The following is a 46,935-nucleotide window of genomic DNA, read 5'->3' on the forward strand; positions in this document are numbered from 1 at the left end:
GGCATTGGTATTTTGGTTCTGCTGTTGGTGGTGCTGGGAATTGGTTCAGCATTAACCGGGCCAGACGAGAAGAAACCCGCAACCAATACCGCAAATAATGGCGCGGCACCTTCTGCCGGTGGCAGCGAAAAGAACATCGACCTTTCGGGATCGACGTCCATGAGCGGCCAGCAAAACGCCACGCCTTCTGCTGAAGGCAGCGCAGCGCAAAACACCGCGGGCACAACTGCTCCAGCGGGCAGCGATGGCCAATCCATCTCGATGCCATCGGTCTCCTCGACGCCGACGCAAGCTGCGCCTGTGGATACGCCAGCCAACCAACAACGTGTCACGCTGCCGGGCGATCTCAATACTGCGCTGAACAATCAGCAAGGTTCTGTCGATGCAGCAGCACAAGGCGCGCAGGGAAGTAGCTCGCTGCCAACCGCGCCGGCCACGGTCAGCGGCAACGGTAAAGCGATTACGCCGCCAGCCATGCGTTCAGAAACCCCCGCGCGCACCAGCAACAACGGTACTCGCGAGACGCACGCGTCGACTCCGCACAAAACACCGGCCGCCACTAAACCGGCACCTGTAAAAGAGAACAACACCCGCACCACCGCGACGCGTAATCCAGCGCCTGCCAGTGCGAGCGGTGCCAGCAAATCGCTGCCATCGGGCGGAAACTACACGCTGCAGTTGAGCGGTGCGTCGAAAGAAGAGAGCCTGAACGCCTGGGCGAGAAAACAGAACCTGAGCGGTTATCACGTGTATAAAACCACGCGTAACGGCGAGCCTTGGTATGTGTTGGTGAGCGGCGCTTACGCCACGCCAGCCGATGCAAAACGCGCCGTGGCATCGCTGCCAGCGGAAGTGCGTGCAGCCAATCCGTGGGTAAAACCGCTTAGCCAGGTGAAGAAAGAAAGTCAGTAATTGATGTGGGGCCGCGCAGGTGCGGCCCCGTTTAAAGCGCAGAGCTGCTGTCGGTTCCACCACAGCCAATAATTAAGATGTAATAACCACGACAGCATGAAAAAAAATCGCGCTTTCCTGAAATGGGCCGGAGGGAAATACCCGCTCCTTGATGACATCCGTCGTCATTTGCCACAAGGTGATTGTTTAATCGAACCCTTTGTCGGCGCCGGTTCCGTGTTCCTCAACACCGATTATGACCGCTATCACCTGGCGGACATCAACGGTGATCTCATCAATCTGTATAACATCGTCAAAACGCGTACCGCGGCTTTTATTGAAGACGCGCGCCAGCTTTTCAACGCTGAAGGCAACACGGCAGAAACCTACTACGCGCAGCGCATCGCCTTTAATGCGAGCAAAGATGAATATCAGCGCGCGGTGCTGTTCCTGTATCTCAATCGCCACGGTTATAACGGTCTGTGCCGCTACAATTTGCGCGGTGAATTTAACGTGCCTTTTGGCCGTTATCGCAAGCCGTACTTCCCGGAAGCGGAGCTGCTATGGTTTGCCGAACGGGCGCAAAAAGCGACCTTTGTCTGTGAATCGTACGATGTTACTCTGAACAACGCCGTTGAAGGCTCAGTGGTTTATTGCGATCCGCCGTATGCACCGCTTTCGGCGACAGCGAATTTTACCGCTTACCACACCAACAGTTTTAGTCTGCGCGAGCAGCAGCATCTGGCTGAGTTAGCCAATAAGCTTTCGCAGCAAAATCGCATCCCGGTACTGATTTCTAACCACGATACGGTGCTCACACGTGAGTGGTATCAGAATGCGGATTTACACGTAGTCAAAGCCCGGCGTTCCATCAGCCGAAGCATAAGTGGTCGCACGCAAGTCGACGAACTGCTGGCGCTTTTCCGCTAGCCTGTTTCGTCCGCGACCAAGGCATTACGCCAGCTCAGGCTGGCGCACAAAATTGGGAGAATCGGATGAAACAATTTTTACTGGCCCCATCAATTCTGGCTGCTGACTTCGCGCGTTTAGGTGAAGACACGGCCAAAGCGCTGGCGGCAGGTGGTGATGTGGTCCATTTCGATGTGATGGATAACCACTACGTTCCCAATCTGACGATGGGGCCGATGGTGCTGAAAGCGCTGCGCGATTACGGCATCACTGCACCTATTGATGTGCATCTGATGGTTAAACCTGTGGATGCATTGATCCCGGAATTCGCTAAAGCGGGCGCCACCTTCATCACTTTCCACCCGGAAGCCAGCGAGCATGTTGATCGCACGCTGCAGCTGATCAAAGAGCACGGTTGCAAAGCCGGTCTGGTGTTCAACCCTGCGACGCCGCTCGACTACCTCGATTATGTGATGGATAAGCTGGACATCATTCTGCTGATGTCGGTAAACCCAGGCTTCGGCGGTCAATCCTTCATTCCCGGTACGCTCGACAAACTGCGTCAGGCGCGTCGCCTGATTGATGAGAGTGGCTACAACATTCGTCTGGAAGTGGATGGCGGCGTGAAGATCGATAACATCGGCCAGATTGCTGCCGCAGGTGCCGATATGTTTGTTGCCGGTTCCGCGATCTTCGGTCATCCGGATTACAAAAAGGTAATCGATGAGATGCGTGGCGAACTGGAGAAAGTTAATGGCTCATTTCACTGATATCCGCGCGCTGGCGTTTGATCTCGACGGTACGCTGGTCGATAGCGCGCCGGGCCTGTCACAAGCCATCGATCATGCGCTGAGCGATCTGCAACTGCCGCCGCCGGGTTTGGCATTGGCTTCTACCTGGATTGGTAATGGCGCCGACGTGATGATGACCCGCGCGCTGACCTGGGCGCTGGGACGCGAGCCGCATGCCGAAGAGCAACGCGATGCGCGTGCGCTGTTTGATAAATATTACGCGCAAACGGTAGAGGCGGGCAGCACGCTGTTCCCGCAGGTAGTCGAAACGCTGGCGGCCTTGCAGGCGAAAGGCCTGCCGCTGGCGATCGTCACTAACAAGCCCACGCCGTTTGTGGCTCCGCTGCTGAAGTCGCTCGGGATTGCTGATTACTTCACGCAGATTATCGGCGGTGACGACGTGATTGTGAAAAAGCCCCATCCGGCGGCTATTTTCCTCGTCCTCGGCCATTTTGGCGTGCTTCCGGGACAATTGCTGTTTGTCGGCGATTCCCGCAATGATATTCTCGCGGCCCAGGCGGCAGGCGTACCGAACATCGGTATGACATTTGGCTACAACTACGGCGAGCCAATTGCGACAAGCCTTCCCGATTTAACTCTCGACTCTTTTGACGAACTTTTGCCCGCTATCGGGCTGTGATTATCAGGACATAACATGAGCAAACCCATCGTTTTCAGCGGCGCCCAGCCTTCCGGTGAACTGACCATTGGCAACTATATGGGTGCGCTGCGTCAGTGGGTGCAGATGCAGGATGATTTCCACTGCATTTACTGCATCGTCGATCTGCACGCCATTACCGTACGTCAGGATCCTGTTGCGCTGCGTAAAGCCACGCTGGATACCTTAGCGCTCTATCTTGCCTGCGGCATCGACCCGGCGAAGAGCACCATCTTTGTTCAGTCGCACGTGCCAGAACATGCGCAGCTGAGTTGGGTGCTGAACTGTTACACCCAATTTGGTGAGCTGAGCCGCATGACGCAGTTCAAAGATAAATCAGCGCGTTATTCAGAAAACATCACTGCTGGCCTGTTCGATTATCCGGTGCTGATGGCGGCGGATATTTTGCTGTATCAAACCAATCAGGTGCCAGTGGGCGAAGATCAGAAGCAGCATCTGGAGCTGAGCCGCGATATCGCGCATCGTTTCAATGCGCTGTATGGTGATGTGTTCAAGGTGCCTGAGCCGTTCATTCCGAAATCGGGCGCACGCGTGATGTCGCTGCTTGAGCCGACCAAGAAAATGTCCAAGTCAGATGACAACCGCAACAACGTGATTGGTCTGCTGGAAGACACCAAAGCGGTGGTGAAGAAGATCAAGCGCGCGGTGACCGATTCCGCCGAGCCGCCAGTGGTGCGCTATGACATCAAAGAGAAAGCCGGGGTTTCAAACCTGCTGGATATTCTCTCGGGTGTGACGGGGAAAAGCATTCCTGAGCTGGAGCAACATTTTGAAGGCAAAATGTACGGCCATCTGAAAGGCGAAGTGGCAGACGCGGTTTCTGGCATGCTGACCGAGTTGCAGGCGCGTTATCATCAGTTCCGTAATGACGAAGCGTTCCTGAACCAGGTGATGCGTGATGGCGCAACCAAAGCCCGCGCTTATGCGCAGGTTACGCTGAAGAAAGTCTACGAAGCGGTTGGTTTCGTCGTGCAGCCATAAGCAGCCAGCACACTAAACGTAGCGGCGGGTCCTTGTGACCCGCCGTTTTTATTTGATGCGATGTAACGCCAGTTCAGCGCCATCCCAGAACAAGCGGGCATTGCCATCGGCCAGCACGCTCAGCACTGCGCCTGGCGCCGGTCCCCAAGCCTGATCACCGCAGCTGACGTTAAAACCGTAACGGAAGGTGAAATCCCGATCCTGCCCTGAACCATTAGCGGCGCTGAGGCGCGGTTTCCCTTTGCAGTTATCGACGGAAGGATTGATGCTGCGCTCGGCGGTGCCGCGCGTCCAGGTGATTGCATTCGGCTTAAACGCCACGCGCGCACCCATAAACTGCGGGTCATTCTTGATATACAGCTGACCAACTTCCTTCTTAGGCGTTACCGCCACCACTTGCCATTCACCCACCACGTTCGACCAGGTAACGTGTGAGGCGGTAGCAACCGCGCTCAACGGCAATAACAACGCACAAACCAATGAAGCAACGCGCATGGAAATTCCTTAATTTTCGAAAGTCAGCCCACATACGGAAACAGAGAAATATTTTAATACAGTATAGAAGGCTGTTCACTCATTATCGAAAAATAAGTTATTTTAATACATTTATTTTAATAAAGTCATTCATGGCACAGTATTTGAGAGTGCTCTCATTTATCATTTCCATCTGATTATTCAATTATATTGATTAGGAGAGTATTGGTAACTTATTACTTTTCTACTTTATTTTTATAAATATGTTTTTTAAAGAGAATGGATTTTAAATTAATGTTTATAAAAAAATTCTGATTGATTTTAATGGAGATTTAAAATGACTAAACAAGCAATGACCATGGAACAGTGCCAGCAGATTCGCGGTGGTATCAGCAAACCTGTTCTTGGAGCATTAATTGGTGCAGGTGTTGGTGCAGCGTTTGGCGGCTTTGGCGGCGGACCTGTCGGGGCTGTTACGGGTGCCGTTTCCGGCGCAGTCGTCGGCGCAGTAGGTGGTAGCGCCGCTAGTAAGTCTTGATTTAACAGATTGAGAATTTAATGAGAGTTGCTAGCTTGGCTGGCAACTCTTTAAATTCATTTTATATTGCTGCAATGAATTATATTTGCCATGACCTGTGAATTTTTTTATGAAAATTATGGAATTAGTGAATGAACATTAAGCTCACTGAGTGTGTTCAGAAATCTCCATTGAGCTTTAGAGTTTATGCCTGGGTTCTAACACTTGTCACATTGGTAACGATTGTTTTGCTCATGCAAGGTCGATACGGCAAGCAGGAGATAGTTCAAGGAGTAATTAGAGAGGGGGCTTATTATCGCGTTTCACCAAATAAACCTGGAAATGTAGTGGAGGTCTATGTAAAGGAAGGTGACACAGTAAAAAAAGGAGATAAATTGCTCCGGGTTTCTTTGCTTTGGCAAGATTCGAATAACAAAAATACAAATGAAAGTATTTATGATGAGACCGCTACTCGCCTTGGGAAAATTAAAGAGACTCTCCTTGAGGAAAAGAATAACCTACATAAAGAACTAATTGAAATAAATGTCAGGAAAGTTAACTATGCTAAGAATTATAGAGAGGCGATAGAGAAAATAGATTTAATAAAAAGCGATTATTCAAAAAAGAGAGAAATTTACAAGTCACAACTTGCTGACTATAACAGGTTAATTAAAAGCAAGGCAATAACTAAAGCTGAGCTAGAGAACACAAAGCAGAATGATGTCGACAACGAATTAGCAATAAAGAAAGTCGATATTGAAAAAAATGCTTTGGAAAAAGAACGAGAAGAAAAAGAGTTGAGTTTTCATAGAATTGAAAGGGAAATTATTCAGAGTAGAAGTGTTCTTGAAAAACGTATTAGCGATAACGAAAATGAAATGAACAATATTGCATTGCAACAAGATTATATTGTTACGGCTCCAGCCGATTCTATTGTGCACGATATTGGCATCAGGCAAGGCGATTATATAGATGGTGCCATGCCATCTGTAATATTAAAAGGTGAGAGTAACACTCAGTCTTTTGCTATTTTGTATCTTACAACTCAGCAAATAGGTTTGCTTGATAAAGATGAAGAGCTTTTTATCCGTATTGATACTTTCCCATATGAAAATTATGGCACACTAAGTGCTCGTGTTACAAATGTTTCAGATACCCCAATAAAACTTAGTCTTGATCAAAAAGAATCACTTTTCCGCGTTAAGGTAAATCTTAGCGAAGGACGTGGACGTATTCCATTGTTTGCATTAAAAGATGGCATGACACTGACAACTTCCTTAAGGCAGCCGCCTTTAACCCTTTTAGAATGGCTATTCTTACCTGTGGTTAAAACGTTTAAAAGAAACCCGGATATTCTTGAGAAATGATTAAAATAAGAGAAAAAGATATTATTCAGGATGAAGCTTCTGAATGTGGTTTGGCGTGTTTAAGCTATATAACTAACCTATTTGGTAATGGCGTTAGGTTAGAGCAACTTCGCGATGAATATGATGTTAATCAGGATGGACTTTCATTTCATCATTTAATGCGAATTTGTTCTGATTACAAAATGATCGCTAAAGGTGTGAAAGTTTCATCTGAAGCATTACATGAGTTATCCAGGCCAGCGATACTGCTATGGAATAATTGTCATTTTGTAGTATTGAAGAAAGTGAATAAAAATGGCATTGAAGTCATGGATCCTGCGGTAGGTTCCAGAACATTTTCACATCAAGAAATGATGATGTTTTTTTCCGGTTTTGCCCTGGAGATTACACCGTCATCTGAATTTTCCACCCAAAATAAAAAAGACAAAAAAAAGAGAGAAAACACTGATTTTTACAGTTTAAGCTCATTCCGCAAGGGACTAAGTCGCTATGCGAGCTACCTTCTTCCGTTATTAGTCTTTGCGATTATTATACAATTGACTAATATAGCAGTGCCAAAATTTCTTTCTTTAGTATTGGACGAAGTTCTACCTAAGAATGATGAGGATTTTCTCTTTTTACTGATTTACATATTTTCGTTTGTATATATTATTCAAACCATAAGTAGCTATTTGAAAATTGTCATTTCACAACGTCTGAGACGAGTGATTTCTCAGATGGAGGGTGTGAATTCTATTCAAAAGCTATTCAAGATGGATTTGAAATACTTTAATAAGCGCATGCCATCTGATATTCTAAGAAAAATAAAGTCTATTGATGTTTTCCATGTTATCTATACACATGGTTGGATAGATATTGCTGTCGAAATTTTCTTTGCTGCTGTTTTCATGATGCTACTTTTCCTTATAAGTTTTGAGTTAGCGCTCATCACTGTAGCAATCACCGGAGTGATGGTCTTTGCTAGAGTATTACTGGTGCCGAAAATTATGTCGCATCAATACTCGGCATTAGATTCTGAGATTCGCCGTGATAATAAGCTGTTAGAATCTCTTGATAACATAGTTCCTATTAAAATTAATCGTTCTGAACACAAAAAAATAAATGACTGGTTCAGCGAGCATGCAGACCTTGAATCTAGCCGTTCATCAATTGAAAAAATCAATGCTCTAATTCAGTTATCACTAAGTACTGTATCGCATTTTCAGACCATGGTGATTATCGGCTACGGATCCTGGAGCGTCTTAAAGGGAGACACTACGGTTGGACAATTGATGACATTCGTATTCTATAAAGATTATATGATTGGTAATATACAATCTGCAGTAGAGAACCATGTAAATATTAGAATATGTTCAGTTGAAGTTAAAAGATTGATGGATATTAATCCTAACGAAGAGGATTCTAAAGAGAGTTTTAAACTTTTAGCCTCTAAATCTCATGAGAGAGTTAATAATATCGCTCTTTCCAATGTTAGTTTTGGCTATTCTAATCTTGATAAGTATATTGTTTCCGATGTCAATTTTTCCGTCTCGCAAGGACAGAAACTCGTCATTACTGGCCCTTCCGGATGTGGAAAAACGACGATCTTAAACTTACTTTCAGGACTGCTCAGGTCATCTGAAGGATCTGTTCTTATTAACGGTATTGAATTGCAGCGTTTTGGACTCAAACAATACCAGGACCAGATTGCTATTGTATCTCCAGATGACAAGATTATATCAGGAAGTGTTACTGAGAATATTATATATGAAAGTAATAACATAGATATGCAACTTCTTGATAGTTGCATTGAGTCAGCGGATCTTAAAGGGGTAATAAAAAGTCTTTCAGCTGGCCTCAATACAAGGCTTGGTATTAATGGTGCAAGGCTATCATCGGGGCAGCATCAGCGCGTTATGTTGGCAAGAGCTTTGTACAGAAAGCCGCATGTAATATTGATGGATGAGCCCACTTCTCATTTGGATAGAAAATCAGCTGCAGAAATAATAAAACTGATCAGTGAGTTACCAATGATTTGTATTATTGTTACTCATGATGAATATCTTATTTCTTCATTTCAAAATAAGTTGTTTTTAGGCAAGGTGGAATAATGAAGAAAATAGTTTGGTTATGGTTGTTTATAACCAGTAACATTAAGGTACGAAGTGCTACCTATTTTGCTGTATTCATCGCGTGGTTAATGCGTCATGATAAAACCTATGCGATAGCAATTAAGTTAATTAATTTATTCATTATTGTTTTCAAAAGAAAACTTAATTCATTTTATTTTGTGAGTACCGCAGAAGAACTGTCATCAAAAATTATAAAACCTGAGGTTAAGCTATTAAGCTCTGATTTTTTGAGAAATAAATTGCTTACAGAGGTTATTAGACAATATATGGATAGATTCCCATGGGAGAATATGTCATCTTTGGTTGAAAGAAAAAGTCATGAGGTTTTTGAGAAAGAGGAAGAATTAAGTAATTTGTTGTTTTTTACCCATACCGGGGATTACTGGATCTCAATCCTGACAGCGATAAGACAATATCGATGGAAAAATTATAAGTTCATTGTTCCTATCTATCAGGAAATTGATGCTGCATCTCAGGCAATGTATGACAAAATTGCTTATGAAGGTGTTAATGTCACATTTATGCACATTCATGCCCCAGGTGCACTACTCAAACTAAGTAAGCACTTTAAAGATCCCCATTGTGTTATCGCTATCTTTTATGATCTCTCTTGTTATATAGGCGGTATTTATAATGGTAATGTGGAGCCCGTTTCTTTCCTGGGAAGAAAAGGCTGGATGACGACGGGGATTTTACGTTTAGCTTCTAAATATCGCTCTCATGCCAATTTTGTTTGTTGCCACTATTCATATGAAGATCAATTTTTCATTACTCAATTTTCCCAAAAACACAGCTTAGAAAATACAACTGAGATGAGCCGCTTAATGGTTGCGCATCTCGAGTTCTTCCTGAGAACATGGCCAGCACAATGGCACTTTATTAGTAACCTGGATAGTTATTTCCATTTCCCCTGGAGCCAGATATCCACAAAACATACTAATCAAATAGCCCACTACGCACAGCTCGAAAAAAAATATTGCCCGTCAGGAGAATGATTTTATGCTCAAAATTATCATGATGACTACCATTGCATTATCATTGAGCGGATGTATTTTCACCCCAAAATATGAAAAACCAAAAAGTGTGATAGATGAAAATATGCTATTGAAATCAGGAAATACCGGTAGCACATCTTCATTAGTCGATATACTCGCCCATGATCCGATTTTAACGAATATTATTCATAATGCACTGATTAACAACTACGATTTGCAGCAAGGGATGATCAAAGTTCAATCTTCAATTCTGCAAACTAACAGCGCTACTTTGGATTATATTCCCGCAGTTGCATTTGGTGCGAGCAAGAATATAAGCATGACGAGACAGATCTCACCCTTCGATGGCAGCGCTGTACAGCAAAAAAGTAAATCGTACCAAAGCAGTCTGTCACTTAATTCATATGAAGTTGATATTTGGGGAAGGAAATTTAATGAGATAATGTCCCTGAATGATCAGAGAAAAGCATCCGAAAGTGCTGTTGCAGCCATACGTTTGACCTTGATTTCAGAGTTGAGCCGAAATTGGTATGAATTAAAATCGCTGATTAAAAGCTGGCATTTAATGAGTGCTAAACTCTCTCGCTTAAATGAAATTGAAACAACCCTCAAAGAGATTGACAGTTTAGGCCGAATTGATCCTGTCTCAATCGCTAAATTCTCACGTGGTAAAGCTAATGACGAATCCTATTCTTTGACACTTGAAAAAGAGATTAGTACGCGCATAAATAAAATTGAATATCTTTCTGGGATGTACCCTATACAGATAAATGCGATTAATTGGAAAACAGAATCTGGAGATTATCGAATACCGCTTGTCAATCAGAGTATATCATCAAAAGTGATCTTTAACCGGCCAGATGTTATCCAGGCCGAGATGAATATCACTGCGGCTAATGGCACCATCGGCGCGGCGCGGGCATCTCTTCTTCCTGTTTTTAACCTGTTTGCCAATGCCACACACACTTCCTCATCTTTTGACAATATTCTGGGTAACCTGACCAATAACTGGACGTTGACACCGTCGATGGTTATACCAATATTTAGTTTACCCAAAAACTATAGCAACCTAAAACTGGCGGATAAGCAAAAATCTTTAGCGGTGATAGAATATAAAAATACTGTGGCTCAAGCTTTGATGGATATTAAAGATTCAATTAGTGAAGTAGATGTTGCTGATAAGATTTCACAATCGTTTTCCGCTGAAGTTGTGCGTAGCAAGCAACAGATGGAGAAAATTGATTTTCGCTATCGAGCCGGATATGGAGATATCTATTCTCTTTACGAATCGGTTGATATTTTTCACAGCGCGCAATTAGAGCTTGAGAATGCGCGCCGTCAGAAAATGAGTAACACCTTAATTTTACTTAAATCTATGGGTGGCTGACACTCTAGTTTGAATGTCAGAACCAGCGTAACTGTGAACGCAGTTCCACTACGCGACCAACAATAATCAGCGCCGGACTGGCAAACTGCTGCGCCAGCGTGGCCAGCTCCGCCAGCGTTGCGGTCTCGACACGCTGCTGCGGCGTGGTGCCGTTCTGCACGATCGCCACCGGCATCGCGGCATCCATGCCGTGTTGCAACAGCTGCTGCTGGATTTCCGGCGCCTGCGCCAGCCCCATATAGAACACCAGCGTTTGCTGTTCGGCCGCCAGCTTGCGCCACTCGATTTCGCCATGCTGCTGCAAATGGCCGGTGACGAAACGCACGCTCTGCGCGTGATCGCGATGCGTCAGCGGAATGCCGCTGTAGGCGGAGCAGCCCGATGCGGCGGTGATGCCCGGTACCACGCTAAACGGGATGTTGTGCTGTGCCAGCAGTTCCAGCTCTTCACCACCGCGGCCGAAGATAAAGGGATCGCCGCCTTTTAGTCGCACCACGCGCTTGCCGCTCTGCGCCTGCTCAAGTAAAACCTGGTTGATCTGCGATTGCGGTACGCAGTGATTACCGGCTTGTTTGCCGACAAAGATGCGCTCCGCATCGCGGCGGACCAAATTGAGAATCGGCTCGGAGACCAGGCGGTCATACACCACCACATCGGCCTGCTGGATGTGCTGCAAACCTTTCAGCGTCAGTAGCCCCGCATCGCCAGGCCCGGCGCCCACCAGCACCACTTCGCCTTGCTGCGACAGCGGCGCATCGAACAAGGTCTCGACGATGTGCTCGGCGCGTGGCCGATCGCCATTCGCCAGGGTTTGCGCCAGACGATCGCTCACGAAGAAGCGCTCCCAGAAGGCGCGCCGCTGCGCCATGCTGTTAAAGCTACGCTTCACGCGATTGCGCAACGATCCGGCCAGTGACGCTAACTCACCAAGATGTTGTGGCAGCATCGCTTCGAGTTTTTCACGCAGCAAACGCGCCAGCACCGGCGCGCGGCCACCAGACGACACGGCGATCATCAGCGGCGAACGATCGACAATCGACGGCATAATCGCGCTGGCTTCCTGCGGCGCATCCACCAGATTGCAGAAGATGCGACGCAGCTCAGCCGCATCGCCAACCTGCTGATTAACCGCATCATCATCGGTGGCGGCAATCACCAGCCAACAATCCTCAAGCCAGCGCTCGTCAAACGCGCCGGGTAGTAAGGTCAACTTTCCCTGTTGTGCCCACTGCTGAAAAGCGGGGGAGAAATCCAGCGCGCCAACCTGTAAATCGGCACCGGCGTCCAGCAGCAAACGCGCTTTGCGTTCTGCCACATCGCCACCGCCCACCAGCAAACAGCGCTTGCCTTGCAGGCGGCAAAACAGCGGAAAGTAGTCCATAGCTCATCCTGAAAAAAGCCCGCGCAAGGCGGGCTGAAAAAGTGTTATGCCGTTTTGAGCGGCGCGGCTTGCGCTTCGGCCTGCGGGCGCTGCGCCTGAGGTGTGGCGTACCAGTAACCGAGGCCCATCAGCACCATGCCGGAGAACATATTGCCCAGCGTCACCCACAGCAAGTTGTGGCCGATGCCGCTTAGAGTGAAGTCCGCATTATGCTGACCAAACCACGACAGCGCAAAGACCGTCATGTTGGCAATCGAGTGTTCGTAGCCGGAAGCGATGAACGCCAGCAAACACCACCATATGGCGATGAACTTCGCCGTTCCTTCGGTACGCACCGCCATCCAAATCGCCAGACAGACCAGCCAGTTACAGAGCGCGCCTTTAAAGAACAGCGCCATGGCTGTCTGCGTGGTTTTCGCCAGCGCCGCGCTGTGCAGCAGCGATCCGGCATTCGGCAGCAGCGGACCTGCCGCATAGTAATAAATCAGCGCGACCAATACCGAACCGACAAGATTGCCCAGCCAGGTTTGCGGCAGCACGCACCACATCTGGCCTTGCTTGATGCTGCCGGCTTTGACGCCGATGGTCAGGAACATGGTGTGGCCGGTGAACAGCTCGGAACCGGCGATGATCACCAGCGTTAAGGCGATACCAAAAGTCGCGCCCATCAGCAGCGGACGATAAGCCGGATCGACCAGATTGCCGAGCGTGAAAATCAGGATAATCGCCAGGCCAACGTAAGCGCCCGCCATCGCCGAGCTGATCCAGAAGGCCAGCGGGCTGTGCTGCGCGGTACGCACAATGCGCGCCGCGTTGGCGGCGCATTTATTCAGGGTGTCAGTAAACATAGTGACGTCTCATAAAGTGAAGGAATGCTGTCAGGCGCAGATCTCAACCTTGCCATCGCGAACGCGCACCGGATAGCTGGCCACCGAGCGCGCTTCGTCTTCCAGACACAAGCCATCGCTCAGGCGGAAGCGCTGTTTTTTCAGTGGACTTGCCACCCACAGCGCCTGCTGGTGCTCCGCAATCAGACCGCGTGACAACACGCTGGCCTGGGCGAAAGGATCGATATTGCTTAAGGCGTAGAGTTGCTCATCGTCGTGCGGACGGAAGAGGGCAATCTGCTGGCCTTTGATCAGCGCGCATACGCCGGTCGCAGGCAGAATTTGGCTGAGTTCACACACCGAATGCCACTGGCTCATGCGTCGATCTCCTCAATCAGAGTGACCGCAATGCGCTCGGCGGGTTGCGCCGGACGATGCTGATCGCGTTGGTTGATGTGCTGTACCAGCGGATCGCGGCGATCGCTGTTGATGAAAGTGCTGAAGTGGCGCTGCTGTTGCGGATCCTGCACCGTCGCGGTCCATTCACATTCCACTGCCGCGCGCAGACGCGCCAGCTCCGTTTCCAGCTGCGTATTCAGACCGAGTTTGTCATCGATAATCACGCTGCGCAGGTAATCGATGCCGCCGTCCATGCTTTCCAGCCACAGCGAGGTGCGCTGCAGGCGATCGCCGGTGCGGATGTAGAACATCATGAAGCGGTCGAGATAGTGCAGCAGCGTATCGCGATCGAGATCGGCAGCCAGCAAATCGGCGTGACGTGGCTTCATGCCGCCGTTGCCGCACACATACAGGTTCCAGCCTTTCTCGGTGGCGATGACGCCGACGTCTTTGCCCTGCGCTTCGGCGCATTCGCGCGTGCAGCCGGAGACGCCAAACTTCATCTTGTGTGGGGTGCGAATGCCTTTGTAGCGATTCTCCAGCTCAATGCCGAAGCCGAGGCTGTCGCCTACGCCAAAGCGGCACCAGACGCTGCCGACGCAGGTTTTCGCCATACGCAGCGCTTTGGCATACGCTTGTCCGGTTTCGAAACCGGCATCAATCAGCTGTGTCCAGATAGCCGGCAGATCGTCACGCTGCGCGCCAAACAGGCCAATACGCTGCGAGCCGGTGATTTTGGTGTAGAGATTGTATTGCCGCGCCACGGCACCAATCGCCATCAATCCTTCCGGCGTGATTTCGCCACCGGCCGAGCGCGGGATTACCGAGTAAGTGCCATCTTTCTGAATATTGCCGAGGAACAGATCGTTGCTGTCCTGCAGCGGTGCGAGCTGTGGCTTCAGCACATATTCGTTCCAGCAGGAAGCCAGCAGTGAACCGACCGTCGGTTTACACACTTCGCAGCCGTAGCCCTGACCATATTTCGCCAGCAGCGCGTCGAACGATTTGATCTCTTCCACGCGAATCAGGTGATATAGCTCCTGACGCGAATAGGGGAAGTGCGCACACAAATGATTGTCCACTTCGATGCCCTGACGGCTCAGTTCAGCGTTCAGCACCTGAGTAATCAACGGAATACAGCCGCCGCAGCCGGTTCCGGCGCGGGTTTCGGTTTTCAGCGCCGCGACGGTGTGGCAACCGCCTTGCACCGCTTTGACGATATCGCCTTTGCTGACGTCGAAGCAGGAGCAGATTTGCGCGCTGTCCGGCAGCGCATCAGCGCCCATCACCGGTTTCTCGCCGCTGCCCGCAGGCAGGATCAGCAAGGCTGGATTTTCCGGTAGCGCGATGTTATTCAGCGCCAGCTGCAGCAGATTGCCGTAATCGCTGGTGTCACCGACCAGCACCGCGCCCAGCAGCGTGCGGTTATCTTCGCTGACGATCAGGCGCTTATAGATATTTTTCTGCTCGTCGAGCCACACGAAGCTGCGCGCGCCCGGCGTGCGGCCATGCGCATCACCAATGCCACCGACATCAACGCCCAGCAGTTTCAGCTTGGCGCTCATGTCCGCTCCGGCAAACGCGTTATCGCGGCCAACCAGCCGGTCGCTGGCGACCTGCGCCATTTTGTAGCCCGGCGCGACTAAGCCATAAATACGGTTCTGCCAGGCGGCACACTCACCAATGGCGAAGATGTCCGCATCGCTGGTCTGGCAATGATCGTCAATGGCGATACCGCCGCGCGCGCCCAGCTGCAGGCCGCACTGTTTGGCTAGCTTGTCCTGCGGGCGAATGCCGGTGGAGAAGACGATGAAATCGACATCCAGCGCGCTGCCGTCAGCAAACTCCAGCGTTTTACCGCCTTGCGCGTGATGGACGATCTGCTGGGTGTTTTTGCCGGTGTGAACGCGCACGCACATCTGCTCGATCTTACGGCGCAGCTGCTCGCCGCCCTGAGGATCGAGCTGTTCCGCCATCAGCACCGGCGCGAACTCAATGACGTGGGTTTCGACGCCGAGGTTTTTCAGCGCGCCTGCCGCTTCCAGCCCTAACAGGCCGCCGCCAATCACCGCGCCGCGTTTGCTGCGGCGTGAACAGGCTTCAATGGCGTTGAGATCTTCAATGGTGCGATAGACATAGCAATCGCTGCCTTCCGCGCCTTTGATCGGCGGAATCCACGGATAAGAGCCGGTGGCGAAAATCAGCGTGTCGTAATGCACCGCGCGACCGGTATTCGAGTGAATCAGTTTTTCGTCGCGGTTGATGGTGATGGCGCGCTCGCCGAGCAGCAGCTTTACCTGATGCTTTTCGTAATACCCTTCGCGAACCAGCGAGAGTTCTTCGGCGGTGTGATGGGAAAAATAGGCGGAAAGGTGGACGCGGTCATAGGCGACGCGGGGTTCTTCACAGAAAACGGTTATCGCAAACTGACTGGATGGATCTTTGTCGATAAGTTCTTCTATAAAGCGGTGGCCGACCATGCCGTTGCCAATAATAACGACACTGTGCTTGCTCATGCTTGCCTCAAAAATTGCGGTATCTGCGCCTACCTTAACGCGGCGCTTTTGGCGCTTATTGATGTACATCAAGCGCGCCCTTATATACCTATTTTGAGGTATGTAACTGATTTTGAACGAATTAGTTAAGTGGCTTATTTGGTTGATAATTACCCAATCTTTTTCTTCGCCGCACATTCCGTAGCGGCGCGATTCATCGCGCAATAAATTGCGCCGCTACGGAATGTGCCCACGGTGACATTGGTTTTCATGCTAGCTTTAGGTTTTGTGTTTTACAGGAGTACGGCATGGCAAACCCGTCACTGAAGTGGATCAACAACCTGCGCTTAGCGGGCCAGCAAGGCTTGTGGCAGATCGAAATCGACAACGGCAAGATTGCGCAGATTCGCCCGCAGCCGCCGCAAACTGCAGCCCAGCCTGACGCGCTGGATGCGCAGGGAGGACTGGCCAGCGCGCCGTTTATCGAGCCGCATATTCACCTTGATACCACGCAAACCGCTGGCGAACCCGCCTGGAACCAATCCGGCACGCTGTTTGAAGGCATCGAACGCTGGGCGGAGCGCAAAGCGCTGCTGAGCCATGACGATGTGAAACAGCGTGCGCAGCAAACCCTGAAGTGGCAAATCGCCAACGGTATTCAGCATGTGCGAACTCACGTCGATGTCTCCGATCCCACGCTGACCGCGTTAAAAGCGATGCTGGAAGTGAAAGCGGAAATGGCGCCGTGGATCGACATCCAGATTGTGGCGTTTCCGCAGGAAGGCATTCTCTCTTATCCCAACGGCGAAGCGTTGCTGGAAGAGGCGCTGCGCATGGGCGCGGATGTGGTGGGCGCGATTCCGCACTACGAATTCACCCGCGAATACGGCGTGGAGTCGCTGCATAAAACCTTTGCGCTGGCTAATCGCTACGATCGGCTGGTGGATGTGCACTGCGACGAGATCGACGATGAGCAGTCGCGCTTTGTGGAAACCGTGGCGGCGCTGGCGCATCGCGATGGCAACGGCGAGCGCGTCACCGCCAGCCACACCACGGCGATGCACTCCTACAACAATGCCTACACGTCGCGGCTGTTCCGTCTGCTTAAGCTCTCAAAAATCAACTTTGTCGCTAATCCGCTGGTGAATATCCATCTGCAAGGGCGCTTTGATAGCTATCCGAAACGTCGCGGCATCACGCGGGTGAAAGAGCTGCTGGAAGCGAATATCAACGTCTGCTTTGGCCACGATGATGTGTTCGATCCCTGGTATCCGCTCGGCACCGCCAGCATGCTGCAGGTGCTGCACATGGGATTGCATGTCTGTCAGCTGATGGGCTACGAGCAGATTGATAATGGATTGCAGCTGATTACCACCAACAGCGCCAAAACGATGCAGCTGACGAATTACGGCATAAGCGCAGGTAATGATGCCAGCCTGATTATTCTGCCGGCGGAGAGTGGATTTGATGCGGTGCGGCGTCAGGTGCCGGTGCGTTATTCGCTGCGCAAAGGTGTGTTAGTGGCCGCGACGCAGCCCGCCAGTAGCGAGATCTATTTAGCAGAAAAAGAAGCGGTGACGTTCAAACGCTGAAGAGCAGGGCGGACCGAGGTCCGCCCGTTAAATTTAGTGGGTGACGTGGCCGTGCTGACGATGTTTGGTCACAAAGCCGAGCAGAACACACATCACAAACACCACCGCGTACAAACCGTTAGCAGTTGAGAGCGCTGCATGTGCGCCACCTTGCGCCACGATTGGGCCGGTTACCACGAACGTCAGCATGGTGCCGACGGTGCCGCAGGTCAGGATGAAGTTCACCAGCTTTGGTGAAGAGACCTTGGTTTGCAGCGATCCCAGCGTGATGATGGTGGTGTAAATCGCGCTTGAGCTGAAGCCCAGCGTCATGATGATCCAGTGCAGCATGCTGGCGTCTTTAGAGGTGACGAACCAGTACATCAAACCGGTTGCCAGCGCGGCCAGCACCATCAGGATGCGCTGCAGATCGAAGAAGCGCAGCACGAAGCTGAACACCCACATGCCGACCATGTACGCGGTCCAGAAGTTACCCACCAGCTGACCGGCAGCGGCGATATCCATGCCCATCGATTTGGTGGCGTATTCCGGCACCCACGAGATGAAGCCGAGCTGGCCGAGGATGTAGCAGAGTGCCGCAATCGACAGGAACAGCACGCCGATGCCCCATTTCTCTTTCTCAACGCCTGGCTTAGCCGCTTCGCTTTTCAGCACCGGGAACTCAATGAACAGCGTCAGCACAAAGATGGCGACATAAATGATGCCGATGCAGGCGTAAACCCAATACCACGGCAGCGCGCGCGCCAGCAGGATACCGGCGATGATCGGGAAGATGGTGCCCGCCATGCTGAAGAACGAATCGGTAAACAGCAGACGTGCGCCGCGCTGACGGCCATCGTACAGATGGGTGATCAGGAAGGTACCGATCGACATCGTGATGCCGCTGACGACGCCAAGGATGAACATGCACAGCGAGAAGACGGTGAGATCGTGGCTGGTCATCAGTCCCGCAACGGCGAGGATCATCAGCACAAAGCCAAAGATCAGCTGGCGCTTCAACGGCACAATCACCATCAGCCAGGCGTTCAGGAACACCGACACCAAAATGCCCGCATTAAGGAATGTGAAGGTGTTGCTCATTTCTGAAATAGGGCGCTGGAAATACTGCGCGATATTGTCCAGCACCATACCGGTAACGATCACCAGTGCGCCGGTGAGCGCATAGGAGAAATAGCTAATCCAGGTAAGGCCAATGCGATTACGGTTTGTCATGTTCTGAACCTGTTAAGCGCCGAAGTTGGCAAAAAGTGTCATGAATTGTAAATGCAACTGTGATCTTAATAAACAACGAGTGAAACAAGCGGGAACTATTTCACCAGTAGTGTGATTTTCATCACGCAAATGATTGCGTGGCGGCAAAAGTATGACAATAGCAACATCCGCGTAAATATCGGTAAAACGCTGGCTCTTGGATCACATGCTCTTTACAATCAATCTCGTTTTTGAGCTAGCTCTCCATGGTAAGGAATCTTTCATGCTTAAACGTACTTTGACAGCGGCGGTTGCCCTGTTAGCGCTCTCTTCCGTATCGTCTGCCGCGCTTGCCGCAAAAGGCGATCCACATGTGCTGCTCACCACCTCTGCGGGCAATATTGAACTCGAACTGAACAACCAGAAAGCCCCGGTTTCGGTGAAAAACTTCGTTGATTACGTCAACAATGGTTTCTACAACAACACCATTTTCCACCGCGTTATTCCTGGCTTTATGATTCAGGGCGGCGGTTTCACTACCGACATGCAGCAGAAGCAAACGGTAGCGCCGATCAAAAACGAAGCCGACAACGGCTTGCGTAATCTGCGCGGCACCATTTCGATGGCGCGTACCGCAGATAAAGACAGCGCCACCAGCCAGTTCTTCCTCAACGTGGCCGATAACGCGTTCCTCGATCACGGTCAGCGTGATTTCGGCTATGCGGTGTTTGGTAAAGTTGTGAAAGGCCAGGATGTGATCGACAAGATTGCGCAGGTCCCGACTAAAGACGTGGGACCGTACCAAAATGTGCCGTCAAAACCTATTGTTATCCTCTCCGCCAAAGTCCTGCCTTAATTCTTAAACGCGCCATTTTCGCATGGCGCGTCATTTGCACTCCGGCAAAGCAAAAAATTGCTGCTTATACTTAGGGCTCATTGCTTGCCGGAGGCGCTATGACCAGCAAACTCACCGAGAAACAGAAAGCCACCTTGTGGCAGCAGCGCCGTGCTGCGAGCTATCAAGCCAGCTGCCGCCTGGCCGGTTACACGTCCAGTGAGCCGCTAATCGATGCCGAACACGCCGAAGAACGACTGGCGTCACTGAGGAGGCAATATGGCGGATAACAGCTTAGCGGTACGCGATCCCTATCTGTGGCATAACGACAGCGTGCTGAAGAATCGCCTTGATATTCATGATGAAGCCCAGCTGCGCAAAGCGGAACTGGCTTTCAGCACCGCGCGCCTGGCGACGTTAGAACTTGGCCAGCGCAGCATCGGTTTGCCACGTCTGTGCCACATTCATCGCACGCTGTTTCAGGATCTCTACAGCTGGGCGGGAGAATTGCGCACCATCGATATCTGGCGCGATGAAACGCCCTATTGTCATTGCGAATATATCGAGAAAGAGGGCAACACGCTGATGCAGGCGCTGGAGGAAGAGCGCGGCCTGGCTGACCTTGAGCAGGAAGCGTTCGTGGCGCGTATCGCGCATTACTACTGTGAGATCTTCGTGCTGCATCCGTTCCGCGCCGGCAACGGCCGCGCGCAGCGCATCTTCTTCGAGCAGCTAGCACTGCATGCCGGTTATCAGCTTTCGTGGGAAACACTCGAACGCGATGCGTGGCGCGCTGCGATCTCGGCTGGCGTCGCGGGCGATCTGGCTCCGCTTATCGCGCAGTTTGCGAAAGTGGTGAGCCCGGCAAAGATTTTACAGTAATACTTCAAGCCCGTGTTTTTGCACCACGCACAACAGCTTTAGAGAGATTCCGCCGGGGCGTTTAGCGCCGGTTTCCCACTTCTGCACGGTTGACACACTGGTGTTGAGATAGCGGGCAAAAACCGGCTGGCTAACATTCAAATTCTCGCGCAGGTTCTTAATCGCCTGCGCATCGAGCGCGGTGACATCGCTCAGGCAACGTTCATCAAAGTCACGCATGCTCTGTTTGCTGATGGCATCGGCTTCAAACAAACCGGATGCGGCGCTGTGAATGGCTTCCAAGGCCGGACTTTTAAATTTACGCGTTATGGTCATGACACATCTCCACCAATTCCCGAACGGCGAGTAGCCGATTCAGAGCCTCATTTGAAATAAGCGAGTATTGTTTTGCCAGCTCATGAAAGCCCTCAAGTTCGCTTTCACTCAGGTCACTCTGATCCTGCTTGGCGAATAAGAAGGTATAAATCCAGTTTTTACCCCCTTTGGCCAGAATGATGGCGCGATCGCGATTTTGCTGCAGACGCTTTTTAAATACGCCACCCCCCAAATCATCGACATAACCCAGTTTTACTGCTGCAATTGCCCGACAAAGCTCCTTATCGCCAATGAGATGCCGACGGGCTTGCTTACTGAACCATTTGGTTTTGAATACTCGCGTTGTAACTGACATAGTCACTCTCCAAAATATAGCACTGAGTGCGAGAGTAATCAGAATCTTTTTCGTCAGCTAGCGGGTATTAAGATTGAAGATGTTAACATGGCTTTTTTGCGACCTTTCTTGCGCCGGTTGCCCGCAATGACACACTGCTACGACCTACTATGCTGCTGTTAATCGATAACTACGACTCCTTCACCTGGAATCTCTACCAATATTTCTGCGAGCTGGGCGCGGAGGTGCGCGTGGTGCGCAACGACGCCATTACGCTGGATGAGATAGCCGCGCTGCCGCTGACGCATCTGGTGATTTCGCCGGGCCCGTGTACGCCGGATCAATCCGGCATCTCGCTCGCGGCTATTCGCCATTTCGCCGGACGCGTGCCGATCCTCGGCGTTTGCCTTGGACATCAGGCGATTGCGCAAGCTTATGGTGCGCAGGTGGTACGCGCGCGCCAGGTGATGCATGGCAAAACCTCGCTGATCCAGCACACTAATCAAGGTGTGTTTCGTGACCTGAATAATCCGCTTACCGTGACCCGCTATCACTCATTGATTGTGGCGCGCGATACGCTGCCCGCTGAGTTTGAAGTCACCGCGTGGAGCCTGCGCGACGGCCAGCCGGATGAGATCATGGGTTTCCGCCATCGCAGCTTGCCGCTGGAAGGCGTGCAGTTCCATCCGGAAAGCATCCTCAGTGAGCAAGGGCATCAGCTGCTGGCTAATTTCCTCAACGCGTAACTTATGTTTGCCTTCGTGTGATTTTTTATGCATATTTTGTGATTATAATTTCACATCAGCTCAACAAATAACCCGATGAGGTCGTCAATGGCAGCGGAAAAACTAGCGGTAACCCGGGAAACGTTCGATAACGTAATTTTGCCTGTTTATGCACCTGCGCAGTTTGTGCCGGTAAAAGGCAAAGGCAGCCGAGTGTGGGATCAGCAGGGCAAAGAGTATATCGATTTCTCTGGCGGTATCGCGGTGACTGCATTGGGCCATTGTCATCCGGCGCTGGTGGAAACGCTGAAAACGCAGGGCGAAACGCTGTGGCACACCAGCAACGTGTTCACCAACGAACCGGCGCTGCGTCTGGCGAGTAAACTGATTGCCGCGACCTTTGCCGACCGCGTGTTTTTTGGTAACTCCGGCGCGGAAGCCAACGAAGCGGCATTCAAGCTGGCGCGTTATTACGCCTGCAAAAAACACAGCCCGTTCAAAAGCAAGATCATCGCCTTCCATAACGCCTTCCACGGTCGCACGCTGTTCACCGTGTCGGTTGGCGGTCAGCCGAAATATTCTGATGGCTTCGGTCCAAAACCAGCGGATATCGTGCATGTGCCGTTCAACGATCTCGACGCGGTCAAAGCGGTGATTGACGACCATACCTGCGCCATCGTGGTCGAGCCGATTCAGGGCGAAGGCGGCGTTGTGCCGGCTACGCCAGAATTTATGCAAGGCCTGCGCGCGCTCTGTGATGAACACCATGCGCTGCTGGTGCTGGACGAAGTGCAGAGCGGTATGGGACGTAGCGGCAAACTCTTTAGCTACGAACATTACGGTATCAAGCCCGATATTCTCACCACCGCTAAAGCGCTGGGCGGCGGTTTCCCGGTGAGTGCGATGTTGACCACCAACGAAATCGCCTCAGTAATGGCGCCGGGCGTACACGGCACCACTTACGGTGGTAATCCGCTGGCGTGTGCCATCGCTGAAACCGCGCTGGATATCATCAACACGACAGAAGTGCTGGAAGGCGTCGAAGCGCGTCGTCAGCAGTTTGTTGAAGCGCTGCAAGCCATCGACAGCAAATTCGCTATCTTCAGCGAGATTCGCGGCAAAGGTCTGCTGATTGGTGCCGCGCTGAAGCCGCAGTTCGCCAGCAAAGCGCGTGACATCCTCAACGCTTCCGCCGCGGAAGGGCTGATGATTCTCACCGCCGGAACCGACGTGATCCGTTTTGTGCCGTCTCTGGTGATTGAACCGACCGATATCGCCGAAGGCATGACACGTTTCGCCAGTGCGATTGAAAAGGTGCTGGCCGCTTAATCCGCTTTCGGACGTAACACCTTGAGCCAGCGGCCATGATGCGGTCGCTGGCTCCACGCCAGCGAAGAGATGGTGTGCATTACGCTAAGGTGCTGCAAAATCCGCTTCACATGCTGTTCGACAATCGTTACCGGCCCTTCATTGAGATTCTCCGGCGCTTCCAGAATATTGCTGTCGTTACCTGGCCCGTCATACGCCAGCCGCTGCTGACAACGCTGCAGCGCGATTTCACAGGATTGCAGATAACGTTCTGCCAGCTTCGATGTCAGCATGGTGTGCTCGCGCGCCAGAATCGTCATGGCGTTAATATGCTCGACGATGAACTGACTGTGCGTGACCCACATGCGCATATCTTTCAGATATTGCAGGTTAAAGCCCGGCTCGCTCGATGCCTGGTTCAATGAGTTGAACAGCGCGTTGTGCGCCTGATTAACCTTCATGCGCTGATAAGCCAGTTTCTCTGGCGACTGTTCCGGCCCCAGCAGCAGTCGCAGCGCTTCCTGATAGGCTTCCAGCGCATCGTGCGCGTTCTTACGCAGCAGCCCGCTTTGCCACTGCGGCCACAGCCAAATCATTCCGGCAAAGGCAATTAAACAGCCCATCAAAGTATCCATCATGCGCGGCAGCAGAAATTGTGCGCCGTTAAGCGACAGCAATTGCAGCGAATACACCGCAGTGACGGTGAAGCCAATCATCGACCAGCCGTAATATTTCCGCGTGATCAGATAACTCGCCAGCGTGATCCCCAGCATAAACAGCAGCGTGATCGATTCCGGCACCGCCAGCTGCAGCGACGCGGCGGCGATCAGCAATCCGGCGAAAGTGCCCAGCGCACGGTGCTGAATACGCACGCGCGTGGCGCTGTAACCGTTCTGGCTGACGAACATGATGGTCATCAGAATCCAGTAAGGTTTGGGAATGTTGAAGAACAGCGCCAGCGAGCTGCCAAACATCAGCATTACGGCGAAGCGTGCCGCGGTGCGTAACGCGGTGGATTTGAACGACAGATAACTGCGCAGCGCCGGTAATAGCGGTAAGCGGCGCTGGCGATCGGCCATCAGGTCACGCGTATAGAGCGGCTTCTGCGTACGCAATACGCGGGCGATGCGGCTGAAGTGATACAGGCAGAAGTTGCCGACCGGATTATCCGGATGCTGGCGCGCAATTTTCTCCAGCGCGCCGAGCTGTTTCTCCATGTGAAAACGATCCGGCAGCTGATGGTAGAGAATCGCGTCCGCCAGCACGCGCAGCCGCGCCGAGATGATTTTCGCGTTCCAGCGAATCACCGCTTCGGCGTGGCTCTCCTCAACCAGCTTCTGCACCTCTTCGGGCTGATGCAAACTCACCGAGATGTGTTCCTGTAAATCCAGCGCCACCTGGAAAGCGCGCGTCAGGCGTTTGTGGCTGTTATCGCGGCTCGCCGACAGCATGTGCATTTGCTGGTAACAGGTGGTGATGAGATCGACCGCCTTTTGCTGGCGCGCCAGCAGCGGCGGCAGCGCTTTCTCCGGATCGGTCAGCTGCGTCAGTAAGGTGTATTTGGCATCGCAATAATCGGCCAGCTCGCGGAACAGCAGGCTGAGCGATTCGCGCATCGGCTGCTCTTTCCACAGCCAGAACCAGAACCAGTTGAACAAGCCGTACCACAGCGTGCCGCCAATGTAGAGCAGCGGCGGCACCCACATCGGCATACGTCCCACTAAGCTGAGCGTAAAGATGGCGGCGATGAGTGTGGCGGGCAGCAGGCGCGCGTGCAGCGGGCCGATTTCGCCGGTTACGCCAATCAGCAGCGGCAGCGCCAGCAAAATCAGCGGCAGCGGAATCTGGTAAGCGGTGAGGATCTGCATCAGGAAACTGCCGGTGGCAAACAGCGAACCACCCACAATCAGGCGTTTGAAGAAGCGTTTGTGCGGCGTATCCAGTCCCGCCATGTTGCAGCAGGCAGGCACTAACGAGAACAGCAGACCTTTTTGCAGATCGCCAAACAGCCAGCCGAGAGCCACAGGCAGGCACAGCACCAGCGTTTGCCGCAGCGCATAGTTAACTTCGGGATGATAGATGATTCGGCGCCACATCAGCTCATCGCAAATAGAAACGGCGCGATGTTGCCATCACGCCGTGGGTGAGAAGAAATTAGCGGGTGCCGTAAACGACGATGGTTTTACCGTGTGCGGAGATCAGGTTCTGATCTTCCAGCATTTTCAGGATACGACCCACGGTTTCGCGTGAGCAGCCCACGATCTGACCAATCTCCTGACGGGTGATTTTGATTTGCATCCCGTCTGGGTGAGTCATCGCATCTGGCTGTTTGGCCAGATTTAGCAGCGTTTGCGCAATGCGTCCGGTGACATCGAGGAAGGCAAGGTTGCCCACTTTCTCAGATGTCACTTGCAGACGACGCGCCATTTGCGACGAAAGTCGCATTAAAATATCCGGGTTTACCTGAATCAGCTGACGGAATTTTTTGTATGAAATTTCAGCCACTTCGCAGGCAGACTTCGCACGCACCCAAGCACTACGTTCCTGGCCTTCTTCGAAAAGACCGAGTTCGCCGATGAAATCTCCCTGATTGAGGTAGGAGAGAATCATCTCTTTGCCTTCTTCATCTTTAATCAGTACCGCTACGGAACCTTTTACGATGTAGTACAGCGTTTCCGCTTTCTCACCCTGATGGATGAGCGTGCTTTTGGATGGATATTTGTGAATATGGCAATGGGACAGGAACCATTCGAGTGTAGGGTCTGTTTGCGGTTTGCCGAGAACCATTCGCTATTATCCTCTGTTGTAATCGTGCCCAAAATACAGGGGGCATTTTTCCCTGTCAGGCGGTTTAATCGTCGAGCGTTTCCAGTAAAGGAAAAATTATTCCGGGTGGACTCTTAAGCTACGCTTTTGATTCTTCCGGCCTTCGTCTGTGATGACGAAAATATTTTCAGCACTGTTTGTAGCACAGCTTTTGCGAGCTGTCTTGTGTTGTCTCGCTTCAGCAGAAGGGGGATTACTCTGGATTGCTGTTTGTCAGGTGAAAGCGTACTCTGGCGGCAAAACCGCCGCTTCAGGAGAAAGAATAATGCAGGCACGAGTGAAATGGGTGGAAGGTCTTACCTTTCTCGGAGAATCCTCATCCGGCCATCAGGTATTAATGGACGGTAATTCCGGTGATAAAGCGCCAAGTCCAATGGAGATGGTGCTGATGGCCGCGGGCGGCTGTAGCGCCATTGACGTGGTGTCAATCCTGCAAAAAGGGCGCAGCGATGTGGCCGATTGCGAAGTGAAACTTACTTCAGAACGCCGTGAAGAAGCGCCACGCATTTTCACCCACATCAACCTGCATTTTATCGTTAGCGGTAAAGCATTGAGCGATAAAGCGGTTGCGCGCGCGGTTGATCTGTCAGCGGAAAAATATTGCTCGGTGGCGATCATGCTGGGTAAAGGTGTGGAAATTACCCACAGTTATGAGGTTGTCGAGTTGTAATCGGTCGTAGGGGAGGCATTCATGCCTCCCTTTTCACAGCCCGCACCAAACCTATTCAATCCGCTTTCCTTCAATCAGTCGCTGCACCAGCGGCAGCATAATCAGCTCCATCGCCAATCCCATTTTGCCGCCCGGCACCACCAGCGTATTGATGTGCGAAATAAACGATCCCTGAATCATCGCCAGCAGATAGGGGAACGCGATGCCTTCCAGACCACGGAAATGAATCACCACGAAGCTTTCGTCGAGCGACGGAATTTCGCGTGCGGCAAACGGGTTTGAGGTATCAACGGTCGGCACGCGCTGGAAGTTAATGTGGGTGCGCGAGAACTGTGGCGTGATGAAGTTAATGTAATCCTCCATCGAACGTACCACCGAATCCATCACCGCTTCGCGTGAATGGCCGCGCTCGCCGGTGTCACGCACCAGCTTCTGAATCCACTCAAGGTTAACAATCGGTACCACGCCAACCAGCAGATCGACATGCTCCGCCACATTTTGCTGCTGGGTAACCACGCCGCCGTGCAAGCCTTCATAGAACAGCACATCGGTGTTTTCCGGCAGCGGCTGCCACGGCGTGAAAGTGCCCGGCACCTGATTCCACGGCACCGCTTCGTCGTAGGTATGCAGATATTTGCGCGATTCGCCGAGGCCGGTTTGGCCATAATGTTTGAACGTCTGCTCCAGCAGGCCGAAGTCGTTGGCTTCCGGGCCGAAGTAGCTGATGTGACGACCGAGATCGCGCGCCTTGCGGATCGCCATGTCCATTTCCGGACGCGTAAACCGATGGAAACTGTCGCCTTCGAGTTCCGCCGCATGCAGATTCAACTGTTGGAAAATCTTACGGAAGGCGAGGCTGGTGGTGGTGGTTCCGGCGCCGCTGGAACCGGTGACGGCAATAATTGGATGCCTGGCTGACATAACAGAGCTCCCTGTGAAGTCCGGCGATGAGCATTGTTACCACGAATTGCCGCGGGGCGCATCAGCCGCGGAATTCACCCTTTGGCATAATATTGATCGATTCATGCAGTTCCGACCACACCAGCACCACGTCGCCGCGCTCCAGCTGGCGGCGCACGTCGGCGACTTTTTGCAGCAAACTGCGTTCCTGCTCGCCGTAATCGGTGCCTTCGCGTAACACGAAGGTTTCAATCAGGTTTTCCAGCGTGTCCGCTTCGAGTTCTTGCCAGGGAATAATCACAATTACACATCCAGATAGGTTGAGAGCCAGTCGGGCACGCGCTGTTCCAGCCACATTTTCGGTTTAAGCAAGGTGCCGCCAACGAAACCGACGTGGCCGCCTTGCTGCGTCAGCTGATATTGGATTGAGGCTGACAGCTGGTCAGGTTGCGGGATCACGGCGTCGGTCATAAAGGGATCGTCTTGCGCATGGATGATCAGCAGCGGTTTACGCACGCCGGTCAGCAGCGGCATCGCGCTGGCACGTTGATAATAGTCGTTGGCGTCAATAAAACCGTGCGCACGTGCGGTTATCGCATCATCAAACTCGCGTAAGCGGCGGAAAGCACGTAACTGGCTGAGATCGACCGGCAGCGTGCCGGGCCAGGCGCGCAGTTTGCGCGTGGCGTTCTTTTTCAGCTGCGTCAGTAAATAGTGCTGATAGAAGCGCGAAAAGCCGACATCCAGCTTGCCGCTGCACGGCTCAAGCGCCAGCGGCGCTGAGATGGCGATGCCGGCATCAATCGGTACATCGTGACCTTGCTGACCCAGCAGGCAAGCGAGCATGTTGCCGCCCAGCGAAACGCCGACGGCGGCGGTGGGCACGCTGCCCCATTCGCGTTGCAGCCAGTTAAGGAAGTAGGTGGCGTCTTCGGTTTCACCGGAGTGATAGATGCGCTTTAAGCGATTAGGCTCGCCGCTGCAGCCGCGAAAGTGCATCACCACCGCCAGCCAGCCGCGTGCCTGACACGCCTGCATCAGGCCGTGCGCATACGGGCTACGAAAGCTGCCTTCCAGGCCGTGAAACATCACCATGCGCGGTTTATGACGCGCCTGCGCCGGATCTTCACTCCACGCTAAATCGACAAAATCGCCGTCCGGCAGGTCAAGACGCTGCCAGTGCGGACGTAACGTAACGCGGCGACGCAGAATACGCGGCAGCAGCGTTTGCAGATGCGCGTTACTGAATCCGCGCAGTGGTTTAAAGCGCTCGCCGCTGGGGCGATCAAAATAGCTTGGGTAAAGGCTTGTCTGATGCATAAGTCGCTGATAGCTTCGATGGGTTGTTCGCTTTACTGGGTGAGGAGCACCCGAATATACATGGAACTGAGTCTTTTTTTATCAATGTTAGGTTTTCTCTGGGTCGCGGCCATCACGCCCGGGCCCAATAATATGTTACTTACCGCCTCGGGTGCTAATTTTGGCTTCCTGCGCACCATTCCGCTGCTCATTGGTATCATGATTGGTATGCAAGTCATGTTGCTGATGGTGGCATTTGGTATCGGCGGTCTCATCCTGCTTTATCCCTCGCTGCATCTCATCCTGAAGATTGCCGGTAGCCTTTACCTGCTGTGGCTGGCATGGAAAATCGCCAGCGCCGAGTATGAAAAACTGGAAACCGACGATGTCACGGTGAAGCAGATGCCGTTCTGGCAAGGCGGCTTGCTGCAGCTGATCAACCCGAAAGCCTGGCTGATGGCGCTCGGCGCGGTGGCCAGCTTCAGCCTGGCGGGCAGCGAATATCTGCATTCGGTGGTGGCGATCAGCATCGGCATGTTCATGGTGAACGTGGTTTCCGGGGTGATCTGGATGGGCTTTGGCTCGCTGATTGGACGTCTGCTGCGCAGCCCACGCGCGTGGAAAATTTTCAATCTGGCGATGGGCTTGCTCACCGCGGCGTGCGTATTGCTGATTTGGCGCTGAGTTAACTGGAAGCACGTTCAACGCGCTTCCACGGCAACACTTCATGTACCACCGACGAGTTTGGCTGGCGGATGCGTTGCAGCAACAGTTGTACGCTGCGCGCCCCCATACGATTCATCGGCTGCTCAATCGTGGTCAGCGGTGGATTCAGGCTGCTGGTAAAGTTGATGCCATCAAATCCCACCACCGCTAAATCTTCCGGCACGCGCAAACCCGCTTCCAGCGCCGCGTGTATGACGCCGACCGCCAGCACATCCGATACCGCAAACACCGCATCCGGCCGTTCCGGCTGCGTCAGCAGTTCGCGCAAGGCCGCACTGCCCGACTCGCAGGTGACATTCTCGGCGTAGGCCACGCCGCCCCAGTTGAGTTCCAGCTGCTCCAGCGCCGCGCGATATCCCTCTTCGCGCTTATGCGAATAGAGGTAGCGCATATCACAGTTCACCAGCGCAATACGGCGTCGGCCTTTGCTCGCCAGATAACGCACGGTTTCGAAAGCTGCTTCTTTATTATCAATCGCCACGCTTGAGGCAGCGATCGATGGATCGTATTCCGCGCACTGCACCCAGGGCGCATCGCCAATCAGTTCTTTCAGCTCATGCAGGCTGCTGGCGGCATCCATAGTGATCACGCCGTCGACCACTTTGCCAGTAAGCAGCGCAATGTAGGCCGCTTCGCGCCGCAGCTGCGATCCCGAGTTACACAACAGAATGTGGTAACCCTGCGCTTCCGCTTCGGCTTCAATGCCCTGAACCACGCGTGAGCAGAACGGATTGGTGATGTCGGGAATCAGCACTAACAACATATGGCTTTGCGAGGTGCGCAACTGACGCGCCAGTAAGTTGGGCTGATAGTCGCAGATGTCGATGGCCGCCAGCACTTTGGCACGCGTATCCGGGCGCACGCCGGGATTCTGGTTCAAAACCCGTGAAACGGTGGCTTTTGACACGCCAGCCAGGTGCGCGACTTTCTCAATCGACATGGATTCAGGACCGTTAGTAAAGAGTGAAAAATGAGATCTCTATCAATATCACAGCTGCTATGTGAGCGTGTGACATATTTACCGCTTTCCCTTTTCTTTCCATTTGCACTTTTTGCATAGCCTTGCCCGATGTTGATCTAAGAACGGATCGTCATTAGGGATAATTTTTAATTCCTTTATGAAATTACTGTTGCTGGAGAAACTGCCCTGACAAAAACACATTGGGGTGAATGATGATGGCAATGAAAAAAACAATAACGGCGGTCACAGCGGCTCTGGCCCTGATGGCGTTCCAGGCGCAAGCGGTCAACGTTACCGTGGCGTATCAGACGTCGGCTGAACCGGCCAAAGTGGCGCAGGCGGATAACACCTTCGCCAAAGAGAGCGGTGCCACCGTCGACTGGCGCAAATTTGATAGCGGAGCCAGCGTGTTGCGTGCACTGGCGTCGGGCGACGTGCAGATTGGTAATATCGGTTCCAGCCCGCTGGCGGTCGCCGCCACGCAAAAGCTGCCGATTGAAGCTTTTCTGCTGGCCTCTCAGCTCGGTAACTCCGAAGCGCTGGTGGTGAAGAAAACCATCAAAGATCCTAAAGACCTGATTGGCAAGCGCATCGCCGTGCCGTTCATCTCGACTACGCACTACAGCTTCCTCGCCGCCCTCAAGCATTGGGGCATCAAGCCTTCGCAAGTGACCTTAGTCAACCTGCAGCCACCGGCGATTATTGCTGCCTGGAAACGCGGTGACATCGACGGTGCTTACGTCTGGTCTCCGGCCGTCAATGAGCTGGAGAAAGATGGCAACGTGCTGACGGACTCTTCGCAGGTTGGCAAGTGGGGCGCGCCAACGCTCGATGTGTGGGTGGTGCGTAAAGACTTCGCACAGCAGCATCCAGAAATCGTCACCGCCTTTGCCCGCAGCGCCGTTGAAGCGCAGCAAGCTTACATTGCTAACCCGGATCAATGGCTGAAGCAGTCAGACAACCTGAGCAAGCTGGCGCGCCTGAGCGGTGTACCCGAAGCTGATGTGCCGGTGCTGGTGAAAGGCAATACGTACCTCACCGCGCAGCAGCAGGTGGAACAGCTCGGCAAGCCGGTGAACAAGGCGATTGTCGATACTGCCGGCTTCCTGAAAGAGCAGGGCAAAGTGCCAGAAGCGGATAGCGATTACAGCAGCTTCGTCACCACGCGCTTCGTTGCACCCTTAGCCAAATAATCGGAGGCCGCATGCTCAACATCACCAACTTAAATGCACGTTACGCCGGACAACCCGCGCTGCAGGACATTAATCTGCAACTGGATCAACGCGACCTGCTGGTGGTGCTGGGCCCATCCGGCTGTGGCAAAACCACGCTACTGAACCTCATCGCCGGCTTTCTGCCGCTGGAATCCGGCAGCATTACGCTGGATGGCAAAAAGGTGGAAGGACCGGGCGCTGAACGCGGCGTGGTGTTTCAAAATGAAGGATTACTGCCGTGGCGCAACGTGATCGATAACGTTTCGTTCGGTTTGCAACTGGCGGGAATGGCGAAGGCGGAGCGCCATACCATTGCACGCCGTTTGATCCGCAAAGTAGGACTGGAAGGTGCAGAGAAGCGTTTTATCTGGCAGCTCTCTGGGGGTCAACGTCAGCGCGTGGGCATTGCGCGTGCGCTGGCGGCTGATCCTCAGTTGCTGCTGTTAGATGAGCCGTTTGGCGCGCTGGACGCCTTTACCCGCGAACAGATGCAAACCCTGCTGCTAACGCTGTGGCGTGATACCGGCAAGCAGATTCTGCTGATCACCCACGACATCGAAGAAGCGGTGTTCCTCGCCAGCGAACTGGTGCTGCTGTCGCCGGGACCGGGCCGCGTCGTGGAACGTTTGAAACTCGACTTCGGGCAACGCTTCGCCGCCGGGGAACCGTGCCGCAGCATCAAATCCGATCCGGCGTTTATCGAACGTCGTGAATATGTACTGAATCAGGTGTTTTCCCAGCGTGAGGCGTTTATATGAGTGCGGTGATTGATGAGAAAACCCAAACGCGTCGTCGCGGACTGCGCTGGCCGTTCTCGCGCCAGTTCTCACTCAGCCTGCTCAGCGTGGGCTTATTGCTGCTGTTGTGGTGGGCGATAACCGCGCTCGGCTTAGTGGCGCCGTTGTTTTTACCGCCGCCGCAAGTGGTACTGCAGAAGCTGATCTTGATTGCCAGCCCGCAAGGCTTTATGGATGCCACGTTATGGCAGCATCTGGGTGCCAGCCTGGCGCGTATGCTGGTGGCGCTGTTCTTTGCCGCGCTGATTGGGATTCCGGTCGGCATCGCCATGGGCCTAAGCCCGGCTATTCGCGGCCTGCTTGATCCGCTGATCGAACTCTATCGCCCGGTGCCGCCGCTGGCCTATTTGCCGCTGATGGTGATTTGGTTTGGCATCGGTGAAACCTCGAAGATTTTACTGATTTATCTGGCGATTTTCGCGCCGGTGACCTTATCGACGCTGGCGGGTGTGAAGAATGCCCAGCAGGTACGGATTCGCGCGGCGCAGGCGCTTGGCGCATCGCGCTGGCAGTTGCTGCGCTACGTGATTCTGCCTGGCGCGCTGCCGGAGATTCTCACCGGCTTGCGCATCGGTCTCGGCGTAGGTTGGTCAACGCTGGTGGCGGCGGAACTGATTGCCGCTACGCGTGGACTCGGCTTTATGGTGCAGTCGGCCGGTGAGTTCCTCGCCACCGACGTAGTGCTGGCCGGTATCGCGGTGATCGCCCTGATTGCTTTTGGCTTAGAACTGGGTCTGCGCGCCTTGCAGCGCCGACTGACGCCCTGGAATGGAGAACAGCAATGAACGAACGACTTTCTTTTACCGCTCTGGGCCCGAATATCGGGGCGCAGGTTAGCGATGTCGATCTCAGCCGTCCGCTGAGTGATGCCCAGTTTGAACAGCTCTATCATGGCCTGCTGCGCCATCAGGTGCTGTTCCTGCGCAATCAGGTGATTACCCCGGAACAGCAGCGCGCGCTGGCGATTCGCTTTGGCGATCTGCATATCCATCCGGTCTATCCGCATGCGGAAGGCGTGGAAGAGATCATCGTGCTGGATACGCATCAGGATAATCCGCCGGATAACGACAACTGGCACACCGATGTCACCTTTATTCAAACGCCGCCGGCGATTGCGATTCTGGCTTCCAAACTGCTGCCAGAGAGCGGCGGTGATACCTTGTGGTCAACCGGCATTGCGGCCTATGAAGCGCTGTCTGAGCCGTTTAAGACGCTGTTGAATGGGCTGCAGGCGGAGCACGATTTTAAGAAGTCGTTCCAGGAGTACAAATACCGTAAAACCGAGGAAGAGCATCAGCGCTGGCAGCAAGCGGTGGCAAAGAACCCGCCGGTGCAGCATCCGGTGATTCGTACCCATCCGGTCAGCGGACGCAAGGCGCTGTTTGTGAACGAAGGTTTTACCACGCGTTTGCTGGGCTTGAGCGAAAAAGAGAGCGATGCGATTCTAAACTTCCTGTTTTGGCATAGTGCTAAACCGGAGTTCCAGGTGCGCTGGCGCTGGCAGGAGAATGATGTGGCGATCTGGGATAACCGCGTGACGCAGCATTATGCCAATGCGGATTATTATCCGGCGCGGCGGGTGATGCATCGCGCGACGGTGTTGGGGGATAAGCCGTTTTAAGTTGGATGGTGCTCGCATTCCCCCTCCTCGGTCCTCCCCCATAAATGGGGGAGGAAGATGCTGCCACATGTCAGTGATGAAGCTGCATGTGGCAGCGTCTCCTTCCCCCGTTTACGGGGGAAGGCCGGGATGGGGGACAGCGTGCACACTCAACCCGCCAGCATCTGCTCCAGCTGTTCCTGCGCATCCAGCCACGCCATTTCAACCTCTTCCAGCGCGGCTTTACTCTCGGCCTGACGCTGCAGCGCCACGTTCAAATCGGCTTTGCGGCTCTGATCGTAAATCGCGCTGTCGGCCAACTGGGCTTCCGCATCGCTGAGCTGGCTCTGCCACTTCGCCATCTGCTTCTCAAGCTTCTCGATCTCTTTACGCAGCGGCTGCGTTTGTGCACGCAGTTCGGCGTCGCGGCGTTTCTGGTCTTTGCGCGATTGCGCGCTGTTGCCGTTATCCTGCTTCGGCGCGGCATCCTGTTGTGCTTGCTGCTTTTGCAGATCGCTCAGCCACTGCTGGTAATCTTCCAGATCGCCCTCAAACACATCGACTTTGCCGTCGTGCACCAGATAGAGATCGTCGGTGGTGGCGCGCAGCAGATGACGATCGTGTGAGACCACCACCAGCGCGCCTTCGAAATCAATTAGCGCTTCGGTCAGCGCCTGACGCATATCGAGATCGAGGTGGTTAGTTGGTTCATCGAGCAGCAACAGGTTCGGGCGCTGCCAGACAATTAATGCCAGCACCAGACGCGCTTTTTCGCCGCCGGAGAAACGCTCGGTGATTTCGCTGACTTTATCGCCCTGGAAGCCGAAGCCGCCAAGATAGTCGCGCAGCTGCTGCTCCAGCACTTTCGGCGCGATGCGTGATAAATGCTGCAACGGCGATTCATCGGCGCGCAGATATTCCAGCTGATGCTGGGCGAAGTAACCGAGCTTAATGCCTTTCGCCAGGCCAACTTTGCCATCCAGCGCGTCGAGCTCACCGGCTAGCAGCTTAATCAGCGTCGATTTACCCGCGCCGTTACGGCCCAGCAGCCCAATACGTGAACCCGGCACAAGGTTGAGTTTGATGGCGTCGAGAATGATGCGTTCGCCATAACCGGCGGTGACGCGTTCCATCTTCAGCAACGGATTCGGCAAGCTTTCTGGTGCGCGGAAACTGAAGCTGAACGGGTTATCGACGTGTGCCGGCGCAATCAGCTCCATGCGCTCCAGCATTTTGATACGGCTCTGTGCCTGCTTCGCTTTGGTGGCCTGCGCGCGGAAGCGATCGATATACTTCTGCAGGTGCGCCACTTTTTCCTGCTGGCTCTGGAACAGCGCTTGCTGTTGTGCCAGCTTGGCGCCGCGCTGACGTTCGAACGAGCTGTAGTTACCGGTGTATTCAAACATCGTTTGCTGTTCGATATGGATGATCTTATCAACCACCGGATCGAGGAAGTCGCGGTCGTGCGAAATCAGTACCAGCGTACCTTCGTAGCTTTTCAGCCAGCGTTCAAGCCAGATCACCGCATCCAGATCGAGGTGGTTGGTTGGTTCATCGAGCAGCAGCAGATCGGAACGGCACACCAGCGCCTGTGCGAGGTTGAGGCGCATGCGCCAGCCACCGGAGAAATCACTCACCGGCCGCATTAATTGTTCCTGGCTAAAGCCCAAACCGTGCAACAAACTTGAGGCGCGAGCAGGTATGCTCCACGCCTGAATCGCATCCAGCTTGCCGTGCAGCAGGGCGATGGCGTTGCCATCGTTGCGCGCATTGGCGTCGGCCAATTCGGATTCAAGCTGACGATATTCACGGTCGCCGTCGATAACATACTCCAGCGCGGGTTTGCTCAGCGCCGGGGTTTCCTGATTGACCCACGCCAGCGCCCAGTTGCTCGGGAAGGTGGCGTTACCTGCATCGCTGCTGATTTCGCCCTTCAGCAATGACAGCAGCGTCGATTTGCCGCAGCCATTTTTGCCCACTAAGCCAACTTTCTGGCCTGGGTTAATGGTGGCTGTTGCGTTATCCAGCAGCACATTGGTGCCGCGGCGAATTTGTAGTGCTGAAAAGACAATCATAAGCGCCGTATCGTCAGAATATGTTAATTTACCGGCAACATAATTCGAGAAAATTTGTTGCGTCGAGCATGGTAGCGGAATTCCTGTGCCGTGACGACGCTTTGGAGGGGAACGATGTCGCAGCCACCCAAAATATTGCTGCTTTACGCCCATCCGGAATCACAGGATTCGATTGCTAATCGGGTTTTGCTGCAGTCGGCTATGGAACTGGACCACGTCACGGTGCACGATTTATACGCCCACTATCCGGATTTTTTTATTGATATTCACTATGAGCAGCAGCTGCTGCGCGACCATCAAATCGTTGTATTCCAACATCCACTTTATACCTACAGCTGCCCGGCGCTCCTGAAGGAGTGGCTGGATCGTGTGCTGTCGCGCGGCTTTGCCAGCGGACCGGATGGCAATGCGCTGGAAGGCAAATACTGGCGCAGCGTAGTCACCACCGGCGAACCGGAAGCGGCGTATCACCATAGCGGCCTGAATCGCTATCCGATGAGTGACATCATGCGTCCGTTTGAGCTGACGGCGCAGATGTGTCGTATGCACTGGATGACGCCGATGGTGATTCACTGGGCGCGTCGGCAGACGCCGGAAGTGATGCGTAATTTTGCGCGAGCGTACGGCGACTGGCTGGCTTCACCGCTGCCGCAGGGAGGTGTGTGATGGAAGGCGAAACGTTACTGACGGCGGGCGTCATTTATCTGGTCGCGGCGGTGCTGATTGTGCCGATTGCGGCGCGTCTCGGCATTGGCGCGGTGCTGGGCTATCTGCTGGCCGGTATCGCGATTGGTCCGTGGGGTTTGGGGTTCATTAGCGACGTTGAGGAGATTCTGCACTTCTCTGAACTCGGCGTGGTGTTCCTGATGTTCATCATCGGGCTTGAACTGAATCCCTCGAAACTCTGGGCGCTGCGTCGTTCGATATTTGGCGTGGGTGCCGCTCAGGTGCTGATCTCCGCCGCCATTCTCGGTGGATTGCTGTGGCTGACCGACTTTAGCTGGCAGGCGGCGGTGATTGGCGGCATTGGACTGGCGATGTCATCCACGGCGATGGCGCTGCAGCTGATGCGCGATAAAGGCATGAACCGCAGTGAATCGGGGCAGCTCGGTTTCTCGGTGCTGCTTTTCCAGGATTTGGCGGTGATCCCTGCGTTGGCGCTGGTGCCGCTGCTGGCGGGCGGCGACAGCGGTCACGTTGACTGGTTGAAAGTCGGCATGAAAGTGCTGGCGTTCGGCGGGATGCTGATTGGTGGCCGTTATCTGCTGCGCCCGATTCTGCGCTTTATTGCCGCATCCGGCGTGCGCGAAGTGTTTACTGCCGCCTCGCTGCTGCTGGTGCTGGGTTCGGCGCTGTTTATGGACGCGCTCGGCCTGTCGATGGCGCTCGGTACTTTCATCGCCGGTATTCTGTTGGCGGAAAGTGAATATCGTCACGAGCTGGAAGTGGCCATCGAACCGTTCAAAGGCTTGCTGCTGGGCTTGTTCTTTATCTCGGTCGGCATGGCGCTGAATCTCGGCGTGCTTTATACCCACATCACTGAAATTTTGCTGGGCGTGCTGATTCTGGTGACGGTGAAAACGCTGGTGCTGTATGTGCTGGGCCGTATTTATGGCCTGCGCAGTTCAGAGCGCCAGCAGTTTGCCGGTGTGTTAAGCCAGGGCGGTGAGTTTGCCTTTGTGCTGTTCTCGGCGGCGTCGTCGGCCAAAATGTTCAGCGGTGACCAAATGCCGCTGCTGCTGGTGACGGTGACGCTATCGATGATGACCACGCCGCTGCTGATGAACGGCATCGACCGTTTACTGGCGCGCCGCTTTAATGAACCCGATGAAAATGCCGAGAAGCACTTTGTTGAGGACGATCAGCCGCAGGTGATTGTGGTGGGCTTTGGTCGTTTTGGTCAGGTTGTTGGCCGTTTGCTGATGGCGAACAACAAGCGTATTACCGTGCTGGAGCGTGATATCTCTGCGGTGAGCCTGATGCGTAAATATGGCTATAAGGTTTACTATGGCGACGCCACCGAGCTGGAGCTGCTGCGTGCGGCGGGCGCGGAGAATGCGCAATCCATCGTCATTACCTGTAACGATCCGGAAGATTCGATGACCATCGTGCAGCTGTGTCAGCAGCATTTCCCGCAGCTGGAAATCCTGGCGCGCGCGCGTGGACGTGTTGAGGCACACGAACTGTTGCAGGCGGGCGTTACGCTGTTCTCGCGTGAGACCTTCTCCAGTGCGCTGGAGCTGGGCCGCAAAACGCTGATCTCGCTGGGCATGCATCCGCATCAGGCGCAGCGCGCGCAGCAACATTTCCGTCGTCTGGATATGCGTATGCTGCGTGAACTGGTGCCAAGCCAAGATGATAGCGCGCAGGTTTCGCGTGTGCGTGAGGCGCGGCGCGAGCTGGAAGATATCTTCCAGCGCGAAATGCAGCACGAGAAACGTCAGTTTGACGGCTGGGATGACGAGTAGAACTATACTTACTTAATCCGTTCACTAACGACGGCAGGAAACAGTATGCGTAAACAATTTATTGCCGGTGCGGTTTGCCCGCACTGCCAGGAAAAAGACACGTTGGCGTTGTGGCGTGAGAACAATGTTGATGTGGTGGAGTGCGTAGAGTGCGGTCATCAAATGCGTGAAGCTGATAAGCAGGTGCGCGATCAGGTTCGCAGCAATGAGCAAGTGATCGGCATTTTTCATCCTGAGTAGCGCAATGGCTCAGCTTTTTTTAAGCTTGAACTTACAGCGGGATTGAATTCCGCTACAATCGGCGCCATTAACGCTGAGCAGTATGCAACAACACATTTGTTGGCATCCTCAGTCTTGAACCTTTCTGGTTGGTTATTGCACGCAAAATTGACCAATGGGACGGGATCTTAGTTCTCAACGGTTAGGAGATATCATGAAAGTAGCAAAAGACCTGGTGGTGAGCCTGGCGTATCAGGTTCGTACCGAAGACGGTGTGTTGGTTGACGAGTCACCGGTGAGTGCACCGTTGGACTATCTGCACGGTCATGGTTCCCTGATTTCTGGTCTGGAAAAAGCGCTGGAAAATCATGATGTAGGCGATAAGTTTGACGTGCATATCCCGGCGAACGACGCTTACGGTCAATACGATGACAACCTCGTACAGCGCGTACCAAAAGACGTGTTTATGGGCGTTGACGAACTGCAGGTTGGCATGCGCTTCCTGGCAGAAACCGATCAGGGTCCAGTACCGGTTGAAATCACCGAAGTTGAAGATGAGCACGTAGTGGTTGATGGTAACCACATGCTGGCGGGTCAAAACCTGAACTTCAACGTGGAAGTTGTGGCGATTCGCGCAGCGACCGAAGAAGAGCTGGCGCATGGTCACGTGCATGGCGCTGATGGTCATCATCACGATCATGACCACGACCATGGTCACGATCACGGCCAGGGCGGTTGTGGCACTGGCGGTTGCGGCTGCAGCCACTAATCAGTGTTACGCTGGCGAGGCCACCTTCGGGTGGCCTTTCTTATGTATAGCATTTAAGAATGTGCGAGCAACATTGAGGCAAGGCGCCAGGAATTGGGAGAGCGCAGCATACTGTAGTATGTGAGCATCTCACGGTGACGCAGCAACGCGGCATCGATGTGGCGCAGCCATTCTGGACATTAGTAATGCGGTGGCGGGGTTTCTTCTGACTGTGAGGCAATCATCGACGGCGCGCTATCTTTCACTTTATCGATTAACAGACGGACCTGCTCACGCAGTCTGATCATCTCCAGCTCATGCTGAACCACCGTTTGATTGAGCTGATCGATGGTGTATTCCTGAAAAGCCAGCTTGCTCTCCAGCGCCTCAAGGCGTTGTTCCCATTCTGTTGGTTGCATGGTCTTTCCTCATCTTGCGGTGCTGCACGTTAGTCTTTTTCGGGCGTGATTCTACGGCCTTTCGCTTCAGAATCACCTGATATTTTACCTTTCCGCGCCATGCTGCATTGAAACGACGCATAACGCCTATATCTCTGATGAAACTTCCTGAAGCAAAAAAGGTCGGAGGTTGAACGGGTAATTACATTGTGGGAGTGTTCGCCGCTGCCACGTAAAGTTATAGTGTGGGCCTCAGTCCGCAATGATTCCCGAGGTTAGAGGCTTCGGTTTTGGAGAAAGGATGAATTCACTGTTTAAAGTCACATTGTTAGCTACCACCATGGCCTTCGCGCTGAATGCACCGCTGGCAATGGCAGCAGAAACCGCCGCTGCTCCAGCAGACGCCGCTCAGGCTGCGCCGCAAGCACCGAAAAATGCTGCTTTCAAAAACGAAGACCAGCAATCAGCTTATGCACTTGGCGCGTCCCTTGGTCGCTACATGGACAACTCTCTGAAGGAACAAGAGAAGCTGGGCATCAAACTGGATAAAGATCAGCTGATCGCGGGTGTTCAGGACGCCTTTGGCGGCAAGAGCAAACTCTCTGATCAAGAGATCGAGCAAACCCTGCAGGCCTTTGAAGGCCGCGTAAAAGGTGCTGCTCAGGCGAAGATGGAAAAAGACGCGAAAGAGAACTCCGATAAGGGTTCAGCTTACGCCGACAAATTCGCTAAAGAAAAAGGCGTAAAGAAAACTGAATCTGGCCTGCTGTATCAGGTAGAGAAAGAAGGTACCGGTAGCGCGCCGAAAGACAGCGACACTGTAGTTGTGAACTACAAAGGTACGCTGATCGACGGTACTGAGTTCGATAACTCTTATACCCGTGGTGAGCCGCTGTCGTTCCGTCTGGACGGTGTGATTCCGGGCTGGACCGAAGGTCTGAAGCACGTGAAGAAAGGCGGCAAGATCAAGCTGGTGATCCCACCAAACCTGGCTTACGGCAAAAATGGCGTTCCGGGTATTCCGGCTAACTCCACGCTGGTGTTCGATGTTGAACTGCTCGACATCAAACCAGCCCCGAAAGCGGACGAAAAAGCGCAGGCTCCAGTCGCTGCCGATCAGAAAGCACAGTAATCTGAACTTTCTGCATAACGCCGCCTCCGGGCGGCGTTTTTATTGCGGAGAAGAGAGTAAAGGTCTGGCTAAAGACCAGCACATTTGCCAGACTAGCGCCTGCACAATTATCACAATATGAGTCTGCCCCAATGCTGTCGAGACAGGCTCCAGCCATTTAGGGTAATGTCTTCGATGTCTAATCCATTCAATCCCGGTGAACTGACTGACTTCGATTTACTGGAGCAACGTCCGTTCGAGCAAGCAGACTACGATATCCTCAAATCCTATGAAGCCGTTGTCGATGGCCTGGCGATGCTGATTGGCTCGCACTGCGAAATCGTGCTGCACTCGCTGGAAGATTTGAAGTGTTCTGCGGTGCGTATCGCCAACGGTGAACATACCGGGCGTAAAGTGGGTTCGCCGATTACCGATTTGGCGCTGCGAATGCTGCACGATATGCATGGCGCCGACAGCAATGTCTCCAGAGCCTACTTTACGCGCGCGAAAAGCGGCGTGCTGATGAAATCGGTCACTATTGCGATTCGTAATCGCCAGCAGCGCGTTATTGGCTTGCTGTGCATCAACATGAACCTCGACGTTCCGTTCTCGCAGATTATGTCGACCTTTATGCCGCCGGAAATGCAGCAGGTAGATTCCAACGTCAACTTTGCCAGCTCGGTGGAAGATCTGGTGATGCAGACGCTTGAGTTCGCGATTGAAGAAGTGAGCGCTGACCGTAACGTTTCTAACAATGCCAAGAATCGCCAGATCGTGCTCAATATGTATGAGAAGGGCATCTTCGACATTAAAGATGCGATTAACCAGGTCGCCGATCGCCTCAATATCTCCAAGCACACGGTTTACCTCTACATTCGCCAGTTTAAAAGCGGTGATTTTCAGGGGCAGGATCGCTAATGCGCTACACCTTGCTGGTCACCGGACCGGCATACGGCACGCAACACGCCAGCAGCGCGCTGCTGTTTGCGCGCGCGCTAATCAAGGCCGGGCATCAGCTGGAGAGCGTGTTCTTTTATCGTGAAGGCGTGTTGAACGCCAACCAGCTGAGCGCGCCGGCCAGCGATGAGGTGGATATGGTGCGTGAATGGCAGCAGTTGCGCGCTGAAAGTGGCGCCGCGCTGAATATCTGCGTGGCGGCTGCATTACGACGTGGCGTAACCGACGCGCAGGAAGCCACTCGCTTGCAACTGGCGGGCAGTAATTTGCAGCCAGGATTTGAACTCAGCGGTTTGGGCGCACTGGCAGAAGCCGCGCTCAGCTGCGATCGTCTGGTGCAATTCTGATGAACCGCGTGGCTTTTCTGTTCACTCAGGCACCGCACGGCAGCAGCGCCGGCAGGGAAGGGCTGGATGCTGTGCTGGCGACAGGCGCGCTAAGCGAAGATATCGGTCTGTTCTTTATCGGGGATGGCGTGCTGCAGCTCAATCGCGACCAACAACCCGAGCAGATTCTGGCGCGTAACTACATCGCGACCTTTGGCGTGCTGGCGCTGTACGATATCGACCAATGTTTTGTCTGCGCCGATTCGCTGCTGGCGCGCGGGCAATGTTTGACGGCTGAACGTGTGTTGGCCGCTGAAGTGCTGGATGCCACATCGCTACGCGAGAAGCTGGCTTCCTATCATCGTGTTATTCGATTCTGAGAACTGATCATGCTCTACACGCTGCTGCAATCTCCCTGGCAATGCGATCTCGATAGCCTGCTACTTTTATTGCAGGAAGGCGACGATCTGCTTTTATTGCAGGATGGCGTAACCGCCGCTTTGGCTGGCAGCCAGATGTTGATCAAGCTCAGCGCATCGCCGGCTACGCTGTGGGTATTAGAAGAAGATGTGGCGGCGCGCGGCCTGGCTGAGCAAATTTCGACCAAAGTAGCACGTTTGGACTATACTGGTTTCGTTGCGATGACAGCGAAGCATCAACAACAAGTGGCCTGGTAAGAGCGAAAACCTGGTTATTTCTTGACACCCTTTTGACACAGCCCTAAAATTCTGCCTCCTCGTAGTAATACGAGGCGATTTATTACGTGTTTACGAAGCAAAAAAGCTAAATCCCAGGAGCTATTTAATGGCAACAGTTAACCAGCTGGTTCGCAAACCACGCGTACGCAAAGTTGCAAAGAGCAACGTGCCTGCGCTGGAAGCTTGCCCGCAGAAACGTGGTGTATGTACTCGTGTGTACACCACTACCCCTAAAAAACCAAACTCAGCACTGCGTAAAGTTTGCCGTGTGCGTTTGACTAACGGTTTTGAAGTTACCTCCTACATCGGCGGTGAAGGTCATAACCTGCAGGAACACTCAGTGATCCTGATCCGTGGCGGTCGTGTTAAAGACTTGCCAGGTGTGCGTTACCACACCGTTCGTGGCGCGCTTGACTGCTCAGGTGTTAAAGACCGTAAGCAGTCACGCTCCAAGTACGGCGTGAAGAAGCCAAAGGCTTAATGGTTCTCCGTTAAGTAAGGCCAAACGTTTTAACTTAAATGTCAAACTAAACTCGTAGAGTTTTGGACAATCCTGAATTAACAACGGAGTATTTCCATGCCACGTCGTCGCGTCATTGGTCAGCGTAAAATTCTGCCGGATCCTAAGTTCGGATCAGAGCTGCTGGCTAAATTTGTAAATATCCTGATGGTAGATGGTAAAAAATCTACTGCTGAATCTATCGTCTATACCGCGCTTGATACCCTGGCTCAACGCGCTGGTAAAGATGGCCTGGAAGCGTTCGAGGTTGCTCTCGAAAACGTACGTCCGACTGTCGAAGTTAAGTCACGTCGCGTTGGTGGTTCTACCTACCAGGTTCCAGTTGAAGTCCGTCCGGTTCGTCGTAATGCCCTGGCAATGCGTTGGATCGTAGAAGCTGCTCGTAAACGCGGTGATAAATCTATGGCTCTCCGCCTGGCGAACGAACTTTCTGATGCTGCAGAGAACAAAGGTACTGCAGTTAAGAAACGTGAAGACGTTCACCGCATGGCTGAAGCCAACAAGGCGTTCGCACACTACCGCTGGTAACAGCAACGTAGTTGTTATTAACCCAGCGGGCGTCCCAGTGACTCACCTGCTGGGCTTTTTTAACTTAGAACGTCTAAGAATCAGAGGAATCAAATGGCTCGTAAAACACCCATTGAGCGCTACCGTAACATTGGTATCAGTGCGCACATCGACGCCGGTAAGACTACAACTACCGAACGTGTTCTGTTCTACACCGGTGTAAACCACAAAATCGGTGAAGTTCATGACGGCGCAGCAACCATGGACTGGATGGAGCAGGAGCAGGAACGTGGTATTACCATCACGTCTGCTGCGACTACCTGTTTCTGGTCTGGTATGGCTAAGCAGTTTGAACCACACCACGTAAACATCATCGACACCCCGGGACACGTTGACTTCACCATCGAAGTTGAGCGTTCTATGCGTGTGCTTGATGGCGCAGTAATGGTTTACTGTGCAGTTGGTGGTGTTCAGCCACAGTCTGAAACCGTATGGCGCCAGGCTAACAAATATAAAGTTCCACGCATCGCGTTCGTTAACAAAATGGACCGCATGGGTGCTAACTTCCTGAAAGTTGTTGACCAGATGAAAGCGCGCTTGGGTGCAAACCCAGTTCCACTTCAGCTGGCTATCGGCGCAGAAGAAGGCTTCACCGGTGTTGTTGACCTGGTGAAAATGAAAGCGATCAACTGGAACGATGCCGATCAGGGCGTTACCTTCGTTTACGAAGATATCCCAGCTGATATGCAGGAACTGGCTGAAGAGTGGCGTGCAAATCTGGTTGAAGCCGCTGCTGAAGGTTCTGATGAGCTGATGGAGAAATTCTTCGGCGGTGAAGAACTGACCGAAGAAGAGATCAAAACTTCTCTGCGTAAGCGCGTTCTGAAAAACGAAATCATCCTGGTTACCTGTGGTTCTGCATTTAAGAACAAAGGTGTTCAGGCGATGCTGGATGCGGTAGTTGAATACCTGCCAGCACCGACTGACGTTACCGCGATTAACGGTATGCTGGACGACGGTAAAGACACGCCGGCTGAGCGTCATTCCGATGACAAAGAGCCGTTTGCTGCACTGGCGTTCAAAATCGCTACCGACCCGTTTGTTGGTAACCTGACCTTCTTCCGCGTTTACTCTGGTGTGGTTAACACCGGTGACACCGTGTTTAACCCGGTTAAGTCAAACCGTGAGCGTCTGGGCCGTATCGTTCAGATGCATGCGAACAAACGTGAAGAGATCAAGGAAGTTCGTGCGGGCGATATCGCCGCTGCGATCGGTCTGAAAGACGTAACCACTGGTGACACCCTGTGTGACCCAGACAACGTCATCATTCTTGAGCGTATGGAATTCCCTGAGCCGGTAATCTCTATCGCCGTTGAGCCGAAAACCAAAGCTGACCAGGAAAAAATGGGTCTGGCTCTGGGTCGTCTGGCGAAGGAAGATCCATCATTCCGCGTATGGACTGATGAAGAAACCAACCAGACCATCATCGCGGGTATGGGTGAGCTGCACCTCGACATCATCGTTGACCGCATGAAGCGTGAATTCAACGTTGAAGCGAACGTCGGTAAACCTCAGGTTGCTTACCGTGAAGCGATTCGCGCGAAAGTTACCGATATCGAAGGTAAACACGCCAAGCAGTCTGGTGGTCGTGGTCAGTATGGTCATGTTGTTATCGACATGTACCCACTGGAGCCGGGCGTTAACCCGAAAGGTTACGAATTTGTCAACGATATCAAGGGCGGTGTAATTCCAACTGAATACATCCCTGCGGTTGATAAAGGTCTCCAGGAGCAGCTGAAATCAGGTCCACTGGCTGGTTATCCGGTAGTTGATCTGGGTGTTCGTCTGCACTTCGGTTCATACCATGATGTCGACTCCTCTGAGCTGGCGTTTAAACTGGCTGCTTCTTTAGCCTTTAAAGATGGCTTTAAGAAAGCACAACCTGTTCTGCTTGAGCCAATCATGAAGGTTGAAGTAGAGACTCCGGAAGAGAACACCGGTGACGTTATCGGTGACCTTAGCCGTCGTCGTGGTATGCTCAAAGGACAGGAATCTAACGCTACTGGCGTTCAGATCCATGCTGAAGTTCCGCTGTCTGAAATGTTCGGATATGCAACCCAGCTGCGTTCTCTGACCAAAGGCCGTGCTTCTTACTCCATGGAGTTCCTGAAGTACGATGATGCGCCGAACAACGTCGCTCAGGCCGTTATTGAAGCTCGTAGCAAATAAGCTACGGTTTAAAAATTGTGAACTGATGCCTTCATGACTCATGAAGGCACAACGTAAGGAATTATCGCCATGGCGAAAGAGCAATTTCAGCGTAACAAACTGCACGTAAACGTGGGCACCATCGGTCACGTCGACCACGGTAAAACCACCCTGACTGCAGCAATCACTACCGTACTGGCTAAAACCTACGGCGGTAAAGCAAGCAAGTTCGATGAGATCGATAAGGCGCCAGAAGAGAAAGCTCGTGGTATCACCATCAACACTTCTCACGTTGAATATGAAACCCCGACTCGCCACTAT

Annotated in this window: 51 protein-coding genes (1 of these 51 running past the window's edge); 35 read left to right on the plus strand and 16 right to left on the minus strand. The window is 52.9% G+C overall.

The genetic code is table 11. The features are described 5' to 3' along the window. The 5 genes from HX773_RS17955 to trpS form a co-directional block, all read left to right on the plus strand. Positions 1-912, plus strand: partial view of an SPOR domain-containing protein gene (locus HX773_RS17955; RefSeq protein WP_176972659.1) — the 3' portion only. 126 nt of this gene lie to the left of the window's left edge; the window shows 912 of its 1,038 coding nt (coding positions 127-1,038); the start codon falls outside the window, past its left edge; the stop codon is at positions 910-912. Positions 913-1,008: 96 nt separating this feature from the next. Beyond that, positions 1,009-1,821: an adenine-specific DNA-methyltransferase gene (gene dam / locus HX773_RS17960; RefSeq protein WP_176972660.1), complete on the plus strand. Its 813-nt coding sequence runs from the start codon at positions 1,009-1,011 to the stop codon at positions 1,819-1,821. Between the two features lie 65 nt (positions 1,822-1,886). After that, on the plus strand, positions 1,887-2,570 hold the full coding sequence (gene rpe, locus HX773_RS17965; RefSeq protein WP_008107883.1) for a ribulose-phosphate 3-epimerase: 684 nt from the start codon (positions 1,887-1,889) through the stop codon (positions 2,568-2,570). After that, entirely contained in the window at positions 2,554-3,231 is a 678-nt protein-coding gene (locus HX773_RS17970) for a phosphoglycolate phosphatase (RefSeq protein ID WP_176972661.1), read from the plus strand. The genes rpe and HX773_RS17970 overlap by 17 nt, the downstream gene beginning before the upstream one ends. A gap of 15 nt (positions 3,232-3,246) precedes the next feature. Beyond that, entirely contained in the window at positions 3,247-4,251 is a 1,005-nt protein-coding gene (gene trpS, locus HX773_RS17975) for a tryptophan--tRNA ligase (RefSeq protein WP_176972662.1), read from the plus strand. A gap of 48 nt (positions 4,252-4,299) precedes the next feature. Here trpS and HX773_RS17980 read toward each other — a convergent pair whose 3' ends face one another. Beyond that, a complete protein-coding gene (locus HX773_RS17980; RefSeq protein ID WP_176972663.1) occupies positions 4,300-4,746 on the minus strand; it encodes a hypothetical protein in 447 nt (148 codons plus the stop codon). A gap of 316 nt (positions 4,747-5,062) precedes the next feature. Here HX773_RS17980 and HX773_RS17985 point away from each other — a divergent pair, with 316 nt between their 5' ends. The 5 genes from HX773_RS17985 (at position 5,063) to HX773_RS18005 (ending at position 11,102) form a co-directional block, all read left to right on the plus strand. After that, on the plus strand, positions 5,063-5,263 hold the full coding sequence (locus HX773_RS17985; RefSeq protein ID WP_176972664.1) for a hypothetical protein: 201 nt from the start codon (positions 5,063-5,065) through the stop codon (positions 5,261-5,263). A 131-nt stretch (positions 5,264-5,394) separates the two neighbouring features. Then, complete coding sequence (locus HX773_RS17990; protein WP_176972665.1) at positions 5,395-6,609, plus strand: HlyD family secretion protein; 1,215 nt, start codon at positions 5,395-5,397, stop codon at positions 6,607-6,609. Continuing rightward, positions 6,606-8,699: a peptidase domain-containing ABC transporter gene (locus HX773_RS17995; protein WP_176972666.1), complete on the plus strand. Its 2,094-nt coding sequence runs from the start codon at positions 6,606-6,608 to the stop codon at positions 8,697-8,699. The genes HX773_RS17990 and HX773_RS17995 overlap by 4 nt, the downstream gene beginning before the upstream one ends. Beyond that, a complete protein-coding gene (locus tag HX773_RS18000) occupies positions 8,699-9,715 on the plus strand; it encodes a hypothetical protein (protein ID WP_176972667.1) in 1,017 nt (338 codons plus the stop codon). The genes HX773_RS17995 and HX773_RS18000 overlap by 1 nt, the downstream gene beginning before the upstream one ends. Positions 9,716-9,719: 4 nt before the next feature. Beyond that, a complete protein-coding gene (locus tag HX773_RS18005; RefSeq protein WP_176972668.1) occupies positions 9,720-11,102 on the plus strand; it encodes a TolC family protein in 1,383 nt (460 codons plus the stop codon). 16 nt (positions 11,103-11,118) lie between these two features. Here the strand turns inward: HX773_RS18005 and cysG are convergent, their stop codons facing one another. The 4 genes from cysG to nirB are packed head-to-tail and all read right to left on the minus strand — an operon-like array spanning position 11,119 to position 16,225. Beyond that, on the minus strand, positions 11,119-12,483 hold the full coding sequence (cysG, locus tag HX773_RS18010; RefSeq protein WP_176972669.1) for a siroheme synthase CysG: 1,365 nt from the start codon (positions 12,481-12,483) through the stop codon (positions 11,119-11,121). A 44-nt stretch (positions 12,484-12,527) separates the two neighbouring features. Next, on the minus strand, positions 12,528-13,331 hold the full coding sequence (gene nirC, locus HX773_RS18015) for a nitrite transporter NirC (protein WP_176972670.1): 804 nt from the start codon (positions 13,329-13,331) through the stop codon (positions 12,528-12,530). Positions 13,332-13,361: 30 nt separating this feature from the next. Further along, positions 13,362-13,688 (minus strand): nitrite reductase small subunit NirD, encoded by a 327-nt coding sequence (nirD, locus tag HX773_RS18020; RefSeq protein WP_101762658.1) that lies wholly within the window; start codon positions 13,686-13,688, stop codon positions 13,362-13,364. After that, positions 13,685-16,225, minus strand: a complete 2,541-nt coding sequence (gene nirB / locus HX773_RS18025) for a nitrite reductase large subunit NirB (protein ID WP_176972671.1) — start codon at positions 16,223-16,225, stop codon at positions 13,685-13,687. The genes nirD and nirB overlap by 4 nt, the downstream gene beginning before the upstream one ends. Before the next feature lie 287 nt (positions 16,226-16,512). On the opposite strand from nirB, the gene HX773_RS18030 reads away from it, so the two are divergent. Beyond that, positions 16,513-17,796: a cytosine deaminase gene (locus HX773_RS18030; RefSeq protein ID WP_176972672.1), complete on the plus strand. Its 1,284-nt coding sequence runs from the start codon at positions 16,513-16,515 to the stop codon at positions 17,794-17,796. A 33-nt stretch (positions 17,797-17,829) separates the two neighbouring features. Here HX773_RS18030 and tsgA read toward each other — a convergent pair whose 3' ends face one another. Further along, positions 17,830-19,008: an MFS transporter TsgA gene (tsgA, locus tag HX773_RS18035; protein WP_008101801.1), complete on the minus strand. Its 1,179-nt coding sequence runs from the start codon at positions 19,006-19,008 to the stop codon at positions 17,830-17,832. A gap of 262 nt (positions 19,009-19,270) precedes the next feature. Between tsgA and ppiA the strand changes: the two genes are divergently transcribed. From ppiA to HX773_RS18050, 3 genes are all read left to right on the plus strand, one after another. Then, positions 19,271-19,843 carry a peptidylprolyl isomerase A gene (gene ppiA, locus HX773_RS18040; RefSeq protein WP_008101803.1) on the plus strand — a complete coding sequence of 191 codons (573 nt, stop codon included), beginning with the start codon at positions 19,271-19,273 and terminating at the stop codon, positions 19,841-19,843. 98 nt (positions 19,844-19,941) lie between these two features. Then, positions 19,942-20,112 carry a YhfG family protein gene (locus tag HX773_RS18045; RefSeq protein ID WP_007892241.1) on the plus strand — a complete coding sequence of 57 codons (171 nt, stop codon included), beginning with the start codon at positions 19,942-19,944 and terminating at the stop codon, positions 20,110-20,112. Then, a complete protein-coding gene (locus HX773_RS18050; protein ID WP_176972673.1) occupies positions 20,102-20,704 on the plus strand; it encodes a putative adenosine monophosphate-protein transferase Fic in 603 nt (200 codons plus the stop codon). The genes HX773_RS18045 and HX773_RS18050 overlap by 11 nt, the downstream gene beginning before the upstream one ends. Here HX773_RS18050 and HX773_RS18055 read toward each other — a convergent pair. Both HX773_RS18055 and HX773_RS18060 read right to left on the minus strand, forming a co-directional pair. Next, positions 20,696-21,019, minus strand: coding sequence for a DNA-binding transcriptional regulator (locus tag HX773_RS18055; RefSeq protein WP_176972674.1), 324 nt, complete (start codon positions 21,017-21,019; stop codon positions 20,696-20,698). The genes HX773_RS18050 and HX773_RS18055 overlap by 9 nt on opposite strands. Beyond that, entirely contained in the window at positions 21,003-21,374 is a 372-nt protein-coding gene (locus tag HX773_RS18060; protein ID WP_176972675.1) for a type II toxin-antitoxin system RelE/ParE family toxin, read from the minus strand. The genes HX773_RS18055 and HX773_RS18060 overlap by 17 nt, the downstream gene beginning before the upstream one ends. Positions 21,375-21,523: 149 nt before the next feature. Here HX773_RS18060 and HX773_RS18065 point away from each other — a divergent pair, with 149 nt between their 5' ends. Both HX773_RS18065 and HX773_RS18070 read left to right on the plus strand, forming a co-directional pair. Then, positions 21,524-22,099 (plus strand): aminodeoxychorismate synthase component II, encoded by a 576-nt coding sequence (locus HX773_RS18065; protein WP_176972676.1) that lies wholly within the window; start codon positions 21,524-21,526, stop codon positions 22,097-22,099. An 87-nt stretch (positions 22,100-22,186) separates the two neighbouring features. Further along, positions 22,187-23,407 carry an aspartate aminotransferase family protein gene (locus tag HX773_RS18070; RefSeq protein ID WP_176972677.1) on the plus strand — a complete coding sequence of 407 codons (1,221 nt, stop codon included), beginning with the start codon at positions 22,187-22,189 and terminating at the stop codon, positions 23,405-23,407. Here the strand turns inward: HX773_RS18070 and HX773_RS18075 are convergent. Together HX773_RS18075 and crp are read right to left on the minus strand one after the other, a co-directional pair. Next, a complete protein-coding gene (locus tag HX773_RS18075; protein WP_176972678.1) occupies positions 23,404-25,482 on the minus strand; it encodes a YccS/YhfK family putative transporter in 2,079 nt (692 codons plus the stop codon). The genes HX773_RS18070 and HX773_RS18075 overlap by 4 nt on opposite strands. Before the next feature lie 58 nt (positions 25,483-25,540). Continuing rightward, positions 25,541-26,173, minus strand: coding sequence for a cAMP-activated global transcriptional regulator CRP (crp, locus tag HX773_RS18080; protein ID WP_003852956.1), 633 nt, complete (start codon positions 26,171-26,173; stop codon positions 25,541-25,543). A gap of 304 nt (positions 26,174-26,477) precedes the next feature. On the opposite strand from crp, the gene HX773_RS18085 reads away from it, so the two are divergent. Beyond that, positions 26,478-26,882 carry an OsmC family protein gene (locus HX773_RS18085; protein WP_176972679.1) on the plus strand — a complete coding sequence of 135 codons (405 nt, stop codon included), beginning with the start codon at positions 26,478-26,480 and terminating at the stop codon, positions 26,880-26,882. A 51-nt stretch (positions 26,883-26,933) separates the two neighbouring features. Here the strand turns inward: HX773_RS18085 and HX773_RS18090 are convergent, their stop codons facing one another. The 3 genes from HX773_RS18090 to HX773_RS18100 all read right to left on the minus strand — a co-directional run bounded on the left by HX773_RS18090 (position 26,934) and on the right by HX773_RS18100 (position 29,102). After that, positions 26,934-27,803 carry a phosphoribulokinase gene (locus HX773_RS18090; RefSeq protein ID WP_008101816.1) on the minus strand — a complete coding sequence of 290 codons (870 nt, stop codon included), beginning with the start codon at positions 27,801-27,803 and terminating at the stop codon, positions 26,934-26,936. A gap of 61 nt (positions 27,804-27,864) precedes the next feature. Continuing rightward, positions 27,865-28,083 carry a YheU family protein gene (locus tag HX773_RS18095; RefSeq protein WP_007892223.1) on the minus strand — a complete coding sequence of 73 codons (219 nt, stop codon included), beginning with the start codon at positions 28,081-28,083 and terminating at the stop codon, positions 27,865-27,867. Positions 28,084-28,085: 2 nt separating this feature from the next. Continuing rightward, positions 28,086-29,102 carry a hydrolase gene (locus tag HX773_RS18100; RefSeq protein ID WP_008101820.1) on the minus strand — a complete coding sequence of 339 codons (1,017 nt, stop codon included), beginning with the start codon at positions 29,100-29,102 and terminating at the stop codon, positions 28,086-28,088. A gap of 60 nt (positions 29,103-29,162) precedes the next feature. Between HX773_RS18100 and HX773_RS18105 the strand changes: the two genes are divergently transcribed. After that, positions 29,163-29,765 (plus strand): LysE family translocator, encoded by a 603-nt coding sequence (locus HX773_RS18105; RefSeq protein ID WP_110867604.1) that lies wholly within the window; start codon positions 29,163-29,165, stop codon positions 29,763-29,765. A gap of 1 nt (position 29,766) precedes the next feature. Here HX773_RS18105 and HX773_RS18110 read toward each other — a convergent pair whose 3' ends face one another. Beyond that, the gene (locus tag HX773_RS18110; RefSeq protein ID WP_176972680.1) at positions 29,767-30,747 is read right to left on the minus strand and encodes a LacI family DNA-binding transcriptional regulator; all 981 of its coding nucleotides are present in this window, start codon (positions 30,745-30,747) and stop codon (positions 29,767-29,769) included. 233 nt (positions 30,748-30,980) lie between these two features. Here HX773_RS18110 and tauA point away from each other — a divergent pair, with 233 nt between their 5' ends. From tauA to tauD, 4 genes are read left to right on the plus strand one after another with little or no spacing between them, the layout of a single operon-like run. After that, entirely contained in the window at positions 30,981-31,961 is a 981-nt protein-coding gene (gene tauA, locus HX773_RS18115) for a taurine ABC transporter substrate-binding protein (RefSeq protein WP_370463615.1), read from the plus strand. An 11-nt stretch (positions 31,962-31,972) separates the two neighbouring features. Then, a complete protein-coding gene (gene tauB / locus HX773_RS18120; RefSeq protein WP_176972682.1) occupies positions 31,973-32,740 on the plus strand; it encodes a taurine ABC transporter ATP-binding subunit in 768 nt (255 codons plus the stop codon). Continuing rightward, a complete protein-coding gene (tauC, locus tag HX773_RS18125; protein ID WP_176972683.1) occupies positions 32,737-33,564 on the plus strand; it encodes a taurine ABC transporter permease TauC in 828 nt (275 codons plus the stop codon). Before tauB ends, tauC begins: the two co-directional genes overlap by 4 nt. After that, on the plus strand, positions 33,561-34,400 hold the full coding sequence (tauD, locus tag HX773_RS18130; protein ID WP_176972684.1) for a taurine dioxygenase: 840 nt from the start codon (positions 33,561-33,563) through the stop codon (positions 34,398-34,400). Before tauC ends, tauD begins: the two co-directional genes overlap by 4 nt. Before the next feature lie 149 nt (positions 34,401-34,549). Here tauD and HX773_RS18135 read toward each other — a convergent pair whose 3' ends face one another. Continuing rightward, positions 34,550-36,454, minus strand: a complete 1,905-nt coding sequence (locus HX773_RS18135) for an ABC transporter ATP-binding protein (protein WP_110867601.1) — start codon at positions 36,452-36,454, stop codon at positions 34,550-34,552. A gap of 114 nt (positions 36,455-36,568) precedes the next feature. Between HX773_RS18135 and kefG the strand changes: the two genes are divergently transcribed. From kefG to slyD, 4 genes are all read left to right on the plus strand, one after another. Beyond that, complete coding sequence (kefG, locus tag HX773_RS18140; protein WP_176972685.1) at positions 36,569-37,120, plus strand: glutathione-regulated potassium-efflux system ancillary protein KefG; 552 nt, start codon at positions 36,569-36,571, stop codon at positions 37,118-37,120. Then, complete coding sequence (gene kefB, locus HX773_RS18145) at positions 37,120-38,922, plus strand: glutathione-regulated potassium-efflux system protein KefB (RefSeq protein WP_176972686.1); 1,803 nt, start codon at positions 37,120-37,122, stop codon at positions 38,920-38,922. The genes kefG and kefB overlap by 1 nt, the downstream gene beginning before the upstream one ends. A gap of 45 nt (positions 38,923-38,967) precedes the next feature. Beyond that, positions 38,968-39,162, plus strand: a complete 195-nt coding sequence (locus HX773_RS18150; protein WP_007892203.1) for a YheV family putative zinc ribbon protein — start codon at positions 38,968-38,970, stop codon at positions 39,160-39,162. Between the two features lie 193 nt (positions 39,163-39,355). After that, on the plus strand, positions 39,356-39,910 hold the full coding sequence (slyD, locus tag HX773_RS18155) for a peptidylprolyl isomerase (protein ID WP_049851962.1): 555 nt from the start codon (positions 39,356-39,358) through the stop codon (positions 39,908-39,910). Between the two features lie 179 nt (positions 39,911-40,089). Here slyD and HX773_RS18160 read toward each other — a convergent pair whose 3' ends face one another. Further along, positions 40,090-40,308 (minus strand): protein SlyX, encoded by a 219-nt coding sequence (locus HX773_RS18160; protein ID WP_008102200.1) that lies wholly within the window; start codon positions 40,306-40,308, stop codon positions 40,090-40,092. Between the two features lie 280 nt (positions 40,309-40,588). Here HX773_RS18160 and fkpA point away from each other — a divergent pair, with 280 nt between their 5' ends. From fkpA to HX773_RS18205, 9 genes are all read left to right on the plus strand, one after another. Next, positions 40,589-41,419 (plus strand): FKBP-type peptidyl-prolyl cis-trans isomerase, encoded by an 831-nt coding sequence (gene fkpA / locus HX773_RS18165; protein WP_101762637.1) that lies wholly within the window; start codon positions 40,589-40,591, stop codon positions 41,417-41,419. Between the two features lie 174 nt (positions 41,420-41,593). Then, complete coding sequence (locus tag HX773_RS18170; RefSeq protein ID WP_007886240.1) at positions 41,594-42,316, plus strand: transcriptional regulator; 723 nt, start codon at positions 41,594-41,596, stop codon at positions 42,314-42,316. Next, a complete protein-coding gene (gene tusD / locus HX773_RS18175) occupies positions 42,316-42,702 on the plus strand; it encodes a sulfurtransferase complex subunit TusD (protein ID WP_176972687.1) in 387 nt (128 codons plus the stop codon). The genes HX773_RS18170 and tusD overlap by 1 nt, the downstream gene beginning before the upstream one ends. Continuing rightward, positions 42,702-43,061 carry a sulfurtransferase complex subunit TusC gene (gene tusC, locus HX773_RS18180; protein WP_176972688.1) on the plus strand — a complete coding sequence of 120 codons (360 nt, stop codon included), beginning with the start codon at positions 42,702-42,704 and terminating at the stop codon, positions 43,059-43,061. Before tusD ends, tusC begins: the two co-directional genes overlap by 1 nt. 9 nt (positions 43,062-43,070) lie before the next feature. Beyond that, positions 43,071-43,358, plus strand: a complete 288-nt coding sequence (tusB, locus tag HX773_RS18185; protein WP_176972689.1) for a sulfurtransferase complex subunit TusB — start codon at positions 43,071-43,073, stop codon at positions 43,356-43,358. A 127-nt stretch (positions 43,359-43,485) separates the two neighbouring features. Further along, entirely contained in the window at positions 43,486-43,860 is a 375-nt protein-coding gene (rpsL, locus tag HX773_RS18190) for a 30S ribosomal protein S12 (protein ID WP_006120575.1), read from the plus strand. A 96-nt stretch (positions 43,861-43,956) separates the two neighbouring features. Further along, the gene (gene rpsG, locus HX773_RS18195) at positions 43,957-44,427 is read left to right on the plus strand and encodes a 30S ribosomal protein S7 (RefSeq protein WP_007886246.1); all 471 of its coding nucleotides are present in this window, start codon (positions 43,957-43,959) and stop codon (positions 44,425-44,427) included. 93 nt (positions 44,428-44,520) lie between these two features. Continuing rightward, a complete protein-coding gene (fusA, locus tag HX773_RS18200; RefSeq protein ID WP_064739692.1) occupies positions 44,521-46,635 on the plus strand; it encodes an elongation factor G in 2,115 nt (704 codons plus the stop codon). A gap of 69 nt (positions 46,636-46,704) precedes the next feature. Then, on the plus strand, positions 46,705-46,935 hold a 231-nt coding region (locus tag HX773_RS18205), incomplete at its 3' end, for a GTP-binding protein (protein WP_255433256.1).

It is taken from the genome of Pantoea sp. B9002 (assembly GCF_013385945.1).
GTDB lineage: Bacteria > Pseudomonadota > Gammaproteobacteria > Enterobacterales > Enterobacteriaceae > Pantoea.

Bases quoted from the DNA above. Each gene is read 5' to 3' on its own strand.
- dam (WP_176972660.1), top strand. From the start codon at position 1,009: ATGAAAAAAAATCGCGCTTTCCTGAAATGGGCCGGAGGGAAATACCCG.
- rpe (WP_008107883.1), top strand. From the start codon at position 1,887: ATGAAACAATTTTTACTGGCCCCATCAATTCTGGCTGCTGACTTCGCG.
- HX773_RS17970 (WP_176972661.1), top strand. From the start codon at position 2,554: ATGGCTCATTTCACTGATATCCGCGCGCTGGCGTTTGATCTCGACGGT.
- trpS (WP_176972662.1), top strand. From the start codon at position 3,247: ATGAGCAAACCCATCGTTTTCAGCGGCGCCCAGCCTTCCGGTGAACTG.
- HX773_RS17980 (WP_176972663.1), bottom strand. From the start codon at position 4,746: ATGCGCGTTGCTTCATTGGTTTGTGCGTTGTTATTGCCGTTGAGCGCG.
- HX773_RS17985 (WP_176972664.1), top strand. From the start codon at position 5,063: ATGACTAAACAAGCAATGACCATGGAACAGTGCCAGCAGATTCGCGGT.
- HX773_RS17990 (WP_176972665.1), top strand. From the start codon at position 5,395: ATGAACATTAAGCTCACTGAGTGTGTTCAGAAATCTCCATTGAGCTTT.
- HX773_RS17995 (WP_176972666.1), top strand. From the start codon at position 6,606: ATGATTAAAATAAGAGAAAAAGATATTATTCAGGATGAAGCTTCTGAA.
- HX773_RS18000 (WP_176972667.1), top strand. From the start codon at position 8,699: ATGAAGAAAATAGTTTGGTTATGGTTGTTTATAACCAGTAACATTAAG.
- HX773_RS18005 (WP_176972668.1), top strand. From the start codon at position 9,720: ATGCTCAAAATTATCATGATGACTACCATTGCATTATCATTGAGCGGA.
- cysG (WP_176972669.1), bottom strand. From the start codon at position 12,483: ATGGACTACTTTCCGCTGTTTTGCCGCCTGCAAGGCAAGCGCTGTTTG.
- nirC (WP_176972670.1), bottom strand. From the start codon at position 13,331: ATGTTTACTGACACCCTGAATAAATGCGCCGCCAACGCGGCGCGCATT.
- nirD (WP_101762658.1), bottom strand. From the start codon at position 13,688: ATGAGCCAGTGGCATTCGGTGTGTGAACTCAGCCAAATTCTGCCTGCG.
- nirB (WP_176972671.1), bottom strand. From the start codon at position 16,225: ATGAGCAAGCACAGTGTCGTTATTATTGGCAACGGCATGGTCGGCCAC.
- HX773_RS18030 (WP_176972672.1), top strand. From the start codon at position 16,513: ATGGCAAACCCGTCACTGAAGTGGATCAACAACCTGCGCTTAGCGGGC.
- tsgA (WP_008101801.1), bottom strand. From the start codon at position 19,008: ATGACAAACCGTAATCGCATTGGCCTTACCTGGATTAGCTATTTCTCC.
- ppiA (WP_008101803.1), top strand. From the start codon at position 19,271: ATGCTTAAACGTACTTTGACAGCGGCGGTTGCCCTGTTAGCGCTCTCT.
- HX773_RS18045 (WP_007892241.1), top strand. From the start codon at position 19,942: ATGACCAGCAAACTCACCGAGAAACAGAAAGCCACCTTGTGGCAGCAG.
- HX773_RS18050 (WP_176972673.1), top strand. From the start codon at position 20,102: ATGGCGGATAACAGCTTAGCGGTACGCGATCCCTATCTGTGGCATAAC.
- HX773_RS18055 (WP_176972674.1), bottom strand. From the start codon at position 21,019: ATGACCATAACGCGTAAATTTAAAAGTCCGGCCTTGGAAGCCATTCAC.
- HX773_RS18060 (WP_176972675.1), bottom strand. From the start codon at position 21,374: ATGTCAGTTACAACGCGAGTATTCAAAACCAAATGGTTCAGTAAGCAA.
- HX773_RS18065 (WP_176972676.1), top strand. From the start codon at position 21,524: ATGCTGCTGTTAATCGATAACTACGACTCCTTCACCTGGAATCTCTAC.
- HX773_RS18070 (WP_176972677.1), top strand. From the start codon at position 22,187: ATGGCAGCGGAAAAACTAGCGGTAACCCGGGAAACGTTCGATAACGTA.
- HX773_RS18075 (WP_176972678.1), bottom strand. From the start codon at position 25,482: ATGTGGCGCCGAATCATCTATCATCCCGAAGTTAACTATGCGCTGCGG.
- crp (WP_003852956.1), bottom strand. From the start codon at position 26,173: ATGGTTCTCGGCAAACCGCAAACAGACCCTACACTCGAATGGTTCCTG.
- HX773_RS18085 (WP_176972679.1), top strand. From the start codon at position 26,478: ATGCAGGCACGAGTGAAATGGGTGGAAGGTCTTACCTTTCTCGGAGAA.
- HX773_RS18090 (WP_008101816.1), bottom strand. From the start codon at position 27,803: ATGTCAGCCAGGCATCCAATTATTGCCGTCACCGGTTCCAGCGGCGCC.
- HX773_RS18100 (WP_008101820.1), bottom strand. From the start codon at position 29,102: ATGCATCAGACAAGCCTTTACCCAAGCTATTTTGATCGCCCCAGCGGC.
- HX773_RS18105 (WP_110867604.1), top strand. From the start codon at position 29,163: ATGGAACTGAGTCTTTTTTTATCAATGTTAGGTTTTCTCTGGGTCGCG.
- HX773_RS18110 (WP_176972680.1), bottom strand. From the start codon at position 30,747: ATGTCGATTGAGAAAGTCGCGCACCTGGCTGGCGTGTCAAAAGCCACC.
- tauA (WP_370463615.1), top strand. From the start codon at position 30,981: ATGATGGCAATGAAAAAAACAATAACGGCGGTCACAGCGGCTCTGGCC.
- tauB (WP_176972682.1), top strand. From the start codon at position 31,973: ATGCTCAACATCACCAACTTAAATGCACGTTACGCCGGACAACCCGCG.
- tauC (WP_176972683.1), top strand. From the start codon at position 32,737: ATGAGTGCGGTGATTGATGAGAAAACCCAAACGCGTCGTCGCGGACTG.
- tauD (WP_176972684.1), top strand. From the start codon at position 33,561: ATGAACGAACGACTTTCTTTTACCGCTCTGGGCCCGAATATCGGGGCG.
- HX773_RS18135 (WP_110867601.1), bottom strand. From the start codon at position 36,454: ATGATTGTCTTTTCAGCACTACAAATTCGCCGCGGCACCAATGTGCTG.
- kefG (WP_176972685.1), top strand. From the start codon at position 36,569: ATGTCGCAGCCACCCAAAATATTGCTGCTTTACGCCCATCCGGAATCA.
- kefB (WP_176972686.1), top strand. From the start codon at position 37,120: ATGGAAGGCGAAACGTTACTGACGGCGGGCGTCATTTATCTGGTCGCG.
- HX773_RS18150 (WP_007892203.1), top strand. From the start codon at position 38,968: ATGCGTAAACAATTTATTGCCGGTGCGGTTTGCCCGCACTGCCAGGAA.
- slyD (WP_049851962.1), top strand. From the start codon at position 39,356: ATGAAAGTAGCAAAAGACCTGGTGGTGAGCCTGGCGTATCAGGTTCGT.
- HX773_RS18160 (WP_008102200.1), bottom strand. From the start codon at position 40,308: ATGCAACCAACAGAATGGGAACAACGCCTTGAGGCGCTGGAGAGCAAG.
- fkpA (WP_101762637.1), top strand. From the start codon at position 40,589: ATGAATTCACTGTTTAAAGTCACATTGTTAGCTACCACCATGGCCTTC.
- HX773_RS18170 (WP_007886240.1), top strand. From the start codon at position 41,594: ATGTCTAATCCATTCAATCCCGGTGAACTGACTGACTTCGATTTACTG.
- tusD (WP_176972687.1), top strand. From the start codon at position 42,316: ATGCGCTACACCTTGCTGGTCACCGGACCGGCATACGGCACGCAACAC.
- tusC (WP_176972688.1), top strand. From the start codon at position 42,702: ATGAACCGCGTGGCTTTTCTGTTCACTCAGGCACCGCACGGCAGCAGC.
- tusB (WP_176972689.1), top strand. From the start codon at position 43,071: ATGCTCTACACGCTGCTGCAATCTCCCTGGCAATGCGATCTCGATAGC.
- rpsL (WP_006120575.1), top strand. From the start codon at position 43,486: ATGGCAACAGTTAACCAGCTGGTTCGCAAACCACGCGTACGCAAAGTT.
- rpsG (WP_007886246.1), top strand. From the start codon at position 43,957: ATGCCACGTCGTCGCGTCATTGGTCAGCGTAAAATTCTGCCGGATCCT.
- fusA (WP_064739692.1), top strand. From the start codon at position 44,521: ATGGCTCGTAAAACACCCATTGAGCGCTACCGTAACATTGGTATCAGT.